Origin of the sequence: Brenneria izadpanahii, assembly GCF_017569925.1 — a bacterium.
GTDB classification, from domain to species: domain Bacteria; phylum Pseudomonadota; class Gammaproteobacteria; order Enterobacterales; family Enterobacteriaceae; genus Brenneria; species Brenneria izadpanahii.
The window spans coordinates 2,070,741-2,128,411 of record NZ_CP050854.1; the positions used below are offsets into that span (position 1 = coordinate 2,070,741).

The 57,671-nt window shown below is 52.2% G+C and carries 43 protein-coding genes, 1 pseudogene and 1 other annotated feature (2 of these 45 cut by a window edge); of the genes and pseudogenes, 30 read left to right on the forward strand and 14 right to left on the reverse strand.

What is annotated here, in order from left to right:
* The 4 genes in view from hisB to hisG are tightly spaced (at most 15 nt apart) and all read right to left on the reverse strand, a layout consistent with a single transcriptional unit that may run on beyond the window.
* Positions 1–103: the 5' portion of a bifunctional histidinol-phosphatase/imidazoleglycerol-phosphate dehydratase HisB gene (gene hisB / locus HC231_RS09270; RefSeq protein WP_208230714.1), read on the reverse strand. It extends 965 nt beyond the left edge of the window; 103 of the gene's 1,068 nt are visible here — the first part of the coding sequence; its start codon is at positions 101–103; its stop codon lies off the left edge, out of view.
* 15 nt (positions 104–118) lie between these two features.
* The gene (gene hisC / locus HC231_RS09275; protein ID WP_208230716.1) at positions 119–1,189 is read right to left on the reverse strand and encodes a histidinol-phosphate transaminase; all 1,071 of its coding nucleotides are present in this window, start codon (positions 1,187–1,189) and stop codon (positions 119–121) included.
* Complete coding sequence (gene hisD, locus HC231_RS09280; RefSeq protein WP_208230718.1) at positions 1,186–2,511, reverse strand: histidinol dehydrogenase; 1,326 nt, start codon at positions 2,509–2,511, stop codon at positions 1,186–1,188. Before hisD ends, hisC begins: the two co-directional genes overlap by 4 nt.
* Positions 2,512–2,516: 5 nt before the next feature.
* The gene (gene hisG / locus HC231_RS09285) at positions 2,517–3,416 is read right to left on the reverse strand and encodes an ATP phosphoribosyltransferase (RefSeq protein WP_208230719.1); all 900 of its coding nucleotides are present in this window, start codon (positions 3,414–3,416) and stop codon (positions 2,517–2,519) included.
* Positions 3,417–3,542: 126 nt separating this feature from the next.
* Positions 3,543–3,664, reverse strand: a sequence feature (His leader region).
* A 192-nt stretch (positions 3,665–3,856) separates the two neighbouring features.
* On the opposite strand from hisG, the gene HC231_RS09290 reads away from it, so the two are divergent.
* Positions 3,857–4,684 carry an SDR family oxidoreductase gene (locus tag HC231_RS09290; RefSeq protein ID WP_208231279.1) on the forward strand — a complete coding sequence of 276 codons (828 nt, stop codon included), beginning with the start codon at positions 3,857–3,859 and terminating at the stop codon, positions 4,682–4,684.
* 63 nt (positions 4,685–4,747) lie between these two features.
* Here the strand turns inward: HC231_RS09290 and HC231_RS09295 are convergent, their stop codons facing one another.
* Positions 4,748–6,673, reverse strand: a complete 1,926-nt coding sequence (locus HC231_RS09295) for a methyl-accepting chemotaxis protein (RefSeq protein ID WP_208230720.1) — start codon at positions 6,671–6,673, stop codon at positions 4,748–4,750.
* Between the two features lie 625 nt (positions 6,674–7,298).
* Between HC231_RS09295 and HC231_RS09300 the strand changes: the two genes are divergently transcribed.
* The gene (locus HC231_RS09300; RefSeq protein ID WP_484479025.1) at positions 7,299–8,045 is read left to right on the forward strand and encodes a flagellar brake protein; all 747 of its coding nucleotides are present in this window, start codon (positions 7,299–7,301) and stop codon (positions 8,043–8,045) included.
* A 496-nt stretch (positions 8,046–8,541) separates the two neighbouring features.
* Complete coding sequence (locus HC231_RS09305; protein WP_208230722.1) at positions 8,542–9,903, forward strand: APC family permease; 1,362 nt, start codon at positions 8,542–8,544, stop codon at positions 9,901–9,903.
* Between the two features lie 64 nt (positions 9,904–9,967).
* Here the strand turns inward: HC231_RS09305 and sbcB are convergent, their stop codons facing one another.
* Both sbcB and HC231_RS09315 read right to left on the reverse strand, forming a co-directional pair.
* Positions 9,968–11,395, reverse strand: coding sequence for an exodeoxyribonuclease I (gene sbcB / locus HC231_RS09310; RefSeq protein ID WP_208230723.1), 1,428 nt, complete (start codon positions 11,393–11,395; stop codon positions 9,968–9,970).
* 172 nt (positions 11,396–11,567) lie between these two features.
* On the reverse strand, positions 11,568–11,978 hold the full coding sequence (locus HC231_RS09315) for an ASCH domain-containing protein (RefSeq protein ID WP_208230724.1): 411 nt from the start codon (positions 11,976–11,978) through the stop codon (positions 11,568–11,570).
* A 356-nt stretch (positions 11,979–12,334) separates the two neighbouring features.
* On the opposite strand from HC231_RS09315, the gene HC231_RS09320 reads away from it, so the two are divergent.
* From HC231_RS09320 to tmaR, 5 genes and pseudogenes are all read left to right on the forward strand, one after another.
* Positions 12,335–13,294 (forward strand): siderophore ABC transporter substrate-binding protein, encoded by a 960-nt coding sequence (locus HC231_RS09320; RefSeq protein ID WP_208230725.1) that lies wholly within the window; start codon positions 12,335–12,337, stop codon positions 13,292–13,294.
* Between the two features lie 21 nt (positions 13,295–13,315).
* Positions 13,316–14,275 (forward strand): ABC transporter permease, encoded by a 960-nt coding sequence (locus HC231_RS09325; RefSeq protein WP_208230726.1) that lies wholly within the window; start codon positions 13,316–13,318, stop codon positions 14,273–14,275.
* A pseudogene (locus HC231_RS09330) lies at positions 14,265–15,271 on the forward strand (iron chelate uptake ABC transporter family permease subunit). The gene HC231_RS09325 and the pseudogene HC231_RS09330 overlap by 11 nt, the downstream one beginning before the upstream one ends.
* Entirely contained in the window at positions 15,268–16,026 is a 759-nt protein-coding gene (locus HC231_RS09335; RefSeq protein ID WP_208230728.1) for an iron ABC transporter ATP-binding protein, read from the forward strand. Before HC231_RS09330 ends, HC231_RS09335 begins: the two are co-directional and overlap by 4 nt.
* 99 nt (positions 16,027–16,125) lie before the next feature.
* A complete protein-coding gene (tmaR, locus tag HC231_RS09340; protein ID WP_048639190.1) occupies positions 16,126–16,443 on the forward strand; it encodes a PTS system regulator TmaR in 318 nt (105 codons plus the stop codon).
* Between the two features lie 52 nt (positions 16,444–16,495).
* Here tmaR and HC231_RS23935 read toward each other — a convergent pair whose 3' ends face one another.
* Positions 16,496–16,939, reverse strand: a complete 444-nt coding sequence (locus HC231_RS23935) for a hypothetical protein (protein ID WP_246494872.1) — start codon at positions 16,937–16,939, stop codon at positions 16,496–16,498.
* Here HC231_RS23935 and HC231_RS09345 point away from each other — a divergent pair.
* The 6 genes from HC231_RS09345 to HC231_RS09370 all read left to right on the forward strand — a co-directional run bounded on the left by HC231_RS09345 (position 16,842) and on the right by HC231_RS09370 (position 24,020).
* On the forward strand, positions 16,842–19,058 hold the full coding sequence (locus HC231_RS09345; protein WP_246494814.1) for a ComEC family protein: 2,217 nt from the start codon (positions 16,842–16,844) through the stop codon (positions 19,056–19,058). The two genes, HC231_RS23935 and HC231_RS09345, sit on opposite strands and share 98 nt — an antisense overlap.
* A gap of 37 nt (positions 19,059–19,095) precedes the next feature.
* Positions 19,096–20,844 carry a lipid A ABC transporter ATP-binding protein/permease MsbA gene (msbA, locus tag HC231_RS09350; RefSeq protein WP_208230730.1) on the forward strand — a complete coding sequence of 583 codons (1,749 nt, stop codon included), beginning with the start codon at positions 19,096–19,098 and terminating at the stop codon, positions 20,842–20,844.
* Positions 20,841–21,827 (forward strand): tetraacyldisaccharide 4'-kinase, encoded by a 987-nt coding sequence (lpxK, locus tag HC231_RS09355; RefSeq protein WP_208230731.1) that lies wholly within the window; start codon positions 20,841–20,843, stop codon positions 21,825–21,827. Before msbA ends, lpxK begins: the two co-directional genes overlap by 4 nt.
* A 154-nt stretch (positions 21,828–21,981) precedes the next feature.
* On the forward strand, positions 21,982–22,164 hold the full coding sequence (locus HC231_RS09360) for a Trm112 family protein (RefSeq protein ID WP_208230732.1): 183 nt from the start codon (positions 21,982–21,984) through the stop codon (positions 22,162–22,164).
* Positions 22,161–22,916: a 3-deoxy-manno-octulosonate cytidylyltransferase gene (kdsB, locus tag HC231_RS09365; protein WP_208230733.1), complete on the forward strand. Its 756-nt coding sequence runs from the start codon at positions 22,161–22,163 to the stop codon at positions 22,914–22,916. The genes HC231_RS09360 and kdsB overlap by 4 nt, the downstream gene beginning before the upstream one ends.
* Positions 22,917–23,126: 210 nt before the next feature.
* A complete protein-coding gene (locus HC231_RS09370) occupies positions 23,127–24,020 on the forward strand; it encodes a YcbJ family phosphotransferase (RefSeq protein ID WP_208230734.1) in 894 nt (297 codons plus the stop codon).
* A gap of 13 nt (positions 24,021–24,033) precedes the next feature.
* Here the strand turns inward: HC231_RS09370 and elyC are convergent, their stop codons facing one another.
* Positions 24,034–24,831, reverse strand: coding sequence for an envelope biogenesis factor ElyC (elyC, locus tag HC231_RS09375; protein ID WP_208230735.1), 798 nt, complete (start codon positions 24,829–24,831; stop codon positions 24,034–24,036).
* A gap of 172 nt (positions 24,832–25,003) precedes the next feature.
* On the opposite strand from elyC, the gene cmoM reads away from it, so the two are divergent.
* From cmoM to HC231_RS09415, 8 genes are all read left to right on the forward strand, one after another.
* Positions 25,004–25,789, forward strand: coding sequence for a tRNA uridine 5-oxyacetic acid(34) methyltransferase CmoM (gene cmoM, locus HC231_RS09380; protein WP_208230736.1), 786 nt, complete (start codon positions 25,004–25,006; stop codon positions 25,787–25,789).
* Positions 25,786–27,111, forward strand: coding sequence for a chromosome partition protein MukF (gene mukF, locus HC231_RS09385; protein WP_208230737.1), 1,326 nt, complete (start codon positions 25,786–25,788; stop codon positions 27,109–27,111). Before cmoM ends, mukF begins: the two co-directional genes overlap by 4 nt.
* Entirely contained in the window at positions 27,092–27,820 is a 729-nt protein-coding gene (gene mukE, locus HC231_RS09390; RefSeq protein ID WP_208230738.1) for a chromosome partition protein MukE, read from the forward strand. The genes mukF and mukE overlap by 20 nt, the downstream gene beginning before the upstream one ends.
* Positions 27,817–32,256 (forward strand): chromosome partition protein MukB, encoded by a 4,440-nt coding sequence (gene mukB / locus HC231_RS09395; RefSeq protein WP_208230739.1) that lies wholly within the window; start codon positions 27,817–27,819, stop codon positions 32,254–32,256. Before mukE ends, mukB begins: the two co-directional genes overlap by 4 nt.
* Positions 32,257–32,708: 452 nt before the next feature.
* On the forward strand, positions 32,709–34,349 hold the full coding sequence (gene ldtD / locus HC231_RS09400; RefSeq protein WP_484479026.1) for a L,D-transpeptidase: 1,641 nt from the start codon (positions 32,709–32,711) through the stop codon (positions 34,347–34,349).
* A 180-nt stretch (positions 34,350–34,529) separates the two neighbouring features.
* A complete protein-coding gene (gene mepK / locus HC231_RS09405; protein ID WP_208230741.1) occupies positions 34,530–35,078 on the forward strand; it encodes a peptidoglycan L,D-endopeptidase MepK in 549 nt (182 codons plus the stop codon).
* A gap of 124 nt (positions 35,079–35,202) precedes the next feature.
* Complete coding sequence (locus tag HC231_RS09410; protein WP_208230742.1) at positions 35,203–35,838, forward strand: MBL fold metallo-hydrolase; 636 nt, start codon at positions 35,203–35,205, stop codon at positions 35,836–35,838.
* Positions 35,839–36,089: 251 nt separating this feature from the next.
* Positions 36,090–37,826: a type III effector HrpK domain-containing protein gene (locus tag HC231_RS09415; RefSeq protein WP_208231280.1), complete on the forward strand. Its 1,737-nt coding sequence runs from the start codon at positions 36,090–36,092 to the stop codon at positions 37,824–37,826.
* An 86-nt stretch (positions 37,827–37,912) separates the two neighbouring features.
* Here HC231_RS09415 and HC231_RS09420 read toward each other — a convergent pair whose 3' ends face one another.
* The 4 genes from HC231_RS09420 to pncB form a co-directional block, all read right to left on the reverse strand.
* On the reverse strand, positions 37,913–39,103 hold the full coding sequence (locus tag HC231_RS09420; RefSeq protein WP_208230743.1) for an amino acid aminotransferase: 1,191 nt from the start codon (positions 39,101–39,103) through the stop codon (positions 37,913–37,915).
* A gap of 427 nt (positions 39,104–39,530) precedes the next feature.
* The gene (locus HC231_RS09425; RefSeq protein WP_281397399.1) at positions 39,531–40,616 is read right to left on the reverse strand and encodes a porin; all 1,086 of its coding nucleotides are present in this window, start codon (positions 40,614–40,616) and stop codon (positions 39,531–39,533) included.
* A gap of 294 nt (positions 40,617–40,910) precedes the next feature.
* Positions 40,911–42,311: an asparagine--tRNA ligase gene (asnS, locus tag HC231_RS09430; protein ID WP_208230744.1), complete on the reverse strand. Its 1,401-nt coding sequence runs from the start codon at positions 42,309–42,311 to the stop codon at positions 40,911–40,913.
* Positions 42,312–42,633: 322 nt separating this feature from the next.
* Positions 42,634–43,839, reverse strand: coding sequence for a nicotinate phosphoribosyltransferase (pncB, locus tag HC231_RS09435; RefSeq protein ID WP_208230745.1), 1,206 nt, complete (start codon positions 43,837–43,839; stop codon positions 42,634–42,636).
* A gap of 233 nt (positions 43,840–44,072) precedes the next feature.
* On the opposite strand from pncB, the gene pepN reads away from it, so the two are divergent.
* The 3 genes from pepN to HC231_RS09450 all read left to right on the forward strand — a co-directional run bounded on the left by pepN (position 44,073) and on the right by HC231_RS09450 (position 48,982).
* On the forward strand, positions 44,073–46,688 hold the full coding sequence (pepN, locus tag HC231_RS09440) for an aminopeptidase N (RefSeq protein WP_208230746.1): 2,616 nt from the start codon (positions 44,073–44,075) through the stop codon (positions 46,686–46,688).
* A gap of 542 nt (positions 46,689–47,230) precedes the next feature.
* On the forward strand, positions 47,231–48,241 hold the full coding sequence (gene pyrD, locus HC231_RS09445; protein WP_208230747.1) for a quinone-dependent dihydroorotate dehydrogenase: 1,011 nt from the start codon (positions 47,231–47,233) through the stop codon (positions 48,239–48,241).
* A gap of 171 nt (positions 48,242–48,412) precedes the next feature.
* Positions 48,413–48,982, forward strand: a complete 570-nt coding sequence (locus HC231_RS09450) for a cell division protein ZapC (RefSeq protein ID WP_208230748.1) — start codon at positions 48,413–48,415, stop codon at positions 48,980–48,982.
* Between the two features lie 8 nt (positions 48,983–48,990).
* On the opposite strand, the gene HC231_RS09455 is transcribed toward HC231_RS09450, so the two are convergent.
* Positions 48,991–50,094: a YcbX family protein gene (locus HC231_RS09455; protein WP_208230749.1), complete on the reverse strand. Its 1,104-nt coding sequence runs from the start codon at positions 50,092–50,094 to the stop codon at positions 48,991–48,993.
* Positions 50,095–50,191: 97 nt separating this feature from the next.
* Here HC231_RS09455 and rlmKL point away from each other — a divergent pair, with 97 nt between their 5' ends.
* The 5 genes from rlmKL to pqiC form a co-directional block, all read left to right on the forward strand.
* Positions 50,192–52,309, forward strand: coding sequence for a bifunctional 23S rRNA (guanine(2069)-N(7))-methyltransferase RlmK/23S rRNA (guanine(2445)-N(2))-methyltransferase RlmL (gene rlmKL / locus HC231_RS09460; RefSeq protein WP_208230750.1), 2,118 nt, complete (start codon positions 50,192–50,194; stop codon positions 52,307–52,309).
* 5 nt (positions 52,310–52,314) lie between these two features.
* Positions 52,315–54,228, forward strand: a complete 1,914-nt coding sequence (locus HC231_RS09465; protein WP_208230751.1) for an ABC transporter ATP-binding protein — start codon at positions 52,315–52,317, stop codon at positions 54,226–54,228.
* 96 nt (positions 54,229–54,324) lie between these two features.
* The gene (gene pqiA, locus HC231_RS09470) at positions 54,325–55,563 is read left to right on the forward strand and encodes a membrane integrity-associated transporter subunit PqiA (protein ID WP_246494816.1); all 1,239 of its coding nucleotides are present in this window, start codon (positions 54,325–54,327) and stop codon (positions 55,561–55,563) included.
* Positions 55,526–57,196 carry an intermembrane transport protein PqiB gene (gene pqiB, locus HC231_RS09475; RefSeq protein ID WP_208230753.1) on the forward strand — a complete coding sequence of 557 codons (1,671 nt, stop codon included), beginning with the start codon at positions 55,526–55,528 and terminating at the stop codon, positions 57,194–57,196. Before pqiA ends, pqiB begins: the two co-directional genes overlap by 38 nt.
* Positions 57,196–57,671, forward strand: the 5' portion of a protein-coding gene (gene pqiC, locus HC231_RS09480; protein ID WP_208230754.1) for a membrane integrity-associated transporter subunit PqiC. It continues 88 nt past the right edge of the window; the window shows 476 of its 564 coding nt (coding positions 1–476); it begins with the start codon at positions 57,196–57,198; its stop codon lies beyond the right edge, outside the window. The genes pqiB and pqiC overlap by 1 nt, the downstream gene beginning before the upstream one ends.

Below are 57,671 nucleotides of genomic sequence, written 5' to 3' on the forward strand. Positions count from 1 at the left end.
CCGGCTCGAACTCCAGCTTATCCAGGCGATCAACCTGAAAATCTTCGGGCGGCTCGGCAATCAATGTTCCGTCACGGTCGATAAAAAGGTATTTCTGGCTCACATTGACTCCTTGAGATTAAGCGTTGATTCCGGGCAATGACCGCAATGCGTCGATAACGCGTTCGCATTCATGACGATTGCCGACGGTGATGCGTAAACAGTCCGCCAGCCCTGGCTGCTTGCTTTGGTCGCGCAGAATGATGCCTTGATCCCACAGAATCTTGAACGCCTGACAGGACGGGGTAAAGCGCACCAGCAGATAGTTGCTTTCGCTGGGAAATACGTTTGTCACGCAATCCAGCGTCGCTAGCTGCTCGGCCAGCCAGCGGCGGTTTTCCACCACTTCGGCCACGTTTTTCCGCATTTTCGCCACCCCTTGGGCGCTTAGCGCCTGGGCTGCGATATCGGCAACCGGCAATGACAGCGGATAAGGCGCAATCACCTTCAGCAGTAATGCGATAACATCCGCGTTAGCCAGCGTAAAGCCGCAGCGCAGGCCGGCCAGCGCAAAGGCTTTCGACAGAGTGCGCAGAATGACCAGATGCTGATAGTCCGACAGCCAACCGATGGTGGAGGACTGAGGGCTGAATTCGATATAGGCTTCGTCGATCACCACCAGCGCCTTGCCCTGGGTCAAATCCAGCAGGCGGCGCAGATCTTCCTGTTTTACCAGATTGCCGGTCGGATTATTCGGGCTGCATACGTAAACCAGCTTGACGCCGTCCAACTGCCGCTCGATGGACGCCATATCCAACTGCCAGTCCGCGGTGCTTAACGCCGTACGACGCTCCACGCCGAAGGTTTCGGCGCTGACCGCATACATGCCGTAGGTCGGCGGACAAAACAGAATGGCGTCTTTGCCCGGTTCGCAAAACGCGCGGATCAGCAGTTCAATCCCTTCGTCCGCGCCGCGGCTGACCAGTACTTGCTCCTGGGGTAAACCGACATAGTCGGCGTAGCGGTCGATCACCATCTTCGGCTGGCATTCCGGATAGCGGTTCAGCGTTGAAAGCGTTAGCTGATATTCCGGCGCCTGCGGGTACTCGTTGGCATTTAACCATACATCGCCGCTGCCGCCCAGACGACGGGCGGACTGATAGGGCGTCAGCGCGCGCACATTGGCGCGGGCCAGTTGCTCAATACTCATGCTTGCTCCTTAAGGGCCGCGACACGCAGGGTGACTGCATTTTTATGGGCGGTGAGTTGCTCGGCCTGAGCCAGCGTCTCAATGGTCGGCGCCAACTGCAACAATCCTTGCGGCGTCAGTTGCTGTACCGTCATACGTTTCTGAAAATCGGCCAACCCCAGGCTGGAGTAAGTGGCGGTATAGCCATACGTCGGCAGGACATGATTCGTCCCGGATGCGTAATCGCCTGCGGACTCCGGCGACCAGTCGCCAAGAAATACCGATCCGGCGCTGGTGATCTGGTCAACCCAATTTTCCGCGTCGCGCGTCTGAATGATCAAGTGTTCCGGACCGTAGCGGTTGCTGATTTCAATGCATTGCTCCAGATCGCGCGCCACGATAACCCGGCTACTGGACAGCGCCTGACGCGCGATATCGGCGCGTGAAAGCAGCAAAAGCTGCTGTTCCACCGCTTCAGCCACCGCGGTGGCCAGGGCGGCGTCGGGCGTCAGCAGAATAACCTGCGAGTCGGGGCCGTGTTCGGCCTGTGAAAGCAGGTCGGCGGCGACAAATGCCGGCGTGGCGCCGCTATCGGCGATGACCAGCACTTCAGACGGGCCGGCCGGCATATCAATCGCCGCGCCGGACAAATCCTGGCTAACCTGGCGTTTGGCTTCGGTGACATAGGCGTTGCCCGGGCCAAAGATTTTATCCACTTTGGGGACGCTTTCGCTGCCGAACGCCATGGCGGCAATCGCCTGCGCGCCGCCCAGTTGGAAAACCTCCTGGATGCCGCACAATTTTGCGGCATAAAGAATTTCATCGGCGATGGGAGGGGGCGAGCAGAGTACAACACGCTTGCAGCCTGCAATGCGCGCGGGCGTTCCCAGCATTAGCACCGTTGAAGGCAGCGGCGCTGAACCGCCGGGAATATATAGCCCGATGGTGGCGATCGGGCGGGTTAACTGCTGGCAGCGGACGCCCGGCTGGGTTTCCACGTCGACCACCGCCAGTTTCTGCGCGTTGTGAAAGGTTTCAATATTGCGCACCGCCGTCGCCATCGCCTGTTTGACCTCTTCGTCAAGACGCTCTGACGCGGCGGCGATCTCTTCCGCGCTAACGCGGATCGAATCGACCTGCACCTTATCGAACTGTGCGCTGTATTCGCGCAGGGCGCTATCGCCGCGGGTTTTTACGCTTTCCAGGATGCCTTCTACAATACCGGTAATGCGATCCGACGCCGAAATGGCCGGACGGGTCAGTAATCGGCGTTGCTCTTCAGCGGAACAGCGTTGCCAGTCAATAATGGTGTTGAAGCTGTTAATCGTGTTGCTGTCAGCCATTGCTGTCACTCCATCATTTTTTCAATCGGCAATACCAGAATTGAGCTGGCGCCGAGCGATTTCAGATTTTCCATGGTTTCCCAGAACAGGGTTTCGCTGCTGACCATGTGCATGGCGACGCGGTTCTGATCGCCGGCCAGCGGCAAAATGGTCGGACGTTCAGCGCCCGGCAGCAGGGCGACGACTTCATCCAGACGTTCGCTCGGCGCGTGCAGCATAATGTATTTTGATTCGCGCGCCTGGATAACGCCTTGCATGCGGGTCAGCAATTTATCGATGAGTTGTTGTTTGTCCGCCGGCATTTCGCCGTCGCGCTGAATCAGGCAGGCTTTGGAGCGGTAGATAACTTCGACTTCACGCAGGCCGTTAGCTTCCAACGTGGCCCCGGTGGAAACCAGATCGCAAATGGCATCGGCCAGACCTGCGCGGGGAGCGACTTCGACTGAACCGTTCAGCAGGCAGGATTTGAAGTTGATGTCTTTTTTGTCGAGATATTGCTTAAGCAGGTGGGGGTAGGAAGTGGCGATACGTTTATTTTGCAGACATTCCGGACCGGTGTATTCCTCATCCAGCGGCATCGCCAGTGATAAGCGGCAGCCGCCAAAGTCCAAACGGCGCAGCGTAAAGTATCGTGGATCTTCGCCTTGCGCCCGGCGGTTGAGCAGTTCCTCTTCCAGTACGTTCTCGCCGATAATGCCCAAGTCGACCACGCCATCCATTACCAGTCCTGGAATATCATCGTCACGAACGCGCAGAATATCAATTGGCATGTTTTCCGCAAAAGCAATGAGGCGCTGTTGATGTAGGTTGATTTTAATACCGCAGCGCGCCAGCAGTTCTCGTGAATCATCGCTCAGACGGCCTGACTTCTGCATTGCTATCCGTAAACGTGTTTTATCCAGCATGGAAACCTCATTAACCTGTCAAATTAAAAACTATTTTTAAAAAGTAGGGCCATAAAAAAGCGTCGGGAACGTTTTTTAACGTTGCGCCGCAACGGCCCGTAGGGTGGCGTGTCGGGATCGCACGCCATAAAAAAACCCTCGGAAGTAAATCTTCCGAGGGCTCTCTTTTCGCTCTGCGCCACTGGAAGATTTAGATGTCTTCCAGCACCAATCGCCTGAAAGACTAGTCAGGGTGATGGTGATGATGGTGGTTGAACAGAACGTTTGTCATAGAATATCTCTTGGCTGTATCAATATATCGAATGTCTGCCGAATAACCTAAACCATGTGCGGGCATGAGTGCAACTCTTTTTTTGCGCTATGCGGGATGATTCGTCGTATAGAGTGTCCCAGACTGTAGGTATAAAATGCGTTTTGCGATAGAAGTGGGGGAGCTAATGATGAAAAAAGTGGCGATTATCGGTCTGGGGTGGTTGGGTATGCCGCTGGCATTGGCGTTGAATGGCCACGGCTATCAGGTAGTAGGCAGTAAAACGACGATTGATGGCGTTGAAGCGGCTCGTTTGAGCGGCATTGAATGCTATCAGCTCCGGCTGACGCCGGAATTGGAATGTGACGCGGATGAGTTAAAAGCCTTGTTGCAGGTTGATGCGCTGGTGATTACGCTGCCCGCGAGCCGCACGGTGGCGGGGGGCGAAAGTTATGCGCTGGCGGTGCAGGCGCTGGTGAATATGGCGCGGGTTTTTAACGTTCCGCGGATTATTTTCACCAGTTCGACCTCCGTGTATGGCAATGCCGCCGGCACCGTGCGGGAAAACTCGCCGTTACAACCCATATCGGTTGCCGGCAAGGTGTTGATGTCGCTTGAACAGTGGCTACAGCATCTACCCGATACTTCGGTCGATATCCTGCGCTTGGCCGGGTTAGTAGGCATCGATCGTCATCCCGGCCGTTTTCTGGCGGGAAAAACCGGGCTTGCCGGGGGAACGCACGGCGTGAATCTGGTTCATCAGGAAGATGTGCTGTCGGCAATCCAGCTCTTATTAAAACTGCCCAACGGCGGACATCTGTATAACCTGTGCGCGCCGGAGCATCCCGCTAAACAAGATTACTATCCCGATCAGGCCCGAAAGCTGAATTTAACGCCGCCGCAGTTTATCGCCGATGATGATAAGTCGTCGGGCCGCCTGATTGACGGTCAGCGCATTTGCCGTGAACTCGGTTTTGATTATCAATATCCGGACCCGCTGCTGATGCCGCTGGGATAGCGATTGGCCCTGATTCCCGGCCGGTAACCAGGGCTGTTTTAACTATTTGAATCTCTCAATAAGTTAACGTGTTTTCTCCGTATTAAGGCTGGCCTGCAACAAGGTATCGGGTTGTAAAGAGACGGGGCTGGCTATGCGCTGAGCGCTGCGGTCTTCATTCTCATACAAACGAAAGTGCGCGACCATTTTTTCCAGCAAAGAGGATTGCTCTTCCAGCGAGTTGGCCGAGATGGACGATTCCATAACCAGCGCCGCATTCTGTTGGGTCGTCGTATCCAATTCGCTGATCGCCCTTGCTATCTGTTCAATGCCACGGCTTTGTTCGTCTGAAGCGGAGGAAATATCGCCCATGATGTCGTTTACTTTCGCTACCGAAGAGACGATCTGCTTCATGGCTATGCCCGCATCGGCGACCAGTTTACTGCCTACGTCAATGCGGGATACTGACTCGGATATCAGCGTGGCGATCTCTTTCGCCGCTTGAGAACTGCGTTGGGAAAGGTTTCTGACTTCACTGGCGACAACGGCGAATCCGCGGCCCTGCTCGCCGGCGCGCGCCGCTTCAACGGCGGCGTTTAAGGCCAGGATATTGGTTTGAAAGGCGATACTGTTAATCACGGCCGTGATATCGGCGATTTTATTCGAACTAGCGGAGATGTCATCCATCGTGTTGACGACATTCTGCACGACTTCTCCGCCTTTATGGGCATTCTGAGAGGCTTCCGCCGTTATCTGGCTGGCCTGTCTGGCGTTATCAGCATTGTTTTTTACCGTTGACGTCAGTTGTTCCATGCTGGCCGCGGTTTCAACGACTGCGGCTGACTGCTGTTCCGTGCGGGATGACAAATCATTATTACCGACGGCGATTCTGGCCGCTGAATCGGCGACGCTGCCGACGCTGTCGCGCACATCGCTAATCATGCGCCGAAGGTTTTCATTCATCCGCGCCATGGCCGCCGTCAATTGTCCTAACTCATCATGGCGATCAACAACGATGGAGGCGGTGAGATCGCCGCTGGCAATCTGCTCGGCCAGCGCCAGATTGCTGATAACCGGCTTGGTGATTTGCCGGGTTACGCCGACGGCGGTGATGATGCCAATAACGACGGCTATCAAGCCAATGATTGTCGTGATATTCGCCGACTCATAGGCCAGCTCATCATTTTTCCCTTTAACGATATTGATGATGGATTTAATTGAGGCGCTGCTTTTATCCCCGGCGACTTTAACGGCGTCCTCGGTTTTTTTCAGGCCGTTCAGTGCAGTGAAATAATCATCGTTGAGTTTTTTATAATTAATGGCATAACGCCATAATTCATCGGCAACGGCTTTGTCTTCCGTCGATAACGTCGGTATTAAATCTTGATAAAATTTTTCAGCGCTCTTGAAACTTTCTGATAATTCATTCAATGCCGTATCTGTTGCTTTGAGTTGCAGTTCATATGCCCGGTTTTTAATCCCGGAAATTAAAAAAACAAACGCATCAAGGCTATTATCATTATTGGCATAAAGTGATTCGCTAACCGCATGGCTGTCTGAATTCCGCGCTATATTTTGATGGTTGAGCGTATTTATATTTTCTCTGTAGGAAACGACTTTTTTAGTCGCTTCCGCCATATTGCTGATTGATTGCTGGAATTCGTTTAAATGTTGACCGATATCGGCAATGTGGACTTTCTCTTCGTCGCTCCAGGATAGCTGGCGTGCCTCATTAGTGAGCTCCGACGCATGTTTAACGTAGTCAGACATGATCTGGCGCGACTGCTCATCCGCAGAGTAAAAATATTTTAACCTATTAATTTTCGCCTGGAAAACCTCAATATTGATATTGTATATCAGGTTGGTTTTTTCATAAATCTGTCGGATTGATTTAAATCTGCTAACGCTAAGTAATGATGCAATAACAACTAATAGTAAAATAACGCCAAATCCTATATAGAGCTTATGAGATATTTTAATATTACGGATCCGATTAATCAGATAATGCATTGCCTTTCTCCATCAGTAAAATATGCTCGGAATAAACGATGCCAACGGTTAATTGAGTTCTGACCTGCGTGAATTATCGGTATACGTAACCAAAGTATTAGCGCTATAAATGAACATGATGAAATTTTGTGACGAAGTTATTATTGCTTTGGGCGTTTAAACAATAAATACTATGCGGATAACCGATAAGCCGTAGCGGTAGCGAGCGACGATCGGAAACCGGAGCGCTCGGCGGCGCAGTTGGGCCGTTCGCCGGACATGCTTCGGGATGTGTTTTAACTTTATGAATTTTTTGTGAAAATATCTTTTCTGATGGATTGTCCTAAATTCGAATGGAAAAATGCCGATACCGTCTGGAGGCGTCTGTGTCATACGGTTTAGCTGGCGTAGGGATATAACGTTAATTGATTTCAAGATGCGGTAAGACCGTAATCGAAAAGATCCTGACGCGCTTATGCAAACACCTTTAAATAAGTACCGTTAAATAAGCGGCGATAAGTCAACACGGAGTCGATTTAACCGGGGTTTTCGGCAGTTTCGATGGGGCAAAGCCTGTGATTTAGGGACGCCAATGGTTTAAAAATAATCAGTATAAACCATTGGCTAAATGGTGGAGATAACAGTTGTGGATGAGAACTTGAAAGAGCAGTTTGTTAAACGTAATAAACTGGCTATCTGTGCAACGCTGCGTGATCTAAAGAAAAATGACACAACCCTCATGGTCTATCATTCTCGCGGCCAGTTCATCAGTAAAATTCTTGATGTATTGCCCAACGACGAGACTTTTATTTTTGATCTGGGGGGCGGTGAGCATGAGAATAGTCGGGCGTTGTGCGCGGGAACGTTATCCTTTGTCGCCGAACCGGCGGGGGCGAGAGTCGAGTTCAAGTCGGATATAGCTCAAACCATTGATTTTCAGGGGCTGCCGGCTTTTAGCTCCCGTATTCCCGAACAGCTTTATCTTATTCAACGCAGAACCTATTTCCGTATCAATACGCCGTTTTGGCCGCCGCTGTTGTGCCGGGGCGAATTACCGGATGAAAGCAAATTTCAATTCACGATTAAGGATCTCTCGCTTGGCGGATTGAGCCTTTGTACCGATCGGGATATTGCGGATCTGCTAAATAAAGGGGATCTTATTCGTGATGTTGAGATGGATCTCAACGAGTATGGCAGCTTCCGCATGGATTTGCAGTTTGTCGGTCAGTCGACGATAAAAGACGTTGATAGCAAAGGCGAAGTGAAAATCACTCAGCGCCTGAGCTTCAAATTCCTGTCGCTGTCCGCCGCTCAAGAGCGTGATTTGCAACAGGTTATTTTTGAGTTTGAAAGATTGCAGATTGAGAAGAAGAAAAAGTTTCAGGATCTGTGAGCGATCGGCCGTTCCGTGTGCACCGATAGCATGACGAAGCGGCTATCAAACCGAATATAACTATACGATATAAATAAAATTGTTGCCGGAACTTCCAGAATCTTGTCAGACGGGAGTGACTGGTGCAGAATACGCGCCTTGCAAAATAACCGACGTTTAATCGCGTCGGTTATTTTTTTGCATTTATATATTCAACTAAGAGGCCGGATAGCGATCCGGATAGATAAGTTTGCTTGTGTGTGCCAGTGAGCCACGGTGAGGAAAGGAAAAATGGGGCAATCAGTAAATTTCGTGCCGGTGCCCGCCGGTTTGCGCAGCCAAAACGAGGATTATGGCGTTATTCAGCAGGCGTCACTTCTGTCTGACGTTGTTTCAGCTGCTTTCTTTCACCGCTATTCAGGCGCGGTCGGTTTAAACCATTCATCGCTTATTTCTCCTTTCTCCAGGCGTTATCCCGCCGTATCCACCCCTGCTATGGATAAGGGAGGCGTAAACCATGTCGCTTGATGCCGGCTCATCCTCAACGCGTGCGCAATTAAGAAAAAATCTCACGCTATGGCAGGTTGTCATGATGGGGCTGGCCTATTTGCAGCCGATGACTATTTTCGACACCTTTGGCATTGTCTCCGGGCTGACCGACGGACATGTCGCCACCGCTTATGCCTTTGCGTTGGCGGGTATTTTGTTTACCGCATTAAGTTACGGCAAATTGGTGCGCCGCTTTCCCTCCGCAGGGTCGGCGTATACCTATGCCCAGAAAGCGATTAGCCCGCACGTCGGCTTTATGGTGGGGTGGTCATCGTTGCTGGATTATCTGTTCATGCCGATGATTAATATTCTGCTGGCGAAAATTTATCTTGCCGCGATTTTCCCCGGCGTGCCCTCATGGATTTTTGTTGCGGCGCTGGTCGGTCTGATGACGTTATTTAATCTGCGCGGCATTACTGTCGTGGCCAACCTTAATTCTATCATCGTCATCGTTCAGGTCGCGATTATGGCGGTGTTTCTGGGGCTGGTGATTCATGGCGTTTATTTCGGCGAGGGAACCGGGACGCTGGTCAGCGCCAGGCCGTTCTGGTCTGACAATGCGCATGTTGTGCCGATGATAACCGGAGCTACGATACTCTGTTTCTCTTTTCTGGGATTCGATGGCATCAGTTCACTCTCCGAGGAAACGCCTGATGCCGGCAAAGTTATCCCGAAAGCGATTTTCCTGACGGCTTTAATCGGCGGATTGATTTTTATCGTCGTTTCTTATTTTTTACAGCTCTATTTTCCGGATATTTCCCGGTTTAAGGAGCCGGAAGCCTCTCAGCCTGAAATCATGCTGTATGTCGCCGGGAAATTTTTCCAGTCGATCATTCTGGTTTTTTCCTGCGTGACCGTTCTGGCGTCAGGTATGGCCGCCCACGCCGGCGTCTCTCGCCTGATGTATGTCATGGGGCGTGACGGCGTTTTCCCTGAACGTTTCTTTGGCTATATCCACCCGAAATTACATACGCCGTCGTTAAACATTTTGCTGGTGGGCGTAATTGCATTGTCGGCGGTGTCTTTTGAACTGGATACGGCAACCGCGTTGATTAACTTTGGCGCGCTGGTCGCGTTTACCTTCGTTAATCTATCGGTAATTTCACAGTTTTATATTCGTGAACGCCGCAATAAGACGCTAAGAGAGACCGTTAGCTATCTTATCTTGCCGGTGCTTGGGGCTTTAACCGTCGGCGCTTTGTGGGTCAATTTGGAAAAAAGCTCCATGACGCTGGGCCTGATTTGGGGCGCGATTGGGCTGCTTTATCTGGCTTTCGTGACGCGCAGCTTCCGTCAACCGGTGCCGCAGTGCAGTGAAGAGCCGGTTTAAGCGTAGGGTGTTTAAATTGGAAAGCGGAGAATTCATTCTCCGCTTTTTTTTCGACAATTGGCCGTTAGCTGGTTAAGGTCTGCGCATAGGCAAACAGCGCTTTAATCAGTTCGGTTTTCGGTTTATCGCCTTCATAACGCTGATACAGCGTATCCAACTCAGTGATGTATTCCTGCAGACGCTCGACGGTGAATACCGCCTGCCGATGCTGCAGCCAGCGTTGCTGTTCGCCGTCATCCAGCGTGCTGGGGTAATTGCGGGCCCGATAGCGGAAGAGCAGAGGTTCCAGGCGGTCGTCGACAAACTTCAGATCCAGCGCGGGAAGATTATTGGGGGCGGTTTCCTGAATGATTTTCATCGCCATGCGATCGGCGTCGCCAAAAAAACCGTCATAGATGCGCAGATCGACATCATCCGGCGCGGTAAACGCCGGCGATTCGGCAAACAACGCCACCACTTTTTCCCTGATCTGACTGTTTTGCCGCAGCAGCTTTAAATTATCCAGGCAATGTTGGCGGTCGATGCCCAATCGTTCGGCGTCTTCGGGCCGCAACGTGCTGGCGGGAGCAAGCACCGGACATTTATTAATATGAACCAGTTTGATGGGAACGGCGCTTTGACCGGCCGTTAGCCGATCCCGGCGGGTGTATAAACGTTCGCGTAATTCTGACGCATCCAACTCCAACAGCGGCGTTATGTCGCCGGCGAGATCGCACATGATGACGGCGTTACGGTTATCCGGATGCCAGGCGAGGGGAGCCACCCAACTGGTGTTGCCTCTCGCTGCGCCAAACATGCCGGAAACATGAACCAATGGCTTCATTTGCGGGATATCAATCAGCGCGCTGACTTTGTTCTTATTACGCAACTGGAACAGATAATCAAAAAGTTTAGGTTGAGCCTGTTTCAGTAATTTGGCCATGGCGATGGTGGCGTAGACGTCGGACATGGCGTCATGGGCATGCTCATGGGATACGCCGTTGGCCTTGGTTAAATGCTCAAGTCGGAAGCTGGGCAAACCATCATCATTTTCCGGCCAGACAATCCCCTCGGGCCGCAGTGCATAACAGGCGCGCAACGCATCCAGTAGATCCCAGCGAGAGTTGCCGTTTTGCCAGCTATAGGCGTAGGGATCGTAGAAATTACGATAAAAGATATTCCGGCTGACTTCGTCATCGAAACGGATGTTGTTGTAACCCATGATGCAGGTGCCGGGCACGCTGAACGCCTCATGAATCTGGCGGGCGAATTCCGCTTCGATCACGCCTTTGGCCATGGCTAACTGCGGCGTTATGCCGGTTATCATTACCGCTTCCGGTTCGGGCAGATAATCATCCGTCGGTTTGCAATAGATGACTAACGGATCGCCGATGATATTGAAGTCCTGATCGGTGCGTATCCCGGCAAACTGCGCGGGACGATCGCGGGCCGGATGCTTGCCAAAGGTTTCATAATCATGAACAAAAAACGTAGGTTGTGTTTTATCGGCCATATTTACATTGAGCTAAATGATTGGTCTATGCGCCAGGTTGGCAGAAATAGCTGGGAAACGCCAAGGATAGCATTGAATGGCCGCGTTGCGTTCCTGTTTCGCTATCGCCGAAGCGGCAAAGCGCCACGAGCGGCGTCCAGACGAGCGCTTTAACATTGGGGATAGCGTTGACTCATACTATTTCCGTTAATTGAAATTCTTCAAAGATTAGTTCCATATCTTCGGCGTAGGTGCCTTCCCGTTCAAAAAACGCCTGATGTTCTTGTTGCCAGTAATGCAAACTTAAATCGCCTTCGCCTTCTTTGGCGGCCAGCGTTTCAGTCATCTCTGAGAAGCGGATAAGGCGCATGGACGTGGTTCTTATGACGCAAACAGGATTGCCCGCGCCGTTAAGGATGATGTGATAGTCACCGACGGAGGGTTTTTGATTCTCCTGTTGGAAAGAGGCCAAAGAACAACAAGTCGCGTTTTTCACACCTTTCATAATCAGCGCCGCCAGTTCATCGGCCATCTCAGGGCCGTCCCCAAAAGACCAGGCTAACGCTCCCGGATATTTTTTATTCAATATTTCAACGTTTATCATAAAAATTATTCTTATATCAGTTAATTAAAAGCGATTTTATCATGCTGCGCGCTGCGGAACCCGATTTAGACGCGGGGAGCGTACTTATTTTTATTGAATTCAGCTATCGCTTTTATCACATCGTCGTCATTGGTTAATGGCGTCATTACGCTCCGATTATCGAGCACGCTTATAAATAGCGCCGTAAATCTTTTTTCTGTGCCGCTTTCCTGACGTGGGTCAAATTCGGTAGGGGGATAATTGCTAGGCATGTGCATTATCCTCAGTTACAATCATTTTTGCTAATACGAATGATAATCAGGTTCTTTATTGTCCAGGTTTTTGTCCTGAATAATAACCAATGGGAGAAAAAGATAATGCAGGTAAACATGGCTTTTGCGGTGAAGACTACATTACTGGCGTCATTACTCGCGCTGTCCGGTTGCGATCAGGCGGTTTCTTCATCCGAAACGGCTAAAACAATAAGCGTCGAGCATGCGCAGGGAACCACCGAAGTACCATTACATCCTAAAAAAGTCATTGTTTTTGATCCCGCAATTCTGGACACCATGGATGCTCTGAAAATCGATGTTGCGGGCGTCCCGCAAACCAGCACGCATTTGCCTGAATACCTTGCCAAATACCGAGGCAGCGAATATATCAATGCCGGTACGCTATTTGAGCCGAACTATGAGGCGCTCAGCAGCGCTCAGCCCGATCTGATTATCGCCGGCGGACGCGCCACGGACGCTTACGAGAAATTGAGCGGCATTGCGCCGACTATCTCCCTTAACGTTGATCCGAAACAGTTTATGACCAGCTTCAGCCAGCGGGTAGAGCAGTTGGGTGCTATTTTCGGCAAAGAAGATGAAGCAAAAAAACAGCTGGAAGAATTTAAACAGCAGATTGCCCAGACCCGTGAAAAATCCGCCAATGCGGGGACGGCGCTGGTGCTGATGGTTTCTGGCGGAAAGATGTCGGCTTACGGTCCGGGATCCCGTTTTGGCTTTATTTTTGATGAACTGGGATTTAAGCAGGCCGCTGAATTTCCTGAAGCGGGTTCCGGTCGGCACGGTAACGTCGTGACTTCGGAGTTTTTACTTAGCGTGAATCCTGATTGGCTGTTCGTACTGGATCGCGACAGCGCCATCGGACGGACCGGGGCAGGCGGGGAGTCGGCGCAGCAGGTGCTCGATAACCCGTTGGTTCATAAAACCAACGCATGGCAAAACAAGCACATTGTTTATCTGGACTCTACCTCCATTTATATCTCTTCAGGCCTGCAAAGCTATAAAAATCTGATTGCGGATGTAAACAACGCATTGGATAAAAAATAACGGCTGACCGTGGCAGGAACAATGAAACCTTTCTACTTTGCGCTTGGTATCATTCTGCTGCTTGCCATGATCGTTGCCAGCCTCTTTTTAGGGGCTGGCAGAGTGAGTATGCAGGCGGTCTGGACCGATCAGTCCATGCGCGATATTTTCTTTATCAGCCGGGTGCCTCGTACGCTGGCCTTGCTTTTGGCGGGAAGCGCCATGAGCGTGGCGGGTTTGATCATGCAGCTGCTGACCCAAAACCGTTTCGTGGAGCCGTCACTGGCCGGAACGACCCAGTCCGCGGGATTGGGCCTGCTGGTTATGATGGTGCTGGCGCCGTCCGCTTCCGTGTTTATCAAAATGATTGTCGCCAGTCTGTTTGCGATGGGCGGCACGCTTTTGTTCATGATGCTGCTAAGACGGGTGGTGCTGAAATCCGCTTTGGTCGTGCCGCTGGTGGGCATTATGCTCGGCGCGGTTATCAGCGCGATCACCACGTTCGGCGCCATGTATTACGATCTGCTGCAGGCGCTTGGCAGTTGGGAATCAGGGGACTTTTCCGGCGTCCTGCAGGGGCGTTATGAACTGCTGTGGCTGGTCGGTTGCCTGACGCTGGGCGCCTGTTGGATCGCAGACCGCTTTACCGTTGCGGGAATGGGGCGCGAGTTTTCGGTTAATGTCGGACTTAACTATCGGCAGGTTATGCTGATGGGCCTGGCGATTGTGGCGGTCGTAAGCGGCGTAGTGGTGGTCGTTGTGGGGGCGTTACCTTTTCTTGGCCTCATTGTTCCTAATCTTATCAGCATGTTATTGGGTGACAATGTGCGTAAAACCATTCCGTGGGTTTGCCTGCTGGGTGGCGGGTTAGTCTTGCTGTGTGACATCGTTGGCCGGGTAATCCGGTATCCTTTTGAGATACCGGTCAGCGTCATCCTGGGTGTTATCGGGGCTATCGTTTTTCTTCTTCTGCTGTTAAATAAAAAACGTCATGTCGGTTAATAAAGCGAATTCGGCAACGCCATCCGTCCCCCATGCCAAACGGCGCGGGTTATCTTCCCAACGCCGGCTACTGCTGCTTGGCGTACTATCGCTGGGGTGATGGTGATATTTATGACCATCAATCTTGGCAGTAACTTACGCTATATCATGACGCATCGTGGATTGATGCTTATCACCATGTTGTTGGTGGCTTTCGCCGCCAGCGCATCGACCGTGCTGTTTCAGACGGTGACCAATAATCGGATTCTGACCCCCTCCATTATGGGGTTTGAGGCTCTGTTCGTTTTAATTCAAACCTCATTGATTTTCGTTTTTGGCTCACAGGGCATTCCCGCATTGGGGATTCAAGGAAAATTTTTCTTTGAAACGCTATTGATGGTGCTGTTTTCCGCGGTTCTTTATCGCTGGCTGTTTACCGGCAATCGCAACAATCTGCACCTGGTTTTATTGGTGGGCATTATCTGCGGAACGCTGTTTCGCAGTATCGCCAATCTGATGCAACGTTTACTGGACCCCAATGAGTTCGCTATTTTACAAGGGCGGATGTTCGCTACCTTTACCCGGGCCGCGCCTGAATTGATTGGCGTGTCGGTGGCGATTTCGGTGATTATCGGCATTGTGATTTGGCGAATGCGCTTTCGCTTCGATGTACTGGCGCTGGGACGCAATACCGCGATTAACCTGGGCATGGATTACAAACGCAGCGTAACGGTAATTCTGCTTTTGGTTTCTGTGTTGGTGGCGATCTCGACGGCGTTGGTCGGGCCACTGACCTTTCTGGGGTTCATGGTGGCGAATCTGGCGTATTTGATTATCGGTTCCAGCCAACACCGTTTTTTGCTGCCGGCCGCGTTTTTGCTAGGCGTTATCTCGCTGGTCGGCGGGCAATTGATCCTTGAGCATCTGTTGGGGATGTCCGGCGCGTTGTCCGTGGTCATTGAATTTATCGGCGGTTCTCTGTTTATTTTGTTGTTACTTAGGAAGGTTTCCCTGTGATTGAAATTGGTGATGTAACTAAAACTTACAATAATGTGGCGGTTTTGGAAAACGTCACGGCCACCATTCCCAGAGGCGGGGTTACCTCGATTATTGGCCCCAACGGCGCAGGGAAATCGACGCTCTTGTCAATCATCAGCCGGTTATTGGATGCCGATTGGGGACGGGTCAGCGTCAACGGAATGGACGTTAGCACAACCCCCAGCGACAAGCTGGCCACCTGCCTGTCCGTGCTGCGGCAGGAAAATCAGTTTACCAGCCGGTTAACCGTTGCCGAACTGGTTGGATTCGGCCGTTACCCCTATACCAAGGGGCGCTTAAACGCCGACGATCGGGAACGTATCGAGGCGGCGATGGCCTTTCTCAATCTGACCGAATTGAGAGATCGCTTTCTGGATGAGCTGTCCGGCGGGCAGCGGCAGCGAGCTTATGTCGCGATGGTTTTGTGTCAGGATACGGAATATGTGCTGCTGGATGAACCGCTCAATAATCTGGATATGAAACATGCGGTGGCCATGATGCGGCAGATTCGCCGCGCTGCCGATGAGTTGGGAAAAACCATTGTGCTGGTTATTCACGATATCAATTTCGCTTCCGCCTATTCCGACTACATTATTGCCATGCGTCAGGGACAGATTATCTACAATGGCACGCCGGAAGAGATCATGGTTCCTGAAGTACTTGAAGATATTTTCGACACCAAGGTCGCCATTGAAAAGGTTCATAATCAGCGTATTGCCGTGTATTATCGCTAATTAATGGATCTCGGAAAAACCATCTTGTCGCAGATAGCTGCTAACCTGTATGGTTAGCGTATAGAAGAATCTGTGTATGACTTAAGTAAGGGTAAAAAAATGGATAAGGATACTAAGCCTTGTTTCCAGGATGTACTGGAGTTTGTTCGTATGTTTCGTCGTAAAAATAAACTACAGCGTGAAATCATTGATAACGAAAAGAAAATTCGTGATAACCAGAAGCGCGTGTTACTGCTTGATAACCTGAGCGACTATATTAAGCCGGGTATGAGTATTGAAGATATTCAGGGGATCATCGCTAGTATGCGTAGCGACTATGAAGATCGCGTTGACGATTACATCATTAAGAATGCCGATCTGTCGAAAGAACGTCGTGAATTATCTAAGAAATTGAAAGCGATGGGTGAAGTGAAATAACCGAAGCAGAGAATATCACTGCCGTCGCTATATCCGATATGCAGGGGATCGCTTAGGCGATCCCTTTTTGTTGCCCCTCCCGTCCTGAGATTTTCCCCGTTTTTCGGCTCGGCGTGAGTATCTTTTCCCTGCCGTCATATCTGCCATTCATCGCTATTGAATATGGGATGCCGCCCGCATGCGCCTGAGCCGTTGTCTGTAACGGACGATATTCGTTGCGTAACGTTTCCCATGGCGTGATTTTTGTACTGCGCCGGCCATCGGCGATGTAACACAATTCATCTTCCTGAAAAAACTGAAATGGCCGAACCGCCGTTCCGCAACGTGGCCGGACGATGAATCGAATATCCGTGAGCGCCATCGCTATTGCTGCGATCCTTGGCATTTTACCGTTGTTGATGTTGCCGCAAATTCCTTCAGGCACTGCGTTATGGGGCGGAATGCTTCTATCGGTAATGACGGGGATGAGAGCCCGCCGTTGCGCATTGCGGTTCATGGCGATCGTGCTGTTCAGTTTTTGCTGGTCGGGATTAACGGCGCAGGCGCTGCTGCAACAAATCGAGCAGGTGACGCAGCGCGCAGTCAATGCGGTGGTGACGATTAATAGCATCCGCTTCGCCGAAGCTGATGATTCTTGGGCGATTATCAGACTGGAGAAAATAGGCCGGCGCTGGGTATATCCCCCGCTGTATGCCCAGGTGATGTTGCCCCCCGATATGCAAAACTGGTGCGGGGGACAACGCTGGCGGATCGCCGCCAATTTTCGTCCTGTACACAGCCGCCTGAATCAGGGGGGATTCGACAGCCAGCGTTGGGCGGTCGCGAAACGCCAGCCGCTATCAGGACGAATAACGGCAGCCCAGGTCATAGACGCATCCTGCGATCTGCGTCAGCGTATTATTTCTCATGCCGAACAGCGGATAATGTCGCTGCCGTGGCGCGCTATTTTGCTGGCGCTGGCGTTCGGTGAAATGAAAACGGTGAGCGCTGAAACAAAAATTACGCTGCAGAAAACCGGCACCATGCACCTGATGGCGATTTCCGGGCTGCATATTGCGCTTGCCGCGTTATTTGGCTGGGGCGTAGCAAGAGCCGTGCAATATTTTCTTCCCGTTCATCGCATTGGTTACCGTTTCCCGCTATTCGTCAGCGGATTGGTTTCGTGGGCGTATGTGTGGCTTGCCGGCGGCAATCCGCCTGCGGTAAGAGCGGCGTTGGCGCTTAGCGTATGGATTCTGCTGAGAACGAACGGCGTTATATGTTCGTCATGGCAGGTATGGCTGTGGTGTATCGCGCTCATTTTAGCGTTCGATCCGCTTAGCGTGTTGTCTGATAGTTTCTGGCTTTCCTGCCTCGCGGTAGCCTCACTGATTTTTTGGTTTCAATGGGCGCCCTTACCGCAACGTTGCCAACGCGGTTTCTCTTGGTGCTGGCTACGCTGGCTGCATTTGCAGGGGGGAATGACGCTATTGTTGATGCCGCTGCAAATCGGCATATTTCACGGTTTCAGCCTGACGTCTTTGCCGGCGAATCTATGGGCGATACCCATCGTCTCATTCGTTACTACGCCCTTAGTGCTTTTGGCGTTACCCACGATGTACGTCACCGGGTTGGATTATTGGCTGTGGCGGCTGGCCGATGTGTCGCTGAGAGCGGTGTTCGCGCCCCTGACCATGATGCGGGCCGGCTGGATTGATCTTGATGATTCCTTGCTTATTGGCGGCATCGCCGGTTGGCTGTGCGTTGTGATCTGGCGTTTTGCCTGGTGGCGCGGTTATCCCGCCAGCGTCGTCAGCTTAATTATTGTTCTGGCGATGTTTCGTATGAAGAGCGAACAGCCGAACTGGCGGGTCGATATGCTGGATGTGGGCCATGGACTCGCTGTGGTTATCGAGCGCAATGGGAAAGCGATTTTGTATGATACGGGAAATCGCTGGGACGGCGGCGACATGGCGACGAAAGAGATATTACCCTACCTGCGCTGGCGTGGCTTAATCGTGGATAAAATTATGTTAAGTCATAGCCATAGGGATCATATCGGCGGGTTGGCGGTATTGAAATCCGCCTATCCGTCGGCGGAGATTTTCAGCGCATTCAGACAAGCCGGTCACCAGCCTTGCCGGCAGGGGACTCAATGGGTCTGGCAGGGGCTGACCTTTACTGTTTTGTGGCCGGCCGCTGCGGCGATCGTCGCTGAGAACAATGATTCCTGCGTAGTGCGCATTGATGATGGCAGATACCGCGTGTTGTTGACCGGTGATATTGAGTCAGAAACGGAACAAAACCTGGTTAGACGGCAGAGAAATGCGCTGACGGCGGATTTGTTACAAATTCCCCATCATGGCAGCGGCAGTTCATCTTCCCCGCCTTTTATCCGCGCGGTGAATGCGCAACGCATCATCTCTTCCAGCGCACGCTATAATCCGTGGCGGCTGCCGGCGGCAAAAATTGTGGCGCGGTATCGCCAGTACGGCTATGAGTGGATCGATACGGCGACGTCAGGGCAACTTAGCGTACGTTTTTTCAACGACTCCTGGCATATATTACGCTTCCGGGAGCAATTATCGTCCCGCTGGTATCATCAGTGGTTTGGCGTAAAGCGGTATAATGAGTAAAATAGGCGGCTATTTCTTATGGGCTCAGGTTTATTGCATGCTGAATGATAAAGATCTCTCCACCTGGCAGACATTTCGTCGCCTATGGCCGATGATCTCTCCTTTTAAAACGGGGCTAATTGCAGCCGCGATCGCGCTGGTTGTTAATGCGGCCGGCGATACGTTAATGTTATCTCTGCTCAAACCGTTACTGGATGAAGGGTTTGGCAAAACCGATCGTTCCGTGTTGATTTGGATGCCGCTGGTAGTGATTGGATTGATGCTGATGCGCGGCGCATCGGGTTTCGTTTCAAGCTACTGTGTCGCCTGGGTGTCCGGGAAAGTGGTTATGGGTATGCGCCGCCGCCTGTTTAACCACATTATGGGAATGCCGGTTACCTTTTTTGACCAGCAATCAACGGGGACGCTCTTATCCCGAATTACTTATGATTCCGAACAGGTTGCCGCGTCATCGTCAAATGCCTTAATTACGGTTGTCAGGGAAGGGGCGTCCATCATCGGCCTCTTCATTCTAATGTTTTATTACAGCTGGCAGTTATCGATCATCCTGATTGTCATCGCGCCGATTGTGTCGGTGGCTATCCGGGTCGTTTCCAAGCGCTTTCGCGATATCAGCAAAAATATGCAGGATACGATGGGACAGGTGACGACCAGCGCGGAGCAGATGCTAAAGGGGCACAAAGAGGTATTGATTTTCGGCGGTCAGGACGTTGAAGCTCAGCGGTTTAATAAAGTCAGTAACCGTATGCGCCGCCAGGGGATGAAACTGGTGTCTACCTCTTCCATTTCCGATCCCATCATCCAGCTGATCGCTTCACTGGCGCTGGCCTTTGTGTTGTACGCCGCCAGCTTTCCCAGCGTGATGGAAACCCTGACGGCAGGGACGATTACGGTGGTCTTTTCATCAATGATTGCGCTGATGCGGCCGCTAAAATCGCTGACTAACGTCAACGCTCAGTTTCAACGCGGCATGGCGGCCTGTCAGACTCTGTTTGCCATTTTGGACATGGAGCAGGAAAAAGATACCGGCACGCTGGAGATTGGCCGCGCCAAAGGCGATCTGGAATTCCGCAACGTCGATTTTGCCTATGCGGGCAGGGATAATCTGACGCTGAAAAACGTCAGTCTGCATATTCCGCCGGGTAAAACCGTCGCGCTGGTCGGTCGTTCAGGATCGGGCAAATCAACCATCGCTAATTTGATCACCCGTTTCTATGATATCCAATCCGGCGAAATTCTGCTGGATGGGCACGACCTGCGCGAATATTCGCTGGCGTCCCTGCGCAGCCAGGTTGCGCTGGTGTCGCAGAACGTACACCTGTTTAATGACACGATAGCCAATAATATCGCCTATGCCTGCAATGACCGCTATAGCCGTGAAGAGATCGAGCGGGCGGCGAAAATGGCGCACGCCATGGACTTCATCAGTACGATGGAAAATGGGCTGGACACCATGATCGGTGAAAACGGCGTTTTGCTTTCCGGCGGGCAGCGCCAGCGCGTTGCTATCGCGCGTGCATTACTGCGTGATTGTCCTATCCTGGTGTTGGATGAAGCCACCTCTGCGCTGGATACGGAATCGGAGCGGGCTATCCAATCCGCGCTGGACGAATTGCAAAAAGATCGTACCGCGTTGGTTATCGCACACCGGTTGTCCACCATTGAAAAAGCTGACGAAATACTGGTTGTTGAAGATGGGCGCATTATCGAACGCGGCGAGCACTCCGAACTGCTGGCGAAGAACGGCGCCTATGCCCAATTATACAAAATGCAGTTTGGCGAATGATTGAGCGTATCTGGTCGGGGCGTTCGCCGCTATATCTGCTATTGATACCCCTGTCGGCGTTATACGGGCTGATCGCTTTTCTGATACGTCAGAGTTACCGCCGGGGGTGGCGAAAAAGCTGGCGCGCGCCGGTGCCGGTTATTGTGGTGGGGAACCTGACGGCGGGAGGCAATGGTAAAACGCCGGTCGTTATCTGGTTGGTGGAGCAACTACAGCGGAAAGGACTCCGGGTCGGCGTGGTTTCCCGCGGTTACGGCGGCAAAGCGGAACATTACCCGCTGCTGGTTGATGATTCTGTAACCACGGCGCAGGCCGGCGATGAGCCGGTGCTGATTTATCAGCGGACCGGCGCGCCGGTCGCCGTGGCTCCGCAGCGTCGTCTGGCGGTAGAGGCCTTACTGGCGCGCTATCCGTTGGATATGGTGATCACCGATGACGGATTACAGCATTATGCGCTAGCTCGTGATATTGAGCTGGTCGTGGTTGACGGCATCCGGCGCTTTGGCAATGGCTGGTGGCTGCCGGCCGGTCCGATGCGTGAACGGGAAAGCCGGTTGCGTTCGGTGGATGCGGTTATCGTAAACGGCGGCGCAGCCGGGGCTGGAGAAATCGCGATGCGCCTGACGTCGGGAATGGCGGTTAACCTGCTTTCCGGAGAAAAACGCCCGGTAAAACAGTTGCAAAATGTGGTGGCGATGGCGGGCATTGGTTACCCTCAACGCTTTTTTACTACGCTGCGCGAAGCCGGTGTGAATATTTCGCGTGAAGTGGCGTTTGCCGATCACCAAAGTTATCAGCCGGAACAACTCAAACCGCTGACCGACGATGAACGGCAACCACTATTAATGACAGAAAAAGATGCGGTTAAATGCAGGGCATTCGCCAGCCGGAACTGGTGGTATCTGCCGGTCGATGCGGTACTGGCCGAACCCCAGGCCGCACAATTGATCGGCCGGCTGGAAGCGCTGTCGGGTAAGCATTAACCGACGCGGAGAGACGGACCGTATTTGTTATAACGATATCTGATGAATGTCGAACTGCGGCGGAGCGGAGATTGCGCGAAGCAGTGAAGCCCGCGCGACGGCAGCTTGAAAGATGAAGGGTATATAACCTTGTTAGCTTCTTGATGGAGGAAGCATGGATCACCGTTTACTTGAAATTGTTGCTTGTCCGGTATGTAACGGACGCTTGTACTTTAATAAAGAAAAACTGGAACTGATATGCAAGGTAGATGGTCTGGCTTATCCGGTGCGCGACGGCATTCCGGTGTTGTTGGAACATGAGGCGCGCACGCTAGGGGCTGACGAGATTACACAATGAACTTCACAGTCATTATCCCGGCGCGTTTCGCTTCAAGCCGTCTGCCGGGGAAACCGCTGGCGGATATCAACGGAAAACCGATGATTGTGCACGTAATGGAACGTGCGCTGGAGTCGGGCGCCCAGCGTGTTATTGTGGCGACCGATCATCCGGATGTGCAGACCGTCGTCAGTCAGTCTGGCGGCGAGGTCTGTTTGACGCGCGCGGACCACAATTCCGGAACGGAACGCCTGGCCGAAGTTATTGAACGCTACGGATTTTCCGACGATGAGATCATCGTGAACGTTCAAGGCGACGAGCCGCTGATACCTCCCGTAATCGTTCGTCAGGTCGCCGAGAATCTATCGACCTGCCGAGCAGGCATGGCAACGCTGGCCGTACCGATTGAAACCAGCGAAGAAGCGTTTAATCCCAATGCGGTTAAAGTGGTGACGGATGCGGAAGGGTATGCGCTGTATTTTTCCCGTGCGACGATCCCCTGGGAACGCGAGCGCTTTGCCCACGCGCGCGATAGCATCGGCGATCACTTTTTACGGCATATCGGCATCTATGCCTATCGGGCGGGTTTTGTGCGCCGTTATGTCAGTTGGGCGCCCAGCCGGCTTGAACAAATTGAGCTGCTGGAGCAGCTTCGCGTCTTATGGTACGGCGAGAAAATCCACGTTGCGGTGGCGAAAGCCATTCCCAGCGTGGGCGTTGATACGCCGGAAGATTTGGCCCGCGTACGTGAAGCGATGGCGAGACTGCGATAGTTTGTGTGTTGGCGGCGTTCGGCTGCCAACATCGTCCAGCCTGATAATGACATACTCCGCCTGCTTTTCTTCTCCGCCTGCATATCAGGCGTTACCGCCGCCAATGTTTCTCTCGATCCGCCTTTCTTTGATCTGTATTGAAGAAATTACCCTTGGCTAATCGCATGATTGAACGTTGAGCGATTCTGCTAAGCAGAGGTCTGGCTATTTATGGAACAATTAAAAGCTGAATTAAGTACCGTACTTGGGGAAAGCCTGAGTCGGCTTGAGCGTGTGAGCGAGCAGCCTTACGCGCATCTATATGCTTTGTATGATAAGGAAGGCAATGCGATCCCTTTATTAGCCAAAAGCTATGTTTGTCAGGGCGTGGCGCAGCAAGAGGCTTATAAGCTTTCCATGCTGGCGAGAGAAGGGGACGTGCGGCTTCCTACGGTATATGGTCTGGTGATTACTCAGCAATCGCCCTATAAAGAATTGTTGCTGATCGAGCGTCTGCGCGGCGTTTCCGTTGAAGCGCCGACCCGTACAGCGCAGCGTTGGCGATTGCTGATGGATCAGATTGTGGAAAATGTGCTGGCCTGGCATCGCATTGATAGCCACGGTTGCGTCGGCTCTGTGGACAGTACGCAGGAGAATAACTGGTTTAACTGGTATCAACAGCGCCTGGAGGTTTTGTGGTCAACGCTGCTCAATATTAGCGCGCCGTTATTGACGCAGGAAGATCGCAGCCTGCTTTACCGCTCCCGTCAGTGCCTGCCAGCTTTATTTGATGATTTCAACGATAGCTGCGTGCTGGTGCACGGCAATCTCTCTTTACGCAGCATGCTGAAAGATTCACGCAGCGATCAACTGCTGGCGATGATTAATCCAGGCGTAATGCTGTGGGCTCCCAGAGAGTACGAACTGCTGCGCTTGTGTGAACCGGGCATGCCGGAGCAACTGTTATATCATTATCTCAGCAAAGCGCCGGTTGCCGAGTCATTTGTATATCGCCGCTGGCTATATGTCATCTGGGAGGCGATAGCCCGTTATATCCACACCGGCCAGTTGGATCGGCGGCTATTCGATATTGCCTCGCAGGAGTTGTCTCCCTGGCTGGAATAGCGGGCATACCGCCTTATTGAGCCGGCGTATCCTGCTTGGGGCTGACGCCTTTCATACTTTGCCAGATTCGCCCCAGCGTCTCGTACCATGCCCGCTCGCTATGCGACAGCGCATACGCCGACGGCAAGATTTTCTCCCATGGGTTGAGCGCCGTGGTGATCGCCATTTGATTGGCGGGAGCGGGGATAGGGTTCAATCCCTGCGCATGGAAAAAACGCAGCGCCCGGGGCAGATGGCTCGCCGACGTCACCAGCAGGAACGGTTGTTTCCCCACCACTTTTGCCGTGCTGATGGCTTCTTCCTCCGTATCTCTGGGCGTGTCCAACGTCAGAATATCTTGCGCCGGAACGCCCAGGCTTTCAGCAACCAGAGCCGATGTTTTCGCGCTGGTGACCGGATTACCCTGTGCCGCGGCGCCGGTAAAAATCATTTTTGCGCCGGGATTGGCGTGATAAAGCCGGATGCCTTCCGTTACGCGCGGCAGGCTGTTATTGATAAGATTGGAACTTGGCGCCCACTCCGGGTTATAGGTGTATCCGCCGCCCAGCACTACAATATAATCAACTTTAGGTTGGTCAGTCTGGTCTGATTGCCAGGTTGGATATTGCGTTTCCAAAGGCAATAAAAGCCGATCGGCGACGGGCTGAACGCTGATCAGCAGCAGCGTCAGCCAACTTGCTAAAATCAGCGTCTTACCACCGCGCTGCCAGCGAGTGAATCCTATTAATAACAAACCAATACCCATCAATAGCAAAAGCATTGGGAGTGGCTGCAACAGGCTGCCGATAACCTTTTTAATGATAAACGACATAAAATTATGTTCCTTTTGGGTGAAAAAACCGCATCCGGGCAAATATCATAGGGTAAGACGATTTATTCTAAGTCAGCCTGTGCCAAAATAGCAGTTTCAACGAAGTCCGGCGTATTGGATTGCCATGCGTTTTTCATTCGCTTTAACTATCATGACGCGGAACCTTTGACCGATGCAGGATCGCAATTTTAACGATATCGCTGAAAAGTTTGCCCAAAATATTTACGGCACCACCAAGGGGAAACTAAGGCAGGCGGTGTTATGGCAGGATCTCAGCGGTCTGCTGGCGCAGTTTCCCGACCGTCCCTTGAAGATTCTGGATGCCGGCGGGGGTGAGGGGCATCTGGCCTGTCGTTTGGCGGCTTTAGGACATCAGGTATTGTTGTGTGATTTGTCAGATGAGATGATTCAGCGTGCCAAAAATGCCGCGATTGCGCAAAATGTGAGCCATAACATGCGTTTTGTACAATGCGCCGCGCAGGATATCGGGCAGTATATGGAAAGTCCCGCCGATCTGATATTGTTTCACGCGGTGCTGGAATGGGTGGCTCAACCTCAGCAAGTGCTTAAAATATTGTATGATTGCTTATCGCCGGACGGCGTTTTATCTCTGATGTTCTATAACCGGCATGGTCTGTTGATGCGTAACATGGTGTTGGGTAATTTTGCCTACGTGCAGGCCGGGATGCCGAAGCGCAAAAGGCGCTCGCTCTCTCCCGATCACCCGCTGGATCCGCAGCAGGTTTATGGCTGGCTTGATGAATTGGGGTTCTCCATAAGTGGAAAAACGGGCGTACGGGTGTTTCATGACTATTTGCAGAATAAGCAGCAGCAAAGTGATAATTTTGCCGAAATTCTTGAGCTTGAACAGCGTTATTGCCGGCAGGAACCCTTTGTGAGTCTGGGGCGTTATATCCATGTCATGGCGCATAAAACCCATTTGAAGGATGCATTATGAGTGATTTTTCCCAGACTGTACCCGAACTGGTCGCCTGGGCACGAAAAAATGATTTTTCCCTTTCACTTCCCACTGAACGACTGGCGTTTTTGCTGGCGATCGCGACACTGAATGGTGAGCGCATGGATGGTGAAATGAGCGAAGGCGAACTGGTTGACGCTTTTCGCCACGTCAGTCAGGGATTTGATCAAACGAATGAAACCATAACCGTGCGTGCCAATAATGCGATTAATGATTTGGTGCGTCAGCGGTTGCTCAATCGCTTTACCAGCGAATTGGCGGATGGCAATGCCATCTATCGCCTGACGCCGCTGGGGATTGGAATTACCGATTACTATATTCGTCAACGTGAGTTTTCAACGCTGCGTCTTTCCATGCAGCTCTCTATTGTGGCCCAGGAACTGAGCCGGGCGGCGGACGCCGCCGAAGAGGGCGGTGATGAGTTTCACTGGCACCGTAATGTCTTTGCGCCGCTGAAATATTCCGTCGCGGAAATTTTCGACAGCATCGATTTATCCCAGCGCCTGATGGACGAACAGCAGCAGGGGGTCAAAGACGATATCGCCGCGTTACTGAATCAGGACTGGCGCACAGCGATCACCAGTTGTGAACAGCTGTTGACGGAAACGTCGGATACCCTGCGCGAGCTGCAGGATACGCTGGAAGCCGCCGGCGATAAATTACAGGCCAGTCTATTGAGCATCCAGGATGCTATTCTGAATAACGCGAGCAACCTGGAATTTGTCGATAAACTGGTCTTTGATCTGCAAAATAAGCTTGACCGTATTGTCAGCTGGGGCCAGCAAACCATTGATTTATGGATTGGTTACGATCGTCATGTGCATAAATTTATCCGTACGGCCATTGATATGGATAAAAACCGGGTGTTTGCGCAACGTCTGCGCCAGTCGGTGCAAAGTTACTTCGACAGCCCCTGGGCGTTAACCTTTGCCAATGCCGATCGCTTGTTGGATATGCGCGATGAGGAGTTGGCGTTGCGCAGTGATGAAGTCACCGGCGAATTACCTGAAGAGCTGGAGTATGAAGAGTTTAGCGAGATGCGGGAGCAATTGATCGCGCTGGTGGAACAGGCCCTGCATAAGTATAAAGAACAGCAAATACCGCTTAACTTAAGCAAAGTGATGCGCGAGTATCTGGCGCAGTATCCCCGCTCACGGCACTTTGATGTTGCTCGAATCGTGGTCGACCAGGCGGTTCGTCTGGGTGTGGCCGAAGCAGATTTCACCGGATTGCCTGCGCTGTGGCAGGTAATCAATGATTACGGAGCCAAGGTACAGGCCCATGTCATCGACAAATATTGAACAAAGCATGCCAGCTAAAATGGCGAAAGCGCTGTCGAATATGTTGTTTCCGGCTCTGGACAGCCAGTTACGCGCCGGTCGTCATATCGGGGTGGAAGAGTTGGAAAATCATGCCTTTCTGATGGATTTTCAGGAAGAGCTGGAGGAGTTTTACGGCCGCTATAATGTGGAGCTGATTCGGGCTCCGGAAGGTTTTTTCTACCTGCGGCCGCGCTCAACCACGCTGATCCCGCGCTCGGTTTTATCCGAGCTGGATATGATGGTGGGGAAAATCCTCTGCTATTTGTATCTCAGCCCGGAACGTTTGGCGCATGAAGGCATCTTCAGCCAGCAGGAGCTATATGAAGAGTTGCTCAGCCTGGCGGATGAAAACAAATTACTGAAGCTGGTTAACCAGCGTTCGACCGGTTCCGACCTGGATCGACAGAAGCTACAGGAAAAAGTGCGAACTTCCCTTAACCGGCTGCGGCGGCTGGGGATGATTTACTTTATGAGCAGCGACAACAACAAATTTCGTATTACCGAATCGGTATTTCGGTTTGGCGCCGATGTGCGCAGCGGCGACGATGCCCGTGAAGCGCAATTGCGGATGATCCGCGAAGGTGAAGCGATGCCTATCGAAAGCAGTCTGTCGCTGAAAGACGAAAATGATGAGAACGGTCGCACAGATGATAGCCCGTCAGAGAGTGCTGAGGATGAACAGGAATGATTGAACGCGGTAAATTTCGCTCGCTGACGCTGGTTAACTGGAATGGTTTTTTTGCCCGCACCTTCGATCTGGATGAGCTGGTCACCACCTTATCCGGGGGCAACGGCGCCGGTAAATCGACCACCATGGCGGCGTTTATTACAGCGCTGATACCAGACTTGACCCTGCTGCACTTTCGCAACACGACCGAAGCCGGCGCCACCAGCGGTTCACGCGACAAAGGCTTGCACGGCAAGCTGCGCGCCGGGGTGTGCTATTCCACCATTGATGTGGTTAACTCTCGGCACCAGCGCGTGCTGATTGGGGTTCGGCTGCAACAGGTGGCCGGCCGCGATCGCAAGGTCGATATTAAACCCTTCACCATCCAGGGGCTGCCGACGTCAATACAACCGACGCAAATTTTAACTCAGGTGGTCGGCGAACGTCAGGCCCGCGTTCTTTCTTTACCGGAATTGAAAGAGCGAGTTGAGGAGATGGAAGGGGTTCAGTTCAAACAGTTCAACTCCATCACTGATTATCACTCACTGATGTTCGATCTGGGCATTGTCCCGCGCCGTTTACGTTCGGCGGCCGATCGCAGTAAATTTTATCGGCTGATTGAAGCGTCATTGTATGGCGGTATATCCAGCGCGATTACCCGTTCTCTGCGTGACTATCTGCTGCCGGAAAACAGCGGCGTGCGTAAGGCGTTCCAGGATATGGAAGCGGCGCTGCGTGAAAACCGTATGACGCTGGAAGCGATTCGCGTTACCCAATCCGATCGCGACTTGTTTAAACATCTGATCTCCGAAGCGACGTCGTATGTCGCCGCGGACTATATGCGCCACGCCAATGAACGGCGGATTCATCTGGATAGCGCGCTGGAACTGCGCCGCGATCTGTTCGGCAGCCGTAAGCAGTTAATCGCCGAACAGTACCGCCATGTGGAAATGGCGCGCGAGTTGGAAGAACAGAGCGGCGCGGAAGGCGATCTGGAGACGGATTATCAAGCCGCCAGCGATCACCTGAATCTGGTGCAGACGGCCATGCGCCAGCAGGAAAAAATCGAGCGTTATAACGCCGATTTGGAAGAGCTAAGCTATCGGCTGGAAGAACAGAATGAAGTCGTTGAAGAGGCGCGGGAGCAGCAGGAAGAAAACGAAGCTAGGGCCGACGCCGCCGAGCTGGAGGTGGATGAGCTGAAAAGCCAGCTGGCTGATTACCAGCAGGCGCTTGATGTACAGCAAACCCGCGCTATCCAATATCAGCAGGCGCAGCAGGCGTTGGAACGCGCCCGGACATTGTGCCGGTTGCCGGATCTGACCGTGGACAACGTGGATGAATGGCTGGAAAGCTATCAGGCGAAAGAGCAGGAAACCACGGAACTCCTGTTGATGCTCGAACAGAAGTTGAGCGTCGCCGACGCGGCCCATAGTCAGTTTGAAGAGGCTTATCAACTGGTAACGCGTATCGCCGGCGCCGTCAGCCGCAGCGATGCCTGGCAGGTGGCGCGCGATCTGTTGCGAGACAGTTCATCGCAGCGTTATCAGGCGGAACGGGTACAACCGTTGCGAATGCGGTTATCGGAACTGGAGCAGCGTCTGCGTGAACAACAGGACGCCGATCGGCTGTTGCAAGAGTTCTGTAAACGAAATGGACAGGATTATCAGCCGGAAGATCTGGAGTCTCTTCAGCAGGAGCTTGAAGCAAAAATTGAAACGCTCTCGGCGCTGGTCGCAGAGGCGGGAGAGCGTCGCTTGGCGCTGCGCCAGGAGCTGGAGCAGGTGCAACAGCGTATCCAGCAGTTGACCGTTCGCGCGCCCGTTTGGCTGGCGGCGCAGGAAGCGCTGACGCAATTGAGCGAGCAAAGCGGCGAGACGTTTGAAGATAGCCGCCAGGTCACGGAGTACATGCAGCAATTGCTGGAGCTTGAACGTGAAAAGACGGTCGAGCGCGATGAAATCGCTGCCCGCAAACGGCAGGTCGAAACGCAGATTGAGCGTCTCAGCCAGCCCGGCGGTTCTGAAGATCCGCGGCTGAATGCGCTGGCCGAGCGTTTTGGCGGCGTATTACTATCAGAAATCTATGACGACGTGACGCTGGACGATGCGCCTTATTTCTCGGCGCTGTATGGGCCTTCCCGTCACGGGATTGTGGTGGCGGATCTCTCGCTGGTTCGAGAACAGCTGGCCGGGTTGGAAGATTGCCCTGAAGATTTGTATTTGATCGAAGGCGATCCTCAATCGTTCGATGACAGTGTTTTTGCCGTCGAAGAGCTGGAACGCGCGGTGGTGGTTAAGGTCGCCGATCGTCAGTGGCGTTATTCCCGTTTCCCTGAAGTCCCGCTGTTTGGCCGCGCCGCGCGGGAACAGCGTCTTGAAAGTCTGCGCGACGAGCGTGAAATCCTGGCGGAGCAATACGCAACGCTATCATTTGACGTGCAGAAAACGCAGCGGTTACATCAGGCCTTCAGCCGTTTCATCGGCTCGCATCTGGCGGTGGCGTTTGATGACGATCCCGAAGCGGAAATTCGTGTCCTGAACTCGCGCCGTGGCGAACTTGAGCGGGCAATCGCCAATTTTGATGGCGAAAACCAACAGCAGCGCCAGCAATATGAACTGGCGAAAGAGAGTAGCGCCCAGTTGAACAAGCTGATCCCGCGTATCAGCCTGTTATGCGATGACAGCCTGCAGGATCGGGTTGAAGACATTCGCGCCGAGCTGGATGAAACCGAAGAGTCGGCGCGTTTTATCCAACAGCATGGCGACACGCTGGCGAAACTGGAACCGCTGGTTTCGGTGCTGCAAAGCGATCCGCAGCAGCATGAACAGCTGCAGGAAGACTATGCCCAGGCGCAGAACGCGCAGCGCCAGGCCAAACAGCAGGCGTTCGCGTTAACCGAGGTTGTGCAGCGCCGCGCGCACTTCAGCTATAGCGATTCGGCCGGAATGCTGGGCGAAAACGCCGACCTCAACGACAAGCTGCGTCACCGTCTGGAGCAGGCCGAAGCCGAGCGGATGAAAGCGCGTGAGCAATTGCGCCAGCATCAGGCGCAGCTTACCCAATATAGTCAGGTTCAGGCATCGTTGAAGAGCTCTTATGACGCGAAATGCGACATGCTGAAAGAGCTTACGCAAGAGTTGCAGGACATTGGCGTGCGCGCCGACGTCGATGCGGAGTCCCGCGCCCGTCAACGCCGGGATGAGTTACATACGGCCTTGAGTAATAACCGCGCGCGCCGCAATCAGCTGGAAAAACAGATTACCTTCTGTGAAGCGGAAATGGAGAGTTTGCAGAAAAAATTACGCAAACTTGAGCGGGATTACTATCAGATGCGCGAGCAGGTAGTGACGGCGAAAGCCGGCTGGTGCGCCGTTATGCGGTTGGTCAAAGACAACGGCGTCGAACGGCGTTTACACCGTCGTGAATTGGCCTATATGGATGGCGATGAGCTTCGCTCCATGTCGGATAAGGCATTGGGAGCGCTGCGTCTGGCCGTGGCGGACAATGAACATCTGCGGGACGTGCTGCGTCTTTCCGAAGATCCGAAACGCCCCGAGCGCAAAATTCAGTTCTATATTGCCGTATACCAACACCTGCGCGAACGTATCCGGCAGGATATCATTCGCACGGACGATCCGGTTGAAGCCATCGAACAGATGGAGATTGAGCTGAATCGGCTGACTGAAGAGCTGACCGCGCGTGAGCAGACGCTGGCTATCAGTTCACGCAGCGTGGCGAACATCATTCGCAAGACGATTCAGCGCGAGCAAAATCGTATTCGCATGTTGAACCAGGGGCTGCAATCCGTTGCGTTCGGTCAGGTTAAAAGCGTTCGTCTGAATGTGAATGTGCGTGAAACGCATACGACATTGTTGAACGTTCTGTCTGAACAGCAGGATGTGCATCAGGATCTGTTTAACAGTAACCGGCTGACCTTCTCCGAAGCGTTGGCGAAACTGTATCAGCGTCTGAATCCTGAAATTGATATGGGGCAGCGCACGCCGCAAACTATCGGCGAAGAGCTGTTGGATTACCGTAACTACCTGGAGATGGAAGTTGAGGTTAACCGGGGAGCCGATGGATGGCTGCGGGCGGAAAGCGGCGCCTTGTCGACCGGGGAAGCGATCGGCACCGGTATGTCAATTCTGGTGATGGTGGTGCAAAGTTGGGAAGAGGAATCGAAACGGCTGCGCGGTAAAGATATTTCACCTTGCCGCTTATTGTTCCTCGATGAGGCCGCCCGTCTGGATGCGAAATCCATTGCGACGCTGTTTGAGCTTTGCGATCGTCTGGAAATGCAATTGATCATTGCCGCGCCGGAAAATATCAGTCCTGAAAAAGGGACGACATATAAACTGGTCCGTAAGGTTTATCAGAACAACGAGCATGTCCACGTCGTTGGGCTGCGGGGGTTTGCGGGCGACGCGGCGGAGATTCAAGAACAGGCGTCGTAGCTTAATATTTATTCGATCTTTTATGTTTAAAGCCGCTTTTTTGAGCGGCTTTAATTTTTGTCGCTATCGGCTATAGCCAATACGGTATGTATGGCGGAAATAGAGCGGTAAAAATAATCCGGTGACAATAGAAGCAAAAATATTTTTCTCTTTATATACTAGCAGAGAGACTGGCGACATAATTCAGTCTGGCAAGATGGTAATCATCATATTCGATGACATAAAGATATTGCCATTTAGAAAAATAATCATTTTCTCTACGATATTTGAGTTGAACTGTTTTATTTATGCCATCAACGTGGCTTGTCGTGGAAGACATTGTGGTTAATGTGTACAGGGGATAATGGATGTTGTTACATAAACGAAAAACGCAGAGGCTACTGTGGGGTGCTGGTTGTATTTGGGTTTGTAGCCTGTTTCCTTCGTTTTCAGTGCTGGCGACATCATCCGAGATGTTATCTGGCCAATCTAAAGATGTGGGGTTCGTTTCAGCCGAAAACAGCAGGGTAGCCTTGCTATCGGCGTTGCCTAAAGGCGTTGCGCTTCACTATCTTTCCGATTTGTCATCACTATATGCGCAAAATCATATGCAGCCGATGTGGACGGACGCCCAGTCGGTTCAACAGTTTCAACAGCAGTTGGCCGAGTTGGCGATTTCCGGCGTGCAGCCGCAGTTTACGACATGGGTGACCTGGCTTACCGATCCGCAGATAAGCGGATTCGCGCGGGATATTGTGTTGTCGGACGCTATGCTGGGATATTTGCAGTTTGTCTCCGGCGTGGAGAGTAACGGTAATAACTGGCTATACAGCAGTACGCCTTATCGGTTGCAATCGCCTTCCGCAAACGTGGTCAGCCAGTGGCAACATGCTGTGAAGTCAGGGGATAGCGCGGTTTATATCGCTTCACTGGCTCCACAACATTCTCAGTATGCCAAGATGCACCAGGCGCTGAAGGATATGCTGGCGGATAATCATCCCTGGCCGAAGTTAAATCTGCCTGAAAGTTTGCGTCCGGGGCAGTCAAGCCCTGAGATTCCCGTACTGCGGGAAATTCTGCAAAGAACGGGGATGCTGGCGTCATCTGAGTCCATCACATTGTTCAATGATAACCCGGCAACGCCGATGGAGACGAGTCAACCGTTGGATAACCAACCGGCTGACGGCGCGCTTGTCGAATCTGAGAATATCTACAGCGGCGAACTGGTGGAAGCGGTAAAACGTTTCCAGCATTGGCAAGGGCTGGATGACGACGGCGTGATTGGCAAACGGACCCGCGACTGGCTAAATGTATCTCCGCAAATGCGCGCCACGTTATTGGCGCTGAATATCCAGCGTTTACGTTTGCTGCAGGATGACGTTCATACGGGAATTATGGTTAATATTCCCAATTATTCGCTGATTTATTATCAGGATGGCGCGGAGCGGCTGTCATCGCGGGTCATTGTCGGTCAGCCACGGCGTAAGACCCCGTTAATGAGTTCCTCGCTGTATAATGTCGTGGTCAATCCCCCCTGGAATGTCCCTACCACGCTAACGCGTCAGGATATTATTCCCAAGGTAATCCGCGATCCGGGCTATTTGCAGCGTCATGGTTACACCGTATTGGCCGGTTGGAGCCAGGATGCGGAAGCGATTGATCCGATGATGATTGATTGGTCGATGGTATCGCCGGAACGTTTTCCTTATCGTCTGCGGCAGGCGCCGGGAGCGAACAATTCTCTGGGACGCTATAAGTTCAATATGCCTAACTCTGAGGCGATTTATCTGCACGATACGCCGAACCATAATCTGTTTCAGAAGGATATCCGCGCGCTAAGCTCCGGCTGTGTACGCGTCAATAAAGCGTCTGAGCTGGCGAATCTGTTATTGCAGGATGCCGGCTGGAATAATGCCCGCATCTCTTCCACCCTGGAACAGGGCAATACCACCTATGTATCCATCAAACACCGGATTCCGGTCAGCCTGTATTATTTGACGGCATGGGTCGCTGATGATGGTAAGCCGCAATTCAGAACAGATATTTACAATTATGATGATACGGCAAGGGCGGGGGCTTTGGTTCTGCCTAAGGCTGGCTTGTTATTACAGTAAATATTGAAAATTCCGCGAATTAGCGCAGGGGATATATTATCCGTTAGGCGGGGGAGCATTGCGATCCTCCGCACTCCTTAGGACAAAGCGGGTTGACTCACTTTTCATAGACGGTTAATGTGCCAGACAGTGCGTTTTTAGGCCTTCATATACCGTTCTTTTATCAGGGTAACCCGTTTTATGGAAGACATTGACAACCATCGCCGTAAATGGCTTGCGCTGGGTGGTGCCGCATTGGGTATTGCGCTTCTTCCCGGTCAGGCTTTCGCAACCTTATCTACTCCCCGTCCACGTATTCTGACTCTTAATAACTTGAATACCGGAGAGCGCATCAAGACCGAGTTTTTTGACGGCCGCCGTTATAATAAAGAAGAACTGTCGCGTCTGAATCATTTTTTCCGTGATTATCGCGCGAACAAAATTAAAACCATCGATCCTAAACTTTTTGATCAACTCTACCGATTACAGGTCATGCTGGGAACTAACAAACCCGTTCAGTTGATTTCCGGATATCGTGCGGTAGATACCAATAATGAGCTGCGCGCTCATAGCAAAGGCGTCGCCAAGCAGAGTTATCACACTAAAGGACAGGCGATGGATTTTCATATTGAAGGCGTTCAGCTTGCCAATCTGCGTAAGGCGGCGGTAAAAATGCGCGCGGGCGGCGTCGGTTATTATCCCCGCAGTAACTTTGTACATATTGATACCGGTCCGGTACGTACCTGGTAGAATGCCATTATTCAGTTTGTCCTGATCGGCTATAAAGTTACATCCCACCGGTTTTCAGCGGCAGTGTCGTAATATAAAGCCAACACGGCCGCAGCTTGAGAGATAAAGGTATATTGGGAGCAGAATGAAGTATCAAATCGTCCCCGTTACGGCATTTAGCCAAAACTGCACGCTCTTATGGTGCGAAAAAACGCTTGAAGCGGCAATCGTCGATCCTGGCGGTGATGCGGATAAAATAAAACAGGCGGTTGCCCAGGCTGGTATTACGGTTAAGAAAATCCTGCTCACTCATGGTCATTTGGATCATGTCGGCGCGGCGGCTGAACTCGCTGAATACTACCAAGTTCCGATCCTTGGCCCTCAAATCGAAGATACATTCTGGCTGGAGGGGTTGCCGGCGCAGAGCCGTATGTTTGGTCTAAGCGACTGCAAGACGCTGACGCCTTCCCGCTGGCTGGATGAAGGCGATGAGGTCAATATCGGCGACGTTACGCTTGCCGTGTTCCATTGTCCCGGTCATACGCCCGGACATATCGTCTTTTTTGATGCCGTATCGCGTTTGGCGCAAGTCGGTGATGTGATTTTCAACGGCGGCGTGGGCCGTAGCGATTTTCCGCGCGGCGATCACCAGGCGCTGATTGCTTCGATTCGCAATAAGCTGCTTCCGCTGGGGGATGACGTGACCTTTATCCCGGGACATGGGCCGATATCAACGTTTGGTCAGGAACGCAAAACCAATCCGTTCATCAAGGGGTTGTAGTTACCCGGTCACTTATACTGGATAAGGCCACAGTTGCTCATTGACGCTGGATAGCGGAAAAACGCGGTTATTCAGCGACGGACTTGAGCGTTATGTCTTGTGGCCTTCATTTTTTACTCTCCTTCAAACCATCCACTCTCCCTTTCATTTGCCGCCTGTATTTCCGCCAGACCGATTTCTGAAGATGCGATCGGAACTCAGCTGCGTTTTTCCCCACCCAAAGAGTACGGATGTATTGGTTAATAAGGAGAATGGATGTGGTGAGTCGTATCAATAGCAGCGGAAATATCTGGCCGGGAGTCACTGTTAATACTCATGACGTCGCTGCGCCAATGGCCCGCGCTTCGTCTTCGGCAGGGGCGGCCATTGAATTTGGTCAATCAGCGCATCCTCCTGCGTCGTCTGTTTCTAGTTCAGCGCAATTCGATCTCTTACAACGTCCCGCCGCGTCAGCCCCGGTAGGGAAACCCCATTTACCGCTTTCTGGCGAAGAGAAGGTAATTGACGGTAGTTTTCTGGATCAATCCAAGTACAGCATTACAAAAGCGCTAAATAAGTGGCAACCGCTGCTCGAACATTTACCCGAAGGCGAACGGGGCGCAGCGGCACAGCAGTTGAACCGCCCGCTGGCGGCGGCGAGGATGCTGCTTGACGGCGGTCCGGGTGCTGATAAAGCGATGGCGTATATCCGGCAAAATCCGGCGCTGTTGACCGCGCTGGATACCGGCAAGGATGGCGGTAAGGCTGATGGTTATATCTCTCGCCGGGATATTAAAAGCTTTATCAAAAATATGGAGAAACGGACCGAAGATGCGCAGGATAGTCTGCGGCAATATAACGAGGCCCACCCGGACGCCGACGCCCAGTCACGACGGCTCGTTCAGTCATCGGCAATGTTATTGGCCAATGCCCCGTTGATTCAGGCAGCCGATCCGGCGAAATCATCCGCTAATGCGCAACCGACAGAAAATAAACGTACATCCACATTGACCGATCTTCAGGCTATTGTGAATGACAACCCGGCGCTGTCGCTCATGTTGCATTCGGCGGCCAAATTATGGTCGCATCCCGGCCTGTTTGGCGAGCTTGAACATGCGGATGTCAAAGGCGAGAAACTAGCCCGGGTTGCGCATGACGGTAAGCTGATGTTCAAGGACATCAAAAGCTGGATAAAAGATCGGGCTCCGTCGGATCCGCAACAGGCGTCGGGGACTTTTCATAATGCGGCGGCGCTGGGGCTAGCGGCGAAAACCGATATATCCGCTCTGGATGAGGATGTTTTTGACCAGCCCCGGAACTATAGCGGATCCCAGAAAGCGGCGACGTTGATCAAGCTTCAGCAGACGCTTGAACAGGTGATTGCGGGCCGGCAGTATCGTGACACGTCGCAGACGGAACAGGAACTGATGCAGCATATCGAAACGCTGCAGCAGGATAGCGACGTTATTCGCCATTTTGAACAGAACGTTCCCCAGGAAGCTCTGCGGCTGCAATTATCCGATGCCGAATTAGCTCAGGCGCTATTGGATAAGCCTGCCGCCTTTTTGACATCATCAAATGGCTACCCGTTGCCGTCAACGCAGAAAGAGAACGAGCGGCCAGGCATAAAAAGCGCGCTTGATATGGCAGAAAACGGACTGCATAAAGCCGTCAGCTTTAGTCAGGCATCCATGCACACGACCGATCTGACCAAGGCCGCCGGTAATAAAGTGGTAGTCGGGCTTGTTGAACGTGCGGGTACGGCCGTGGTCGGTAAAGTGGTTGGCGCAATAGCCGGCGAAGCAGCCGGGGCCGCCGCCGCATCGGCGGTGGGGGCAGCCGCAGGCCCGGTTGGTTGGGCCGTGAGCGGGGCGCTTGCGCTGGGGATGGGTATCGCCGATCTGGTAGGCTTTTTCAACGCGAAAAGTAAGTTGAGGCACCGACGTGCGGATTTTGCGCGCACGGTGAATCCAGTTCTGGAGCAATTTAATATAGCCAAGCCGCGTTGAATTTCACGTGTTAGACAGACGCCGGGAGCCAGAAATAGTAAAGCCAGCCGCAAGGCTGGCTTTAGAGTTATATGCGTATCAATGCGTTATAGAACGGCAACAATGGCTTCGCACAACGGAGCCATATTTTCCGGCGTCATGCCAGCCACGTTAATACGACCGGAATTAACGGCATAAACGCCGAATTCGTCGCGTAAACGCAGAACCTGCTCTTTAGTCAGCCCGCTGAATGAGAACATGCCGTTTTGATTAATAATGAAAGAGAAGTCCTGTTTGGCGCCTTTCTCCTGCAGCGTATTAACAAACAGCTGACGCATACGTTGAATACGTTCACGCATTGCCGTCAATTCCTGCTCCCAAATGGCGCGCAGAGCATCATTGGACAGAATGGTGGCAACGACGGCAGCACCGTGCGACGGCGGATTAGAGTAGTTTGCGCGAATGACCGCTTTCACCTGGCTGAAAATTTTATCGGCGGTGTCGGCATCGGCGGCAACCAGCGTGCAGGCGCCCACACGTTCATTGTATAGGCCGAAGTTTTTGGAGTAAGAACTGCAAACAATCAGCTCTTTATGCTTTTCAGCAAAGATACGCAGACCTTCAGCATCTTCTTCCAGCCCACGGGCAAAACCCTGATAGGCGAAATCAAATAGCGGCAACCAACCTTTTTCTACAGAAAGCTCGGCTAGCTGCGACCACTGTTCAGCCGTAGGATCGATCCCCGTCGGGTTATGACAGCAACCGTGGAACAGAACGACATCGCCAGCCTGGGCCGCTGCGAGGCTGCTTAACATGCCGTCAAAGTCTAATGAATGATTGGCCGCATCATAGTAATTGTATTCACAAACTTCCAGACCGACGCTGGAGAATACGTTCTTGTGGTTCGGCCAGCTAGGGTTGCTTATCCAGATACGTTTTGCGCTGGTCTGTTTAGCCAGAAAATCGGCGGCAACGCGCAGGCCGCCCGTACCGCCCGGTGTTTGTGCGGTGCGGGCGCGTTTGTCGGCAATGATACTGTTTTCTTTGCCAAACAGCAGTTCTTGGGTGCGCAGACCGAATGCCGGCAGGCCGTCAATGCTCAGATAGTTTTTGGTGGTTTCGTTTTCCAGCAGAAATTGTTCTGCTTTTTTGACGCTGGTTAATACCGGCGTTTTACCGGTTTCATCTTTATAAACACCAATTCCCAGATTGATTTTATGCGGACGCTCATCCGCACGGAAAAGATCGGAAAGTCCGAGAATAGGATCGGCGGGTGCGGCAGAGATATTTTCAAACATTGATTATATATTCCATAGCATGCAGAGGGGTTAAGCACGGTTTCTCAGATTACCGCCAGTAAAAGGCTTTGCCAACCGTTTGCTTGAAAGAATTCGGCAAAAATCAGGCGTGCCGACGCAACGGACGAATAACGGGACGTTCGCGCGGCGATGCGGGCCATAATTCGTACTGCGACGGTTATAGCGACCACATTGGATGATCGGGGCTGCGCCTTCTGCTCATCGCGGTCTCCTCAGTGAGAGCCTTGATAATCGGCCCGTTTCGTATTTTCAACGCCTAATTCAAATGTTAGCCGACAATTGCCGTTTATTAAAATTACCATCGTCAGCTTCATGCCTATTGATTGACAATAAAAAAGCAGCGCCGAAGCGCTGCTTTTCTTGTGCGGTGTGAGCGATTAACTCGCTACACGCGATATTGCCAAACTTAGAACTGGTAAACGATACCAACGTTAACTACGTCGTTACCGTCGCCGTATACGTTATCGCTGTCGCGCAGGTCGATATCGTATTCAGCGTAAGTGGAGAAGTTCTTATTGAAGGCATAGGTAGCGCCGATGCTAGCGTATTTAACCGCATAGTCGTTACGGCCAGCGTTAGTTGCTGTCGGGCTATCAACCTTGTCTTTACGGGAAACATAGGCCAGAGTCGGAGTCAGGCCGAAGTCAAAGTTGTACTGGGCAACGGCTTCAAAGATTTTGCTTTCATCAGCGATACCATTAGGTCCGTCGATTCTGAAGAAGTTACGAGCTTCACCATAGGTTGCGGCCAGGTATACATTGTTGGCGTCATATTTCAGACCGGTTGCCCAGATGTCCGCTTTTTTACCGCCGATGGCGCCAGCAGTAACTGCACGCTGTTCATTCAGACGATCATAGGAGCTGTAAGAAGCAATAACGCCGATACCGATTTCGGATTCATAGGACAGGGAAGTACCCCAAGCATCGCCGTGGCTGCGAGAGATATTAGTAGACGAGTTTTCGTCTTTAGCCAGGTATTGCAGGCCGAATCCCAGACCATCAACCAGACCGAAGAAGTTGCTGTTACGGTAGGTAGCGGCATTACCGATACGGCCCGTCAGGGTGTCGGTGACGCTGGAATCACCGCCGTTTTCCGGCAGTACGTCGGTATAGCTGATACCGTCATAGGCGATACCCTGGTTACGACCATAGTCGAATGAACCGAAATCGCCAAATTTCAGACCGGCGAAAGCAAAACGAGTTCTGTCATCGCGACCACTCCAGTTATCTTCGGTAGTATTGCCATCGAACTGATATTCGAATTTACCGTAACCAGTCAGTTGGTCAGTGATCTGAGTTTCACCTTTGAAGCCCAGACGAGCATAGGTGTTATCTGAGTTATCACCATCACTACTCTCGAATGTATAACCGGCATGTACGCGACCGGTTAAATCCAGCTTGTTGCCGTCTTTATTGTAGATTTCTGCTGCATTTGCTGCACCAGCTGCTAACAGAGCCGGGATTACCACTGCAAGAATATTGCGCTTCATCATTATTACCCTCATTGGTGTTATGTAGGACACCTGCCACTGCCATAAATAATTCTTGCGGAACTATTCCTGAAAGTTTGGTGTCTTCCTGTGTCTGAACGCAGTTTTCCATTCACCGGCCTGTTAATCTACCCCGAAAATGATACTAACTTCGTAATCGGGTAACAAATGGAAAAAATGTATTTCAAAATGTAAAAAACAGGGAACTTTGTGAGAGATATCTAAGTTTAAAAAAAAGAGCCGAATTTCTCGGCTCTCCTTTTCTACATATTTGTTTTACTTATATTAAATTTTTATTTAAAAGCTGGCGTTCCTCGGCGTCCTTGGAAAAGGGATAACATCGCGCACATTTTGTACACCGGTAACATAGGCCACCAGGCGTTCAAATCCCAATCCGAAACCAGAATGCGGAATGGTGCCGTAACGACGCAGATCGCGATACCACCAGTAGTCTTCTTTGTTCAGCCCCATTTCTTCCATACGCCGATCAAGCTGCTCCAACCGCTCTTCACGCTGGGAACCACCGATAATTTCACCAATTCCCGGCGCCAATACGTCCATGGCGGCGACGGTTTTGCCATCGTCGTTCATGCGCATATAGAACGCCTTGATATCTTTCGGATAGTTTTTAACCACAACCGGCGCTTTGAAATGTTTCTCCGCCAGGTAGCGTTCGTGTTCGGAAGAGAGATCGACCCCCCAATAAACCGGGTTTTCAAATGTCTGACCGCAGTTGAGCAGGATTTCAACGGCGTCGGTGTAATCAATTTGGGCGAAATCAGAGCTGACGAAATTTTCCAGGCGGTTGACCGCATCTTTATCCACACGTTGCGCAAAAAACGCCATGTCATCGGCACGCTCATCAAGAACCGCCTTAAACACGTATTTCAACAGTTTTTCCGCTAGCCCGGCGATATCATCAAGCGAAGCGAAGGCCACTTCGGGCTCGATCATCCAGAATTCCGCCAGATGACGGCTAGTATTGGAATTCTCCGCGCGAAAAGTCGGGCCAAAGGTATAAATCTTGGAAAGCGCGCAGGCGTAGGATTCGCCGTTTAGCTGGCCTGAAACCGTTAGAAAGGCTTCCTTACCGAAAAAGTCTTCGCTGAAATCCACTTTACCTTGCTCGGTGCGCGGCAGATTTTCCAGATCGAGGGTGGATACCCGAAACATTTCGCCGGCGCCTTCCGTATCTGACGCGGTGATCAGCGGCGTTGAAACCCAGAAGTAACCATTTTCGTTGAAAAACCGATGAACCGCCTGCGCCAGCGTATGGCGAACGCGGGCAACGGCGCCGATGAGGTTGGTGCGGGGGCGTAAATGCGCAACTTCACGCAGATATTCTATACTGTGACGTTTGGCCGCCATCGGATAGGTGTCCGGATCGTCAACCCAGCCGACCACGTTTACCGCCGATGCCTGCAATTCGAAACTCTGGCCCTCGCCCGGCGACGCAACGACTTTACCCGTTACTTCGACAGAACAGCCGGTGGTCAGGCGCAGAACGTCATTCTGGTAATTGGAGAGATTATTATTAACCACAGCCTGTAATGGATTAAAGCAGGAGCCGTCATAAACGGCAACAAAGGAGATACCGGCTTTAGAATCTCTCCGGGTACGTACCCAGCCGCGCACGGTGACTTCGCTGTCAACGGCGACACGGCCTTGCAGTACGTCGACTACAGGCACTACGCTCATAAAATTCTCTCTTCAATTAATAGGGATTAAAAACGTAACAGCCCCAATGCGATATTCGGCAAACGCGCCTTAATTCCATAATCGCTGCGCTGCGTTACCAGCGATTCCCGCCTGCGCGGGAATGACGACGATGAGTCTGGGCATAACGCCGCAATAAACGATAGGCAGACTAGCGTTTGCCGGCAACTTTAAATATTGGGGTTTTGCTATGTTACTTGCCGTTAGGCAGGACACAAGTAGAAATCGCCGGAATGTCATAAGTTTTATGCATTCCGGCGAAAGTAGGTCAAAGCTTAGGCAATCGGGATGATATTAGCTTCACTTAACTGGCTTTTCTGACGCGCGGCAAATCAAAGGCTTTGCGCAGTTCAGAGACGAAAGCCTGATCCTGACAAATAGTTTTACCGGGACTGTCGGAAAGTTTCGCCACGGGTTTGCCATTGCACTCCACTAGCTTGATGACGATATTTAATGGGTTAACGCCCGGAATATCGCATGTGAGTCGTGTTCCTATGCCAAATACCAGATTGATCCGCTGCCAGAAATGGCGGTAGATGCTCAGGGATTTGTCGAGGTTCAAATTATCGGAGAACACCAGCGTCTTGCTGAGCGGATCGATGTTCAAACGCTGATAATGGGCGATGGCTTTTTCACCCCAGTCGATAGGATCGCCGGAGTCATGCCGCAGCCCCTGATAAGCGTTGGCGAACGAATAATCGAAATCGCGTAAAAAAGCATCCATCGTAATGCAGTCTGTCAGCGCGATGCCCAACTGATCGGGATATTCGTGTAGCCACATCTGTAAAGCGGCGCGTTGACTGTTGGCAAGCTCCTGGCTGATCCGCTGGTGAGCCTGGAACCATTCATGCGCCTGCGTGCCGACGGGCGCCAAATTTAAGCGCCGGGCCAAATCATAGTTGCTGGTGCCGATTAAATAAGGAAACTCGGCCTGCAACGTACTGACGATCGCGTGTTGCACTTCGCGGGAGAAACGCCGCCGGGTGCCGAAATCCATCAGTTTGAAACGGCTGGTATCAACATCCGCGCTGATGGCGCGGAAATGAGCAAGCGTTTTATGCAGTTGATCAATCGCCTGAGAGGGCTCAACCTGAGGCGAACGGTTGCGATGAACCACCTCGCTAATCACCGCCAGTAATGGAACCTCCCATAAAATGACTTCGCGCCACGGCCCGGCGATACGAATATCCAGTTTGCCGTGATGATTTTTAATACTGACCTGCTGCGGGTTGAAACGGAACTTACGCAGCCAGTCAAGGTAATCCCGCTTAAAAAACGGCAGGGAAGAAAGATAGCGGTATTCTTCGTCGCTCAGAGCCAAGAACCGCATAAGAGCGACCTGCTCGGCTATCTCTTCAGCATAGATTCCTAACAATTCATCACTGCGGCAGCGGAATTCAGCCGCTACATCGACATCATAGTAATGATGATACACCGCCTGCTGCATATGCAGCTTATAGGCATCGGTATCCAGTAATGACGTTAGAATCGGGGAATTGTGTAAAGTCATAATGCGTTACAGCATCCTCGTTAAACGCGCGTCCACTGTCGGGACAATCGGCAAGGTTCGATCAGTATACCCTGCTTATTTAAATATTGCCTTATCACAACATATTGGGGTTCCTAACGCGAGATTCAAATGTGCTCTGCAAGGATTATTATTCTCATTATTTTGTCGTGGTAACATTGACGTAACAGGCATAGACTTAATTCCTGAAGCTTATGACGAGGTGAAAACTTTATATGAATCAACAGCCACAAGTGAAATACCGCCATGACTACCGTGCGCCGGATTACACCATTACAGACATAGCGCTGAGTTTTGATCTGGACGCGGAGAAAACCAGGGTAAAAGCAGTGAGCCGTGTTGTGCGGCAGGGCGAGCAGGGCGCTCCCTTGAAGCTGGATGGCGAAGGCCTGAAGCTGGTGAGTCTGAGCGTTGACGGCTCGTCATGGACGGATTATCAGGAACAGGACGACGGACTGCTGCTGACGCAGTTGCCGGCTGAATTTACGCTGAGCATTGAAACTGAAATCAATCCGGCGGCCAATAGCGCGCTGGAAGGGTTGTATCAGTCCGGTGAAGCGCTATGTACGCAGTGTGAAGCGGAAGGTTTCCGCCATATTACCTATTATCTCGATCGCCCGGACGTGCTGGCGAAATTTACCACGCGCATCACCGCGGATAAGTCGCGCTATCCGTATCTGCTTTCCAACGGCAATCGTATCGCGCAGGGGGATCTGGCTGACGGCCGTCATTGGATCGAATGGCAGGATCCTTTCCCGAAACCCTGCTATCTGTTCGCGCTGGTCGCCGGCGACTTTGATGTGCTGCGGGATCGTTTTACTACCCGCTCCGGACGGGACGTCGCGCTTGAACTATACGTCGATCGCGGCAATCTGGATCGCGCCGGTTGGGCGATGGAGTCATTGAAAAACGCCATGAAGTGGGATGAAACCCGTTTTGGGCTGGAGTATGACCTCGATATCTACATGATTGTCGCGGTGGATTTCTTCAACATGGGCGCGATGGAAAACAAAGGGCTGAACGTCTTCAACTCCAAATATGTGTTGGCGAAGGCCGAAACCGCGACCGATAAAGATTACCTGAATATTGAAGCGGTGATTGGCCATGAGTATTTCCATAACTGGACCGGTAACCGCGTAACCTGCCGCGACTGGTTTCAGCTTAGTCTGAAAGAGGGGCTGACGGTTTTCCGCGATCAGGAGTTCAGTTCAGATTTGGGCTCGCGGGCGGTCAACCGGATTGATAATGTCCGGGTGATGCGCGGGGCGCAGTTTGCCGAAGATGCCAGCCCGATGTCGCACCCGATTCGTCCCGATCAGGTTATAGAAATGAACAACTTCTATACGCTGACCGTGTACGAAAAAGGTGCGGAAGTGATTCGCATGATGCATACCTTGTTAGGCGAAGAAAAATTCCAGGCGGGCATGCGTCTTTATTTTGAACGCCATGACGGCAGCGCGGCGACCTGCGATGATTTTGTTCAGGCGATGGAAGACGCCTCCGGCGTGGATCTGTCCCAGTTCCGCCGCTGGTATAGCCAGTCGGGAACTCCGGTGCTGACTATCCGTGATGAGTATGACGCGCAATCCCAGCAATATACGCTGGTCGTTAGTCAAATGACGCCGGTAGGGGCCGACAAGCAGGCAAAACTGCCGCTGCATATTCCGCTGGATATCGAACTGTACGATAAACTCGGGCAGGCGATCCCATTGCAGAGAAACGGCGAGAAGTTGTCCTCGGTGCTAAATGTTACCGAGGCGGAACAAACCTTTATTTTTGATCAGGTTCCCTGCCAACCGATCCCTTCTTTATTACGTGAGTTTTCCGCGCCGGTAAAACTGAATTATGCCTGGAGCGACGATCAGTTGACGTTCCTGATGCGCCACGCCAGCAATGCGTTTTCCCGCTGGGATGCGGCTCAAAGCCTGTTGGCGAATTATATTCGCCTGAATGTGGCCCGCTATCAGCAAAAACAGGCACTGTCGTTGCCGATGCACGTGGTTGATGCATTCCGCGCCATTCTGCTGGATGAGAAGCTGGATCCCATGCTGGCATCGCAGATCCTGACGTTGCCGAGCGAAAATGAGATCGCCGAATTGTTTGAAACCATCGATCCTGTGGCCATTGCGGCCGTGCGTGACGGCATGGTTCGTGCGATGGCGAAAGAGATGGCTGATGAATGGCTGGCGGTTTATCGCGACAATCTGTTGCCGCAGTATCGTATCGAGCATGAGGATATCGGTAAGCGCGCGTTGCGTAACGTATGTCTGTACTACCTGGCGTTTGGCGATGAGGCTCAGGCTGATAAACTGGTGTCCGCGCAATACCAGCAGGCTGATAACATGACCGACTCGCTGGCGGCGCTATCGGCGGCGGTGAGCGCGCAGCTTCCGGGGCGCGATGCGCTGCTGGCCAGTTTTGACGACCGTTGGCATCAGGACGGCTTGGTCATGGACAAATGGTTTACCTTACAAGCCACCAGTCCGGCTGCCGATGTGCTCGAACGGGTTCGCGGGCTGCTGCAACACCGGTCGTTCAGCTTGAATAACCCAAACCGTCTGCGTTCGCTGATCGGCGCCTTTACCGCATCCAACCCCTCTGCGTTCCATGCGGAAGACGGCAGCGGTTATCGTTTCCTGACCGAAGTTCTTACCGATCTCAATACGCGCAATCCGCAGGTGGCCGCGCGTTTGATCGAGCCTTTAATCCGCTTGAAACGCTATGACGCAAAACGTCAGGCGCTGATGCGTCAGGCGCTGGAACAGTTAAAAACGTTGGATAATCTATCCGGCGATCTGTTTGAGAAAATCGGCAAGGCGTTGCAGGATTAACGCAAGTATCGCTGCTGCGGACCGTCGATACGGCTGACGGTTATAAAATAACGGAGGGGAAGGCAACCCCCTCCATTTTTTTACTCATCCGCGCAACAGCGGGCATCTTCATATCAGACAATCGTTTTACTTTCCTGCGTGATGGAATTACCATTCCCGCCCAGCGCTATACCCGTCATACTTCAAGCTGCAGGTGCGTTGGCTTTATTACTTGGCCCAGTCATGGGCCGCGCTCCGCAGGCGCCGCCGCAAGCGGCGTTCAAATTTGCTCCCGGCAGATTTGTCGCTCACCCAGTCACATACTGGTGTAAGCGCCTGGGGACTAATGAGAGATATCCTGTCTCTCACCGCTGGCTGGTCAACTTCGTTCCTGACGAATTTGCCGCTGCGCCGCCGCGTGACTCAGCCTGCGGCTTCGCCCCCTCGGGGCCAGCGCAAGGGCTGTTCACAACGCCATGCGTTTTGTCCTGCAACTCGAATTATTTAGGGTATAAAGAGTATTGTGACTTTATTCATTTGCGAATGGGATCTCAGGAGACGATATGTTCTATCCCTTTATCAGGAAAGCCTTATTTCAGTTCGATCCGGAACGAGCGCATGAGCTGACCTTCCAACAATTACGCCGTATCACCCATACTCCTTTTGAATTTCTTGTCCGTCAATCTGTTCCCACCAAACCCGTTAACTGTATGGGGCTGTCATTTAAGAACCCGCTAGGCCTGGCCGCCGGTCTTGATAAAGACGGCGACTGTATTGATGCGCTGGGCGCAATGGGATTTGGCTTTATTGAAGTGGGAACCGTCACTCCTCGTCCGCAGCCGGGAAATGATAAGCCGAGATTATTCCGTGTTGTTGAGGCGGAAGGATTGATCAATCGGATGGGATTTAATAATAAAGGCGTCGATTACCTGATCGAGAATGTGAAAAAATCACGTTTTGGCGGCGTATTAGGGATCAATATCGGTAAAAATAAAGATACGCCGGTAGAGCAAGGGAAAGATGATTATCTGGTCTGTATGGATAAGATCTATTCCCATGCGGGATATATCGCAATAAATATCTCCTCGCCTAATACGCCGGGATTGCGCAGTTTGCAATATGGCGAGGCGCTGGACGATCTTTTGCAGTCAATAAAGAATAAACAAACAGAGTTAAATGAGAAATATCAGAAGTATGTCCCGGTGGCGGTAAAGATCGCGCCGGATCTTTCTGAAGAAGAATTGATCCAAATCGCGGATAGTTTGGTGCGGCATAATATTGACGGAGTCATTGCCACCAATACCACGCTCGATAGAAAATTGATCCAAGGATTAAATCACTGTGGGCAGACCGGAGGATTAAGCGGTCGACCTTTACAATTACAGAGTACGGAAATTATCCGCCGATTATCTCAGGAATTAGCCGGGCGCTTGCCGATTATCGGTGTCGGCGGGATTGATTCTTTGATTGCGGCTCGTGAAAAACTGGATGCGGGCGCTACCTTGATTCAGATATATTCCGGCTTTATTTTCCGTGGCCCGCGTCTGATTAAAGATATCGTTACACATATCTAATCATTTTACTCATTCATTTATATCCGGGGGGGTTTATTTATTCCCCCGGCTAGTCTATATTTTACCCAGTCAATAAATAAACTACCAACACCTGCCGGTTTTTTATTGCAGTGATTTGCAATCAGTCATTTCCGATATTGGTGTAACAAACGGCGAAGGGTAAATAATATTATGAAGTTAAAACCTGACGATAACTGGCGCTGGTATTTTGATGCTGAACACGATCGGCTGATGTTGGATCTTGCCAATGGCATGTTATTCCGCTCACGCTTCCCATCCAAAATGCTCACGCCGGATGCTTTTAATGAATGCGCGTTCTGCGTTGAAGACGCGGCGCTATTTTTTACCTATAACGAAAAATGCCAGAAGATGGCGTTAAGCCGCGATCTTCAGGGGGAATTAATATTGAATGCGCTGGTGGCCAGCCGTTTTCTTAAACCGTTGATGCCCAAAAGCTGGCATTTCGTGCAGCAGCCCGCAGATAATATATTTAATCCGCAAACCGGCGATATCGTTCAGGCGCAATTAACCGAGAGCCGTGACCCGGCATATTTTCTGGTTGCGGAAGCCGGCGATAAGGCCAGCCTGTGTCTGCTGGCCCAGGAGCAACTCGATCTCAGCGCTAAAAGGATGATTCTTGGGGATGCGATAAAAATCATGCACGACAGATTATTGCCGGTCGCCATCCAGGATGCGGATAATCAAGGAACATCATCCTTTCAGTTCGCCAAAGTGGTTTAAACGCAACCTTATTGCAGGCTGATATCGCCTTGCGGAATACAGCTACAGGCGAGAATTTCGCTGTTTTTGCCAACTGCGTTGTTCTTTAACGGAGAAACGTTGCCACTGACTAATGTCAGTTTGCAACAACCGCATATTCCGGCGCGGCAAGAGTAGGGAACGCGAACGCCATGCTGTTCCAACTGCTCCAGCAGGATTTGCTGATTGTTTCCCTTCAGGCTTTTTCCCTGATAGTAAATGGTTATCGTTTTTTCGCTTTGCTGCGGCATCGGCATATTTTCCACTACGTCGCCAGCGCCATATGCGCGAGGCGGTTTGGTCGCCAGCACTTCCAGCGTATCGCCAACCCGAATAATCCCGGTATTGCGGGCAATCAAATTCAGACCAAAATCAACGTCGCCGTTTTCAGCGGTACGGAAAGCGCGTAATGTCGCCAGCGGCTCGTTCGCGGGGTGCTTTCTGCCGCGTTCAATACTGACCGTCGTCAGAACGCAGCGGCTACAGGGCTTGACCGCATCGAAAATCACATCGCCGATGCGAATGGTCTGCCAGCTATCTTCAGCAAATGCCTCCGCGCCCGTTACCACCAGGTTAGGGCGGAACTGCTCCAGTTTGATGCCAGCCGGACAACGCTGACGAAGCAATTGAAAAGAGGCTTCATTGATCAATAAAAAAGGGTAGCCGTCGGCAAAAGAGAGCGGAATTTCAGGGCGTTTTTTCACGCGGCGGGACGGTTCACTGCCGACCCAGCGCAGTTGCACCGGCCGTTTGAAATATTGGCTCAGCCAATCATTGATGACGCTGGGAGCGATCTGCGCCGTAAAGTGATTGCCCCAGACTTCGGTTGGCTGAGGCGTAGGCGTGAAATCCGCAAAGCGGACGCCGGCGGTCTGCCCGTCGGGGGCGGAGATAAACAGGCCATCGGGCAGCAATGCTGGAGTAAACAGCATCATTTGCGGATATTGGCGGGCGGTGATAAATGTTCCATCTGGCTCCGTAACCATAAAGGTACGATCGTGCGCCAAACCGCTGGCAGACACCATGGAGTGGGACAACTGTAACCCACGCATGGATTTTACCGGATGAATATAAAGCCGCGTTACGCCAATCACTACCTGCTCCTTGCCGAAGTAAAACGGCAACTTTATGACAAGTGTCACGGATTAGCTATAATGCGCCTCAATTTTCTTGATTGGTGATGTCGACGATATGAATGCTCTGTTTGCCAGCACGGCGCGTGGTTTGGAAGAATTATTAAAAAATGAGCTTGAAGCGCTGGGCGCTCAGGACTGCGCCGTGGTGCAGGGCGGGGTGCATTTTCAGGGAGATAATCGCCTGCTTTATCAAAGCCTGCTGTGGAGCCGGCTGGCGTCGCGTATTTTGCTGCCGCTGAATGAATTCAAAGTACACAGCGATCTGGATTTGTATCTGGGAGTGCAGGCGATTGACTGGTCAACGATTTTCGGCGTTGATAAAACCTTCGCCGTGCATTTTACCGGCACCAATGAGGACATCCGCAATAGCCAGTATGGCGCATTAAAAGTAAAAGATGCGATCGTGGACAGCTTTAACCGCAAGACGGGGCAACGTCCTGATGTCGCTAAACAGCAGCCGGATATCCGAATCAACGTTTTCTTACAGCGTGATACCGCCAGCGTGGCGCTGGATCTCAGCGGCGAAGGTTTGCATCAACGCGGTTATCGTGATGCAGCCGGACTGGCGCCGCTGAAAGAGAATCTGGCTGCGGCGATCGTATTACGTTCGGGTTGGCAAAAAGGCACCCCGATGGTCGATCCGATGTGCGGTTCCGGTACGCTGCTGATTGAAGCGGCGATGATCGCCGCCGACCGCGCCCCCGGCCTACATCGTACTCATTGGGGATTTAATGCCTGGTTGCGGCATGATGCGGAGCTATGGCGTGAAGTGATCGCGGAGGCGCAGCAGCGTGCCCGCAGGGGACTACAGGAAACGACATCCCGTTTCTTCGGTTCGGATAACGATCGCCGGGTGATTGACATTGCCCGCGCGAACGCCCGTCGTGCGGGCGTCGGGGATTTAATCGCCTTTAGCGTAAAAGACGCGGTGCAGTTGCAGAATCCGTTACCGGAAGGGCCGAAAGGCACGATCGTCAGTAACCCGCCTTATGGCGAGCGCTTGGAAAGCGAACCTGCGCTAATTGCATTGCACAATATGCTGGGGCGCAAGGTGAAAAGTGATTTCGGCGGTTGGCAGTTGTCGCTGTTCAGCGCTTCGCCGGAATTGCTTAGTTGTCTGCAACTACGCGCCGAGCGGCAATTCAAGGCTAAAAATGGTCCGCTGGATTGCGTACAGAAAAATTATCAGTTGGCGGAGAGCCAGGGCGAAAACTCAGGACGGATTGCAGAGGATTTCGCCAACCGTCTGCGTAAAAACCTGCGCAAGCTGGATAAGTGGGCGCGTCAGCAGGGAATTGAATGCTACCGCCTGTATGATGCCGATCTGCCCGAGTACAATGTGGCGGTTGACCGTTATGGCAGTTGGGTTGTGGTGCAGGAGTATGCGCCGCCGAAAACGGTTGATGCGCAGAAAGCCCGCCAGCGCCTGTTTGATGTGATTAACGCCACCCTGAATGTGCTGGAGCTTCCGTCAAATCGCTTGATTCTGAAAACCCGGGAGCGGCAGAAAGGCAAAAGCCAATATGAAAAACTGGCGCAGAAAGGCGAATTTTTGCTGGTAGAGGAGTATAACGCCAAGTTGTGGGTCAATCTGACGGATTATCTGGATACCGGTTTGTTCCTCGACCACCGTATTGCCCGGAAAATGCTGGGTGAAATGAGTCAGGGGAAAGATTTCCTTAATTTATTCGCCTATACCGGCAGCGCCAGCGTGCATGCCGGGCTGGGCGGAGCGCGCACCACCACCACTGTCGATATGTCGCGCACCTATCTGGAATGGGCGGAAAAAAACCTGCGCGCCAACGGTCTGACCGGACGTCAGCACCGGCTGATCCAGGCGGACTGCCTGTCTTGGCTGCGCGATGCAAACGAGCAGTTTGATTTGATTTTCATCGATCCCCCGACGTTTTCCAACTCGAAACGAATGGAAGACTCGTTTGACGTGCAGCGCGATCATCTGGCGTTGATGAAGGATCTCAAACGGCTGCTGCGCCGTGGCGGAACGATCATGTTTTCCAATAATAAACGCGGATTTCAGATGGATATAGCGGGATTGAAGGCGTTAGGTCTGACGGCGAAAGAGATCACCGCCCGCACTCAGTCACAAGATTTTGCCCGCAACCGTCAAATTCATAACTGCTGGCTGCTAGAACATGCCGGCGAGGAAAAGTAATAGCGATGTCATTAATCAGTGTATCGGGTGCCTGGCTGTCGTTCAGCGATGCCCCGCTGTTGGATAACACAGAACTTCATATCGAAGAAAACGAACGCGTTTGTCTGGTTGGCCGCAATGGCGCGGGCAAGTCGACGTTGCTGAAAATACTGGCGAAGGAGATCCCGCTGGATGATGGCCGGATCACCTATGAGCAGGATTTGATCGTTGCTCGTCTGCAACAGGATCCGCCGCGCGATGTCGCGGGAAGCGTCTTTGATTTTGTCGCTGAAGGCGTAGCCGCCCAGGCGGATTACCTAAAAGATTATCACGCCACGCTGCGTCTGGTTGAACGCGATCCCAGCGAAAAGAATATGAATCAGTTGGCCAAACTGCAGGAGATTCTTGAGCATCAGGGATTGTGGCAGTTGGAAAGCCGCATTCATGAGGTACTGGAACAGTTGGGGCTGAAGGCGGATGCTCCGCTGGCCTCGTTATCCGGGGGCTGGTTACGTAAGGCGGCGCTGGGACGGGCGTTGGTGAGCGCTCCCAGGGTGCTGTTGCTTGATGAACCGACTAACCATCTGGATATCGAAACTATTGATTGGCTGGAAACGTTCCTGAAAACTTTCCAGGGCAGTATTGTGTTTATTTCCCATGACCGTTCTTTTATCAGAAACATGGCAACCCGAATTGTCGATTTGGATCGCGGTAAGCTGGTTTCCTGGCCGGGAAATTACGATAAATATCTGGAAGGGAAAGAAGAAGCGCTGCGTGTGGAAGAGTTGCAGAATGCGGAGTTCGATCGCAAGCTGGCGCAGGAAGAGGTGTGGATCCGTCAGGGGATTAAAGCTCGCCGCACGCGCAATGAAGGCCGGGTGCGCGCCTTGAAGGCGATGCGTCAGGAACGTTCGCAGCGTCGTGAAGTTATGGGCTCGGCGAAAATGCAGGTGGAAGAAGCGGCGCGCTCAGGCAAAATCGTGTTTGAGCTGGAAGATGTCAACTATCAGGTCGATAATAAAGTTTTGACCCGTAATTTCTCCGCGCAGGTACAGCGTGGCGATAAAATTGCGCTGGTCGGGCCGAACGGTTGCGGCAAAACGACGTTGCTGAAGCTGATGCTGGGCGAACTGACGCCGACCAGCGGCCGGATTCACTGCGGGACCAAGCTGGAAGTGGCTTATTTCGATCAGCATCGCGCCGAGCTTGATCCTGAACGCACCGTGATGGATAACCTGGCGGAAGGAAAGCAGGAAGTCATGGTCAATGGCCGTCCGCGCCATGTGCTTGGATATCTGCAGGACTTTCTGTTTCATCCCAAGCGGGCGATGACGCCGGTTAAAGCCTTGTCCGGCGGGGAACGTAACCGGTTATTGCTGGCCCGCCTGTTCCTGAAGCCCAGTAATCTGCTGATCCTTGATGAACCAACCAACGATCTAGATGTTGAAACGCTGGAACTACTGGAGGAGCTGATCGACAGCTACCAGGGTACGGTGTTGCTGGTTAGCCACGATCGCCAGTTTGTCGATAATTCGGTGACGGAGTGTTGGATCTTTGAAGGCGACGGCAAGATCTCCCGCTATGTCGGCGGTTACTACGACGCCCAGCAGCAACGCGCCGAAGCGACGCCATTGCGCACCGCGCCCGCGACAGCGGCGTCGGCATCTTCACCGGCCGATAATCGTACCGCACAGCCCGCTAAACGTAATGCGGGTAAACTAAGCTATAACCAGCAGCGCGAACTGGATCAGTTGCCGTTGAAAATAGAGCAGTTGGAACAGCAAATCGGCGCGTTGCAAACGCAGATGAACGATCCTGGTTTCTTTAGCCGTCCGCATGAAGAAACGCAACAGGTGTTGACAGCATTGGCCGAAGCTGAGCAAATGCTGGAATCCTGTTTTGAACGTTGGGAAATGCTCGAAGCGCAAAGGAACGGTTAATTTTTGCAATAACGACCTGACTATCGCCAAGCGACGTCAGGCCAAAGGAGGCGGCTGGCAGTGTGTTCCCATGACCATCATAACCATGATGACTATATGCTATGCCCGCAGTGTGATTTATTGGTCAAATTGCCGCAGTTGGCGCATGGTCAAAAAGCGGTTTGTCCACGCTGCAAAACGGCATTAACCAGTAAGCAGACGGAACCCCGCAATCGGCCCGTTGGTTATGCATTCAGCGCATTATTTATGCTGCTGCTGGCTAACCTATTTCCGTTTGTGAACATGCGGGTGACGGGAATCACCAGCGAAATCACGCTGAGTGAAATTCCAAAAGTGATGGTGGCGGAGAATTATGTCAGCGTCGCGATGCTCTTTATGCTGTTCGTTCAGCTTGTTCCCGCCTTTTGTATGGTGATGGCGATTTTGCTTTGTCTACGCGTTTCGTTGCCGCTGGCCCTGAAAAAAGCGATGGCGAAAGTGCTATTCCAACTGAAAAGCTGGGGGATGGCGGAGATTTTCCTGACCGGCGTGCTGGTCAGTTTCGTCAAACTGATGGCCTACGGGGATATCGGCATCGGAACCAGTTTTATGCCTTTTGTCCTGTTCTGTTTGTTGCAGCTACTGACGTTTCAAAGCCTGGATCGCCGCTGGCTATGGAATAATATTGTGCCGCCGCCGGAGCTGCCTTCGATACCGCAGCCGGGGAAAGGCGGATTGGCGCAGGGATTGCGCTCCTGCCGCTGCTGTACGGCCATATTACCGGCGGATCAACTTGTGTGCCCCCGTTGCCATTGCCACGGACATGCTCGCAGGAGGCATAGCTTACAGTGGACGATGGCGCTGCTGTTGACCTCTATCATGCTCTATATTCCTTCGAATCTTATGCCCATTATGGTTACGGAATCTCTGGGAAATGCGACGGGATCGACCATTATGGCGGGCGTCATCCTTTTGTGGAGCACCGGGTCATATCCGGTGGCGATGGTGATTTTTATTGCCAGCATTATGGTGCCTTCACTGAAAATGCTGGCATTAGGGTGGTTATGCTGGAGCGCCAAGGGCAAAGGCCGGATGGATCGCGAGCGTCTGCACGTTGTGTATGAAGTCGTGGAGTTTGTCGGGCGCTGGTCGATGATCGATGTATTCGTTATCGCCGTATTGTCCGCATTGGTTCGCATCGGGCGGTTAATGAGTATTTATCCTGCGGTTGGCGCAGTGCTGTTTGCTTCGGTCGTAATTCTGACGATGTTTGCCGCTATGACATTTGATCCCCGGTTACTGTGGGATCGCCGTGATAATGTTTTTCATAAGGAGTCTTCCGTTGACGAAAGATAAAGATAAATACGCCGTTGCGGATGTAGAAACGATTAAACGTTGGTCGCCCGTCTGGATCGTTCCGATTGTGACGGTGCTGATCGGGGCATGGATACTGTTTTATCACTTTAGCCATCTGGGGCCGCAGGTCACGCTGGTGACCAGCAGCGCCGAAGGCATTGAAGCGGGAAAAACGACGATCAAAAGCCGCAGCGTCGATGTCGGTATCGTGGAAAGCGTCGAACTGAGTAGCGATCTCCACCGGGTGGAAATCAAAGCTCGCCTGCACGATGATATGGACAGACTGCTGAAGGAGGATTCGGCATTCTGGGTGGTTAAACCACAGGTAGGGCGTTCGGGGATTTCCGGTCTGGGCACGCTGTTGTCCGGCGCCTATATTGAACTCCAGCCGGGTTCCCACGAGGCGGAAAAGAGAGAATTTACGCTGCTTGATACCCCGCCGTTGGCCTCCCCGGATGCCAAGGGGATTCGCATCACGCTTGATAGCGAACAGGCCGGTCAGTTAAATGCCGGCGATCCGGTGTTGTTTCGAGGCTATCGGGTGGGGTCTGTCGAAGCCAGCGAATTTGATCCCAAAGAACGAAAAATGCGCTATCAGCTGTTTATTTCCGCGCCATACGACAGCCTGGTGACCACCAACGTTCGTTTCTGGAAAGAAAGCGGCGTGTCGTTTGATATGTCTGCTCAGGGTATGCGGGTGGAGATGGGGTCGCTGGCTACGCTTTTCAGCGGCGGGGTGAGTTTTGACGTGCCGTCAGGCTGGGAGCCCGGCAATCCCGCCGAGGCGATGGCGGCCTATCGTCTTTTTGACGATCAGCGCAGTATTCAGGATTCGCTGTACACCGAGTATAAGGAGTACCTGATGTTCTTCAGCGATTCGATCCGGGGTTTGCAGCCCGGCGCGCCGGTCGAATTCCGGGGTATTCGTCTGGGAACGGTGGCGCAGGTGCCGTTCTTCACCAAAGATCTCAAACAGAATATCGATAGAGACTATCGCATCCCGGTTCTTATCCGCATTGAACCCGATCGGTTTGATAAAAATCTGGGGAGCAACTTCAATTTTGAAGAGCATCTGGAAAAGTCTCGGCCTCTTGGTCTGCGAGCGGCGCTGAAAACCGCCAATATTTTGACCGGCGCGCTGTATGTCGATCTCGATTTTTATCCGAAGGAGAAGGTTAATCAAAAATTGATGACCGTTGACGGTTATCCGGTACTGCCGACCGTGGGCGGCGGACTGTCGCAAATTCAGCAAAAACTCATGTCGGTATTGGATAAAATCAATGAGTTACCATTGAATCCGATGGTGAACGAAGCAACGCAAACGCTGGCGGAAAGTCAGGCGACGTTGCGTGAAATGCAAAAAACGCTGGCATCGTTGAATCAGATTACCTCCAGCAAAGCGATGCAGGATTTGCCGCAGGATATGCAGAAGACCTTACTTGAGCTGAACCGCAGCATGAAAGGCTTCCAGCCGGGGTCGCCGGCTTACAATAAAATGGTGGCGGATATGCAGCGTTTGGATCAGGTTCTGCGCGAGCTGCAACCCGTACTGCGGACCTTGAATGAGAAGAGCAATGCTCTGGTGTTTGAAGCATCGGGCAGTGAAGATCCTCAACCGAAGAAGGCAAAATAATGATGAAAGGATGGACTCTGGCGTTGGCGTTGCTGCTGAGCGCCTGTAGCAGCGCCCCACAAAAAACCTATTATCAGTTACCGGTGATGCCTGACGGGGTTACGTCGGTTGAGAGAACGGTAAACGGCCGACAGCTTTGGCTGGAGCACGTTAGCGTGGCGGATTATCTGGCTAATTCAGGCTTGGTTTATCAAACTAATGATGTGCAATATGTCATTGCCAGCAATAATTTATGGGCCAGTCCGCTGGATCAGCAGCTTCAGCAGTCGCTGGTGGCCAATTTGAGTCACGGAATGCCGGGATGGCTGGTGACGGCGCAGCCTCAAGGCAGCGAACAGTCTGTATTGAACGTATCGGTGACCGCGTTCCACGGCCGTTATGACGGCAAGGCGGTGATTAGCGGGGAGTGGGTGTTGAATCATCACGGTCAGGTGTTCAAGCAGCCGTTCAATGTGGTGCTGCCGCAGTCTGAAGA

Bases quoted from the DNA above. Each gene is read 5' to 3' on its own strand.
- pncB (WP_208230745.1), bottom strand. From the start codon at position 43,839: ATGACTTTACACAATTCCCCGATTCTAACGTCATTACTGGATACCGAT.
- HC231_RS09450 (WP_208230748.1), top strand. From the start codon at position 48,413: ATGAAGTTAAAACCTGACGATAACTGGCGCTGGTATTTTGATGCTGAA.
- HC231_RS09320 (WP_208230725.1), top strand. From the start codon at position 12,335: ATGCAGGTAAACATGGCTTTTGCGGTGAAGACTACATTACTGGCGTCA.
- mukF (WP_208230737.1), top strand. From the start codon at position 25,786: ATGAGTGATTTTTCCCAGACTGTACCCGAACTGGTCGCCTGGGCACGA.
- HC231_RS09290 (WP_208231279.1), top strand. From the start codon at position 3,857: ATGAAAAAAGTGGCGATTATCGGTCTGGGGTGGTTGGGTATGCCGCTG.
- HC231_RS09305 (WP_208230722.1), top strand. From the start codon at position 8,542: ATGTCGCTTGATGCCGGCTCATCCTCAACGCGTGCGCAATTAAGAAAA.
- tmaR (WP_048639190.1), top strand. From the start codon at position 16,126: ATGGATAAGGATACTAAGCCTTGTTTCCAGGATGTACTGGAGTTTGTT.
- HC231_RS09325 (WP_208230726.1), top strand. From the start codon at position 13,316: ATGAAACCTTTCTACTTTGCGCTTGGTATCATTCTGCTGCTTGCCATG.
- ldtD (WP_484479026.1), top strand. From the start codon at position 32,709: ATGTTATCTGGCCAATCTAAAGATGTGGGGTTCGTTTCAGCCGAAAAC.
- hisD (WP_208230718.1), bottom strand. From the start codon at position 2,511: ATGGCTGACAGCAACACGATTAACAGCTTCAACACCATTATTGACTGG.
- pyrD (WP_208230747.1), top strand. From the start codon at position 47,231: ATGTTCTATCCCTTTATCAGGAAAGCCTTATTTCAGTTCGATCCGGAA.
- rlmKL (WP_208230750.1), top strand. From the start codon at position 50,192: ATGAATGCTCTGTTTGCCAGCACGGCGCGTGGTTTGGAAGAATTATTA.
- hisG (WP_208230719.1), bottom strand. From the start codon at position 3,416: ATGCTGGATAAAACACGTTTACGGATAGCAATGCAGAAGTCAGGCCGT.
- kdsB (WP_208230733.1), top strand. From the start codon at position 22,161: ATGAACTTCACAGTCATTATCCCGGCGCGTTTCGCTTCAAGCCGTCTG.
- sbcB (WP_208230723.1), bottom strand. From the start codon at position 11,395: ATGGCCGATAAAACACAACCTACGTTTTTTGTTCATGATTATGAAACC.
- HC231_RS09415 (WP_208231280.1), top strand. From the start codon at position 36,090: ATGGATGTGGTGAGTCGTATCAATAGCAGCGGAAATATCTGGCCGGGA.
- pqiB (WP_208230753.1), top strand. From the start codon at position 55,526: ATGTTTTTCATAAGGAGTCTTCCGTTGACGAAAGATAAAGATAAATAC.
- mukE (WP_208230738.1), top strand. From the start codon at position 27,092: ATGTCATCGACAAATATTGAACAAAGCATGCCAGCTAAAATGGCGAAA.
- HC231_RS09410 (WP_208230742.1), top strand. From the start codon at position 35,203: ATGAAGTATCAAATCGTCCCCGTTACGGCATTTAGCCAAAACTGCACG.
- msbA (WP_208230730.1), top strand. From the start codon at position 19,096: ATGCTGAATGATAAAGATCTCTCCACCTGGCAGACATTTCGTCGCCTA.
- HC231_RS09465 (WP_208230751.1), top strand. From the start codon at position 52,315: ATGTCATTAATCAGTGTATCGGGTGCCTGGCTGTCGTTCAGCGATGCC.
- lpxK (WP_208230731.1), top strand. From the start codon at position 20,841: ATGATTGAGCGTATCTGGTCGGGGCGTTCGCCGCTATATCTGCTATTG.
- pepN (WP_208230746.1), top strand. From the start codon at position 44,073: ATGAATCAACAGCCACAAGTGAAATACCGCCATGACTACCGTGCGCCG.
- HC231_RS23935 (WP_246494872.1), bottom strand. From the start codon at position 16,939: ATGAACCGCAATGCGCAACGGCGGGCTCTCATCCCCGTCATTACCGAT.
- HC231_RS09425 (WP_281397399.1), bottom strand. From the start codon at position 40,616: ATGATGAAGCGCAATATTCTTGCAGTGGTAATCCCGGCTCTGTTAGCA.
- mukB (WP_208230739.1), top strand. From the start codon at position 27,817: ATGATTGAACGCGGTAAATTTCGCTCGCTGACGCTGGTTAACTGGAAT.
- elyC (WP_208230735.1), bottom strand. From the start codon at position 24,831: ATGTCGTTTATCATTAAAAAGGTTATCGGCAGCCTGTTGCAGCCACTC.
- HC231_RS09420 (WP_208230743.1), bottom strand. From the start codon at position 39,103: ATGTTTGAAAATATCTCTGCCGCACCCGCCGATCCTATTCTCGGACTT.
- HC231_RS09370 (WP_208230734.1), top strand. From the start codon at position 23,127: ATGGAACAATTAAAAGCTGAATTAAGTACCGTACTTGGGGAAAGCCTG.
- hisC (WP_208230716.1), bottom strand. From the start codon at position 1,189: ATGAGTATTGAGCAACTGGCCCGCGCCAATGTGCGCGCGCTGACGCCC.
- asnS (WP_208230744.1), bottom strand. From the start codon at position 42,311: ATGAGCGTAGTGCCTGTAGTCGACGTACTGCAAGGCCGTGTCGCCGTT.
- pqiA (WP_246494816.1), top strand. From the start codon at position 54,325: ATGCTATGCCCGCAGTGTGATTTATTGGTCAAATTGCCGCAGTTGGCG.
- HC231_RS09295 (WP_208230720.1), bottom strand. From the start codon at position 6,673: ATGCATTATCTGATTAATCGGATCCGTAATATTAAAATATCTCATAAG.
- cmoM (WP_208230736.1), top strand. From the start codon at position 25,004: ATGCAGGATCGCAATTTTAACGATATCGCTGAAAAGTTTGCCCAAAAT.
- HC231_RS09345 (WP_246494814.1), top strand. From the start codon at position 16,842: ATGTTGCCGCAAATTCCTTCAGGCACTGCGTTATGGGGCGGAATGCTT.
- HC231_RS09360 (WP_208230732.1), top strand. From the start codon at position 21,982: ATGGATCACCGTTTACTTGAAATTGTTGCTTGTCCGGTATGTAACGGA.
- mepK (WP_208230741.1), top strand. From the start codon at position 34,530: ATGGAAGACATTGACAACCATCGCCGTAAATGGCTTGCGCTGGGTGGT.
- HC231_RS09315 (WP_208230724.1), bottom strand. From the start codon at position 11,978: ATGATAAACGTTGAAATATTGAATAAAAAATATCCGGGAGCGTTAGCC.